At 71.6% G+C, this 55,768-nt stretch carries 51 protein-coding genes and 1 riboswitch (1 of these 52 running past the window's edge); of the genes, 22 read left to right on the top strand and 29 right to left on the bottom strand.

Annotated features, from left to right (window positions below):
- From ACZ4N4_RS26440 to ACZ4N4_RS26425, 4 genes are all read right to left on the bottom strand, one after another.
- A protein-coding gene (locus ACZ4N4_RS26440; RefSeq protein WP_467592733.1) for an NADH-quinone oxidoreductase subunit B family protein crosses the window boundary here: on the bottom strand, window positions 1–1,022 show its 5' portion. 70 nt of this gene lie to the left of the window's left edge; 1,022 of the gene's 1,092 nt are visible here — the first part of the coding sequence; it begins with the start codon at window positions 1,020–1,022; its stop codon lies beyond the left edge, outside the window.
- A gap of 3 nt (window positions 1,023–1,025) precedes the next feature.
- Window positions 1,026–2,516 (bottom strand): hypothetical protein, encoded by a 1,491-nt coding sequence (locus ACZ4N4_RS26435; protein WP_467592731.1) that lies wholly within the window; start codon window positions 2,514–2,516, stop codon window positions 1,026–1,028.
- Between the two features lie 212 nt (window positions 2,517–2,728).
- A complete protein-coding gene (locus ACZ4N4_RS26430; protein WP_453566666.1) occupies window positions 2,729–3,553 on the bottom strand; it encodes a maleylpyruvate isomerase family mycothiol-dependent enzyme in 825 nt (274 codons plus the stop codon).
- Window positions 3,554–3,622: 69 nt separating this feature from the next.
- The gene (locus ACZ4N4_RS26425) at window positions 3,623–4,111 is read right to left on the bottom strand and encodes a TetR/AcrR family transcriptional regulator (protein WP_467592871.1); all 489 of its coding nucleotides are present in this window, start codon (window positions 4,109–4,111) and stop codon (window positions 3,623–3,625) included.
- 186 nt (window positions 4,112–4,297) lie between these two features.
- Here ACZ4N4_RS26425 and ACZ4N4_RS26420 point away from each other — a divergent pair, with 186 nt between their 5' ends.
- The 9 genes from ACZ4N4_RS26420 to ACZ4N4_RS26380 all read left to right on the top strand — a co-directional run bounded on the left by ACZ4N4_RS26420 (window position 4,298) and on the right by ACZ4N4_RS26380 (window position 15,830).
- A complete protein-coding gene (locus ACZ4N4_RS26420; RefSeq protein WP_467592728.1) occupies window positions 4,298–5,746 on the top strand; it encodes an aldehyde dehydrogenase in 1,449 nt (482 codons plus the stop codon).
- A 275-nt stretch (window positions 5,747–6,021) separates the two neighbouring features.
- On the top strand, window positions 6,022–6,255 hold the full coding sequence (locus tag ACZ4N4_RS26415) for a hypothetical protein (protein WP_450757036.1): 234 nt from the start codon (window positions 6,022–6,024) through the stop codon (window positions 6,253–6,255).
- Between the two features lie 652 nt (window positions 6,256–6,907).
- Window positions 6,908–10,153: a formate dehydrogenase gene (fdh, locus tag ACZ4N4_RS26410; RefSeq protein WP_467592726.1), complete on the top strand. Its 3,246-nt coding sequence runs from the start codon at window positions 6,908–6,910 to the stop codon at window positions 10,151–10,153.
- Window positions 10,150–11,061, top strand: coding sequence for a 4Fe-4S dicluster domain-containing protein (locus ACZ4N4_RS26405; protein WP_453566663.1), 912 nt, complete (start codon window positions 10,150–10,152; stop codon window positions 11,059–11,061). The genes fdh and ACZ4N4_RS26405 overlap by 4 nt, the downstream gene beginning before the upstream one ends.
- Window positions 11,058–12,038, top strand: a complete 981-nt coding sequence (gene nrfD, locus ACZ4N4_RS26400) for an NrfD/PsrC family molybdoenzyme membrane anchor subunit (protein ID WP_467592723.1) — start codon at window positions 11,058–11,060, stop codon at window positions 12,036–12,038. The genes ACZ4N4_RS26405 and nrfD overlap by 4 nt, the downstream gene beginning before the upstream one ends.
- Window positions 12,039–12,437: 399 nt before the next feature.
- Window positions 12,438–13,613: an AI-2E family transporter gene (locus ACZ4N4_RS26395; RefSeq protein WP_467592721.1), complete on the top strand. Its 1,176-nt coding sequence runs from the start codon at window positions 12,438–12,440 to the stop codon at window positions 13,611–13,613.
- A 159-nt stretch (window positions 13,614–13,772) separates the two neighbouring features.
- On the top strand, window positions 13,773–14,117 hold the full coding sequence (locus ACZ4N4_RS26390; RefSeq protein ID WP_453566657.1) for a hypothetical protein: 345 nt from the start codon (window positions 13,773–13,775) through the stop codon (window positions 14,115–14,117).
- A 50-nt stretch (window positions 14,118–14,167) separates the two neighbouring features.
- Window positions 14,168–15,133: an LLM class F420-dependent oxidoreductase gene (locus tag ACZ4N4_RS26385; RefSeq protein WP_467592719.1), complete on the top strand. Its 966-nt coding sequence runs from the start codon at window positions 14,168–14,170 to the stop codon at window positions 15,131–15,133.
- A gap of 19 nt (window positions 15,134–15,152) precedes the next feature.
- Window positions 15,153–15,830 carry an HAD family hydrolase gene (locus ACZ4N4_RS26380; RefSeq protein WP_467592717.1) on the top strand — a complete coding sequence of 226 codons (678 nt, stop codon included), beginning with the start codon at window positions 15,153–15,155 and terminating at the stop codon, window positions 15,828–15,830.
- A 73-nt stretch (window positions 15,831–15,903) separates the two neighbouring features.
- On the opposite strand, the gene ACZ4N4_RS26375 is transcribed toward ACZ4N4_RS26380, so the two are convergent.
- The 7 genes from ACZ4N4_RS26375 to ACZ4N4_RS26345 all read right to left on the bottom strand — a co-directional run bounded on the left by ACZ4N4_RS26375 (window position 15,904) and on the right by ACZ4N4_RS26345 (window position 21,263).
- The gene (locus ACZ4N4_RS26375; protein WP_467592715.1) at window positions 15,904–16,824 is read right to left on the bottom strand and encodes a Rieske (2Fe-2S) protein; all 921 of its coding nucleotides are present in this window, start codon (window positions 16,822–16,824) and stop codon (window positions 15,904–15,906) included.
- A gap of 220 nt (window positions 16,825–17,044) precedes the next feature.
- Complete coding sequence (locus tag ACZ4N4_RS26370; RefSeq protein ID WP_467592713.1) at window positions 17,045–17,569, bottom strand: hypothetical protein; 525 nt, start codon at window positions 17,567–17,569, stop codon at window positions 17,045–17,047.
- A 229-nt stretch (window positions 17,570–17,798) separates the two neighbouring features.
- On the bottom strand, window positions 17,799–18,359 hold the full coding sequence (locus ACZ4N4_RS26365; RefSeq protein WP_453566649.1) for a hemerythrin domain-containing protein: 561 nt from the start codon (window positions 18,357–18,359) through the stop codon (window positions 17,799–17,801).
- Window positions 18,360–18,634: 275 nt separating this feature from the next.
- On the bottom strand, window positions 18,635–19,195 hold the full coding sequence (locus ACZ4N4_RS26360; protein WP_467592711.1) for a hypothetical protein: 561 nt from the start codon (window positions 19,193–19,195) through the stop codon (window positions 18,635–18,637).
- Window positions 19,196–19,376: 181 nt separating this feature from the next.
- On the bottom strand, window positions 19,377–20,393 hold the full coding sequence (locus ACZ4N4_RS26355) for an iron-containing redox enzyme family protein (protein WP_467592709.1): 1,017 nt from the start codon (window positions 20,391–20,393) through the stop codon (window positions 19,377–19,379).
- Window positions 20,390–20,602, bottom strand: a complete 213-nt coding sequence (locus ACZ4N4_RS26350; protein ID WP_467592707.1) for a CDGSH iron-sulfur domain-containing protein — start codon at window positions 20,600–20,602, stop codon at window positions 20,390–20,392. Before ACZ4N4_RS26350 ends, ACZ4N4_RS26355 begins: the two co-directional genes overlap by 4 nt.
- The gene (locus tag ACZ4N4_RS26345; RefSeq protein ID WP_453567409.1) at window positions 20,583–21,263 is read right to left on the bottom strand and encodes a HemK2/MTQ2 family protein methyltransferase; all 681 of its coding nucleotides are present in this window, start codon (window positions 21,261–21,263) and stop codon (window positions 20,583–20,585) included. The genes ACZ4N4_RS26350 and ACZ4N4_RS26345 overlap by 20 nt, the downstream gene beginning before the upstream one ends.
- Window positions 21,264–21,522: 259 nt before the next feature.
- On the opposite strand from ACZ4N4_RS26345, the gene ACZ4N4_RS26340 reads away from it, so the two are divergent.
- A complete protein-coding gene (locus ACZ4N4_RS26340) occupies window positions 21,523–22,509 on the top strand; it encodes a YihY/virulence factor BrkB family protein (protein WP_467592705.1) in 987 nt (328 codons plus the stop codon).
- A gap of 112 nt (window positions 22,510–22,621) precedes the next feature.
- Here the strand turns inward: ACZ4N4_RS26340 and ACZ4N4_RS26335 are convergent, their stop codons facing one another.
- From ACZ4N4_RS26335 to ACZ4N4_RS26300, 8 genes are all read right to left on the bottom strand, one after another.
- The gene (locus tag ACZ4N4_RS26335) at window positions 22,622–22,915 is read right to left on the bottom strand and encodes a DUF5133 domain-containing protein (RefSeq protein WP_467592703.1); all 294 of its coding nucleotides are present in this window, start codon (window positions 22,913–22,915) and stop codon (window positions 22,622–22,624) included.
- Between the two features lie 70 nt (window positions 22,916–22,985).
- Window positions 22,986–23,813, bottom strand: a complete 828-nt coding sequence (locus ACZ4N4_RS26330; RefSeq protein WP_467592701.1) for a SigB/SigF/SigG family RNA polymerase sigma factor — start codon at window positions 23,811–23,813, stop codon at window positions 22,986–22,988.
- A 515-nt stretch (window positions 23,814–24,328) separates the two neighbouring features.
- Window positions 24,329–25,369 (bottom strand): LLM class flavin-dependent oxidoreductase, encoded by a 1,041-nt coding sequence (locus ACZ4N4_RS26325; protein WP_467592699.1) that lies wholly within the window; start codon window positions 25,367–25,369, stop codon window positions 24,329–24,331.
- Between the two features lie 13 nt (window positions 25,370–25,382).
- Complete coding sequence (locus ACZ4N4_RS26320; protein ID WP_467592696.1) at window positions 25,383–27,098, bottom strand: dipeptide ABC transporter ATP-binding protein; 1,716 nt, start codon at window positions 27,096–27,098, stop codon at window positions 25,383–25,385.
- Complete coding sequence (locus ACZ4N4_RS26315; protein WP_453578131.1) at window positions 27,080–28,003, bottom strand: ABC transporter permease; 924 nt, start codon at window positions 28,001–28,003, stop codon at window positions 27,080–27,082. The genes ACZ4N4_RS26320 and ACZ4N4_RS26315 overlap by 19 nt, the downstream gene beginning before the upstream one ends.
- Window positions 28,000–28,959: an ABC transporter permease gene (locus ACZ4N4_RS26310; protein WP_467592693.1), complete on the bottom strand. Its 960-nt coding sequence runs from the start codon at window positions 28,957–28,959 to the stop codon at window positions 28,000–28,002. The genes ACZ4N4_RS26315 and ACZ4N4_RS26310 overlap by 4 nt, the downstream gene beginning before the upstream one ends.
- Before the next feature lie 3 nt (window positions 28,960–28,962).
- On the bottom strand, window positions 28,963–30,582 hold the full coding sequence (locus ACZ4N4_RS26305) for an ABC transporter substrate-binding protein (RefSeq protein WP_467592690.1): 1,620 nt from the start codon (window positions 30,580–30,582) through the stop codon (window positions 28,963–28,965).
- A gap of 244 nt (window positions 30,583–30,826) precedes the next feature.
- On the bottom strand, window positions 30,827–30,943 hold the full coding sequence (locus ACZ4N4_RS26300; protein WP_360478296.1) for a putative leader peptide: 117 nt from the start codon (window positions 30,941–30,943) through the stop codon (window positions 30,827–30,829).
- Window positions 30,944–30,978: 35 nt separating this feature from the next.
- A riboswitch (SAM riboswitch) is annotated at window positions 30,979–31,092 on the bottom strand.
- Window positions 31,093–31,172: 80 nt separating this feature from the next.
- Between ACZ4N4_RS26300 and ACZ4N4_RS26295 the strand changes: the two genes are divergently transcribed.
- Both ACZ4N4_RS26295 and ACZ4N4_RS26290 read left to right on the top strand, forming a co-directional pair.
- Window positions 31,173–31,307: a hypothetical protein gene (locus ACZ4N4_RS26295; protein WP_467592687.1), complete on the top strand. Its 135-nt coding sequence runs from the start codon at window positions 31,173–31,175 to the stop codon at window positions 31,305–31,307.
- Window positions 31,308–31,329: 22 nt separating this feature from the next.
- Window positions 31,330–32,145, top strand: a complete 816-nt coding sequence (locus ACZ4N4_RS26290) for a DUF427 domain-containing protein (protein ID WP_467592685.1) — start codon at window positions 31,330–31,332, stop codon at window positions 32,143–32,145.
- A 107-nt stretch (window positions 32,146–32,252) separates the two neighbouring features.
- On the opposite strand, the gene ACZ4N4_RS26285 is transcribed toward ACZ4N4_RS26290, so the two are convergent.
- Entirely contained in the window at window positions 32,253–33,074 is an 822-nt protein-coding gene (locus tag ACZ4N4_RS26285) for a DUF1684 domain-containing protein (RefSeq protein WP_467592682.1), read from the bottom strand.
- Between the two features lie 713 nt (window positions 33,075–33,787).
- Between ACZ4N4_RS26285 and ACZ4N4_RS26280 the strand changes: the two genes are divergently transcribed.
- The 6 genes from ACZ4N4_RS26280 (at window position 33,788) to egtA (ending at window position 40,011) form a co-directional block, all read left to right on the top strand.
- A complete protein-coding gene (locus ACZ4N4_RS26280) occupies window positions 33,788–34,024 on the top strand; it encodes a hypothetical protein (RefSeq protein ID WP_453578147.1) in 237 nt (78 codons plus the stop codon).
- Complete coding sequence (locus ACZ4N4_RS26275; RefSeq protein WP_467592679.1) at window positions 34,021–34,923, top strand: ABC transporter permease; 903 nt, start codon at window positions 34,021–34,023, stop codon at window positions 34,921–34,923. The genes ACZ4N4_RS26280 and ACZ4N4_RS26275 overlap by 4 nt, the downstream gene beginning before the upstream one ends.
- Window positions 34,920–35,651 (top strand): ABC transporter ATP-binding protein, encoded by a 732-nt coding sequence (locus ACZ4N4_RS26270; RefSeq protein WP_467592677.1) that lies wholly within the window; start codon window positions 34,920–34,922, stop codon window positions 35,649–35,651. Before ACZ4N4_RS26275 ends, ACZ4N4_RS26270 begins: the two co-directional genes overlap by 4 nt.
- Before the next feature lie 141 nt (window positions 35,652–35,792).
- The gene (locus ACZ4N4_RS26265; protein WP_467592675.1) at window positions 35,793–36,848 is read left to right on the top strand and encodes an ABC transporter substrate-binding protein; all 1,056 of its coding nucleotides are present in this window, start codon (window positions 35,793–35,795) and stop codon (window positions 36,846–36,848) included.
- On the top strand, window positions 36,845–38,209 hold the full coding sequence (locus ACZ4N4_RS26260) for an LLM class flavin-dependent oxidoreductase (protein WP_467592673.1): 1,365 nt from the start codon (window positions 36,845–36,847) through the stop codon (window positions 38,207–38,209). Before ACZ4N4_RS26265 ends, ACZ4N4_RS26260 begins: the two co-directional genes overlap by 4 nt.
- A gap of 521 nt (window positions 38,210–38,730) precedes the next feature.
- Entirely contained in the window at window positions 38,731–40,011 is a 1,281-nt protein-coding gene (gene egtA / locus ACZ4N4_RS26255; protein WP_453578162.1) for an ergothioneine biosynthesis glutamate--cysteine ligase EgtA, read from the top strand.
- A gap of 261 nt (window positions 40,012–40,272) precedes the next feature.
- Here egtA and ACZ4N4_RS26250 read toward each other — a convergent pair whose 3' ends face one another.
- Window positions 40,273–41,673: an NtaA/DmoA family FMN-dependent monooxygenase gene (locus ACZ4N4_RS26250; RefSeq protein ID WP_467592671.1), complete on the bottom strand. Its 1,401-nt coding sequence runs from the start codon at window positions 41,671–41,673 to the stop codon at window positions 40,273–40,275.
- Window positions 41,670–42,770 (bottom strand): LLM class flavin-dependent oxidoreductase, encoded by a 1,101-nt coding sequence (locus tag ACZ4N4_RS26245; protein ID WP_467592669.1) that lies wholly within the window; start codon window positions 42,768–42,770, stop codon window positions 41,670–41,672. The genes ACZ4N4_RS26250 and ACZ4N4_RS26245 overlap by 4 nt, the downstream gene beginning before the upstream one ends.
- A 561-nt stretch (window positions 42,771–43,331) precedes the next feature.
- On the opposite strand from ACZ4N4_RS26245, the gene ACZ4N4_RS26240 reads away from it, so the two are divergent.
- Window positions 43,332–44,399: an alpha/beta fold hydrolase gene (locus tag ACZ4N4_RS26240; RefSeq protein WP_467592667.1), complete on the top strand. Its 1,068-nt coding sequence runs from the start codon at window positions 43,332–43,334 to the stop codon at window positions 44,397–44,399.
- Between the two features lie 382 nt (window positions 44,400–44,781).
- Here the strand turns inward: ACZ4N4_RS26240 and ACZ4N4_RS26235 are convergent, their stop codons facing one another.
- The gene (locus ACZ4N4_RS26235) at window positions 44,782–47,139 is read right to left on the bottom strand and encodes an FUSC family protein (RefSeq protein ID WP_467592665.1); all 2,358 of its coding nucleotides are present in this window, start codon (window positions 47,137–47,139) and stop codon (window positions 44,782–44,784) included.
- Window positions 47,140–47,286: 147 nt separating this feature from the next.
- On the bottom strand, window positions 47,287–48,069 hold the full coding sequence (locus tag ACZ4N4_RS26230) for a polysaccharide deacetylase family protein (RefSeq protein WP_453578178.1): 783 nt from the start codon (window positions 48,067–48,069) through the stop codon (window positions 47,287–47,289).
- 206 nt (window positions 48,070–48,275) lie between these two features.
- Between ACZ4N4_RS26230 and ACZ4N4_RS26225 the strand changes: the two genes are divergently transcribed.
- Complete coding sequence (locus tag ACZ4N4_RS26225) at window positions 48,276–48,971, top strand: TetR/AcrR family transcriptional regulator (RefSeq protein ID WP_467592865.1); 696 nt, start codon at window positions 48,276–48,278, stop codon at window positions 48,969–48,971.
- Between the two features lie 148 nt (window positions 48,972–49,119).
- Here ACZ4N4_RS26225 and ACZ4N4_RS26220 read toward each other — a convergent pair whose 3' ends face one another.
- The 5 genes from ACZ4N4_RS26220 to ACZ4N4_RS26200 form a co-directional block, all read right to left on the bottom strand.
- Window positions 49,120–50,493 carry an alpha/beta hydrolase-fold protein gene (locus ACZ4N4_RS26220; RefSeq protein ID WP_467592660.1) on the bottom strand — a complete coding sequence of 458 codons (1,374 nt, stop codon included), beginning with the start codon at window positions 50,491–50,493 and terminating at the stop codon, window positions 49,120–49,122.
- A gap of 36 nt (window positions 50,494–50,529) precedes the next feature.
- Window positions 50,530–50,670 carry a hypothetical protein gene (locus ACZ4N4_RS26215; protein ID WP_467592656.1) on the bottom strand — a complete coding sequence of 47 codons (141 nt, stop codon included), beginning with the start codon at window positions 50,668–50,670 and terminating at the stop codon, window positions 50,530–50,532.
- Between the two features lie 544 nt (window positions 50,671–51,214).
- Window positions 51,215–52,273, bottom strand: coding sequence for an LLM class flavin-dependent oxidoreductase (locus tag ACZ4N4_RS26210; RefSeq protein WP_453578187.1), 1,059 nt, complete (start codon window positions 52,271–52,273; stop codon window positions 51,215–51,217).
- Window positions 52,273–52,779: an SRPBCC family protein gene (locus tag ACZ4N4_RS26205; protein ID WP_453578190.1), complete on the bottom strand. Its 507-nt coding sequence runs from the start codon at window positions 52,777–52,779 to the stop codon at window positions 52,273–52,275. Before ACZ4N4_RS26205 ends, ACZ4N4_RS26210 begins: the two co-directional genes overlap by 1 nt.
- An 82-nt stretch (window positions 52,780–52,861) precedes the next feature.
- Window positions 52,862–53,362, bottom strand: coding sequence for a winged helix-turn-helix transcriptional regulator (locus tag ACZ4N4_RS26200; RefSeq protein WP_450757113.1), 501 nt, complete (start codon window positions 53,360–53,362; stop codon window positions 52,862–52,864).
- A 168-nt stretch (window positions 53,363–53,530) separates the two neighbouring features.
- Here ACZ4N4_RS26200 and ACZ4N4_RS26195 point away from each other — a divergent pair, with 168 nt between their 5' ends.
- On the top strand, window positions 53,531–54,232 hold the full coding sequence (locus ACZ4N4_RS26195; protein WP_453578194.1) for an SDR family oxidoreductase: 702 nt from the start codon (window positions 53,531–53,533) through the stop codon (window positions 54,230–54,232).
- 53 nt (window positions 54,233–54,285) lie between these two features.
- Complete coding sequence (gene lpdA / locus ACZ4N4_RS26190) at window positions 54,286–55,683, top strand: dihydrolipoyl dehydrogenase (RefSeq protein WP_467592644.1); 1,398 nt, start codon at window positions 54,286–54,288, stop codon at window positions 55,681–55,683.
- Window positions 55,684–55,768: the final 85 nt, after the last annotated feature.

Raw genomic sequence — 55,768 nt, 5'->3', positions numbered from 1 at the left:
TTGACCAGGTCGTTGGTGAAGCCGCGCAGGCGGCGGATGACCGCGCCGTACGGCTTGATGGCCAGCGAGGAGAGGGTGCCGCCGGGCGGCTCGTCCATGAACGGCATGAACGCGTCGGGGAAGCCCGGCATGGTGCAGCCGATGCAGATACCGCCGACGTTGGGGCAGCCGCCGACGCCGGCCATCCAGCCCCGCTTGGGCACGTTGCAGTTCACGACCGGGCCCCAGCAGCCGGTCTTCACCAGGCACTTGGGGGAGTTGTAGTCCATCGCGAAGGACGCCTGCTCGTAGTACGAGCCTCGGTCGCAGCCCTCGTGCACCGTGCGCCCGAACAGCCACTGCGGACGCAGCATGTGGTCCAGTGGGGGCGGGGGAGCGGTGCCGGCGGCGTGGTAGAGCACCCAGACCAGGGTCTCCATGAAGTTCTCCGGCTGCACCGGGCAGCCCGGAATGTTCACCACGGGCAGCCCGCCCTGCGACTTGTAGTCCCAGCCCAGGTAGTCCGCGAGGCCCATCGAACCGGTCGGGTTGCCGGCCATCGCGTGGATGCCGCCGAAGGTGGCACAGGTGCCGATGGCCACCACCGCCCAGGCCTTGGGCGCCAGTTGGTCGATCCAGTCGTTGATGGTCTGCGGCTGGCCGGTCTCCGGGTCGTTGCCGAAGGACGTCCAGTAGCCCTCGCCCTCGATGATGTTCTGGTTGGGGATCGAGCCCTCGATGACGAGGATGAACGGCTGCTCCAGCTCGCCCCGCGCGGCCTTCCGGTACGGCGCGAGGAAGTCCTCGCCGCCCAGGCTCGGCGACAGTACCTTGTTGACCAGGTTGACCTTCGGGATGCCCGGGATCAGGCCGAGGACCAGGTCCTCGATGGAGGGCTGGTCCGCCGCGGTCACGGAGACGGTGTCGCCGTCGCAGCTCATGCCCTCGGAGATCCACAGGATGGTGATCTCGTCGAACCCCTGGTGTTCGCCGGTTTCGCTGGGTTCGCCGCCGACGGCGGTCGTGCCGTTCTTGGTGCTCATACGCTAGGCCTCCGATGGAGTGGGTCCCGCGGGCGGCTCTTGTGCCGCCGCTGGGTCCGGGACGTCGGTGCCCCCGACCGGCTCGACTTCGTCGGGCCGGAAGTAGTGGAAACGGCCGTACCAGCCGTGCAGTTCGGCCGCCGGATCGTCGTCGACGGTGACGGCGAGGTGGGTGCTGCCGTCCACGTCGTGGAAGACGGCGGCCACGGTGGCGGTCCGCCCGGCCAGGAACATGTCCTGGGCGTCGGCGCCCCGGCGGCGCGGGCGCAGCCGCACCGCGCTGCCGCCGCCGACCCGCACACCGTCGACCAGGACGGTGTCGGTGGCCGGGGAGAGCCCCTCGTCGGCGCCCTCCTGCCACCAGGCGGGACGGCCTGCGGCCGGCTTCAGCGAACGGATCGCGCCGTGCAGCCGCCCGAAGACCTCCGGCGGCATGGTGTCGACGCGGTCGAGGATCTCGGCGGCCCGCGGGTCGGTGGCGCGGGCCTCCCGCTTCTCCTCGTCCGTCAGCAACATGGTGCGCAGGGTGAGGATCTCGTCGATCTCACCTGCGTCGTGCAGGTCCCCGGGGCTCTCCGGGGCCACCTGCGGATGGTCGGGCAGGATGATCGGCGAGGAGAGCAGCAGGGCGGAGACCGAGCCGTCGGCGGGGGCGTCGGCGGGGGGCGGGCCGCCGAGCACCGGGAACGTGAAGTCGTTGCGGCAGCTCCGGGCGGCCTCCTGGAGGTCCGGGCCGGGGTCGATCAGGGAGACGAACTCCGCGCCCTCGGCGCCGAGCAGGGTGTGGGTGGCGATGAGGGCGTGGCGCAGCGCCCGGTCGCGCGGGGCGTGCGGATCCGTCGGGTGCCCGTCGTGCGCGGTGCGCACCCGGAGCCGCACGAGTCCCTCGCCGAACCGCTCGGCCATGACCGTGGTGGTCGCCCGGAGTTCCTCCCGGCGCCTGACGATCCGCCCGGCTCCGGAGGGCAGTGCCTCCGTGTCGGCGCCGGCGGGGGAGCCCACCGGGAAGCTGTGCTCGCCCTCGGCAAGGGGGACCGTCAGGTCGGCCGCGCGCGGCACCGCCTCCTCGAAGGTCAGCTGCACGGTCCCGTCGTCGCACGTCAGCGACTCGACCGGGCGCCGCTCGGCGTCCTCGACCTGCTTGTGCTGCATCTGCAGATACCGCACCCGCACCCGCAGGACCGCGTCCGGCCGGTCCACCCGCACCAGGCATTCCGTCTGCTGGTACCAGGAGTCCGCCGAACCCGACACGCCCGGGCTGACCGGGCCGTCGGCCTCCACCCAGTCCCTGGGGAAGAGGACCCCGAACTGCCAGCGGGCACGATTCTTCGGCGAGGACCGCCGATAGGGGTACAGAAGGTAGCCCTCGTAGAGGACGGCATCGGCGACGGCGCTCAGCTGTCCGAAGACCCGCCCGGACCGCTCAGGAGACCACTTCGGGCCGTCCGTGAGGGCAGTGCGGGGCCCTCCGCCGTCGACCAGTCCCTCGGCCATGCAGCCTCCCTCGGATCCGTGCGCGCGCCATACCTTCCACCACGGTCACATCGGTCACGCCCGCTCGCCTCTTCTGGACGAGCGGGGTTGGGCCGAACGGGGTGCGGTGGGGCGTACGCCGGGTCAGCCGGCGGAGGTGGCCTGCGGGACGGTCCGGGCGGACCGGGGAAGTCGGTGTGTGCCCGGTGGCCGGGGGATCGCCGAGGGGGTGGTCAGGGGGCGACGAAGAGGGAGGGGAAGCGGGGGGCCAGCCAGGGCTTGCGGCCGGTGGCGAGGATCTGGCCCCGGGCCATGGCCAGCCAGGGGTTGCGGCGGCCGAGGGCGATGAGGAGGAAGGCGACCGGATCGATGAGGATCGTGCAGTCCGGGCGGTCCTGCGGCCCCGGAGTCACCTGTACGGCGCCGTCGGTGAGCGTGACGCCGAAGGCACCGCCGCCACCGCGCAGCCGGATCGTGTAGCGGGCGCTCATCCCGGCGACCGCCGCGGCGTCCGCCACGGTCGGCATCACCGAGAGCATGAACGGCATGCACAGCGCCACCCGTTCGGCGTCGATCATGTGCGGGCGCCGCAGCGCGCGGGCGAGATCGTAACCGTGGCCCAGCATGTGCGTGAGCAGGTAGGAGGCGAGGACGGACCGGTCCATCCGGCCGAGCGGCGTGACCGGCGCAGGGCCGTCCGCCGTCGTGACCAGCGCGTCGACACAGCGTGCGGCCTGCTCGGTGATCATCGCCGCGAGCGGCTCGGCCCGGCGCTCCCCGAACACGGCCAGCGACTCCGCGTTGGCCGCCGCGAGGCTCTGCGGTGTGCCGTCCCCGTAAGGGCGTTCCGTGCCGAGCGCGAGGTCGGCCATCAGCCCGTTGGCCAGCGCCAGATGGGCCGCCGCCTCGCCGACCGTCCACTGCGACCCCGGCACGGCGACACCCGTGTCCGCCACGCCGTCCAGCACGGCCGCGATGTCGTCGCCGGCCTGCCGTATCGCCTGCCCGAGCCCTTCGGGCAGCGCCCCCCGGACGTCCTGCCGTGCTGCCTGATCCATGTAGGTTGCTCCCGTTCTACCGGGCGGTACCCAATCAGACGTACGGGCGCACCACAAGACCCGTGGCGATCACCGCCGGCCGAGGCCCTGCAGGAAGGTGTCGACGACCACGTCGGCGGCCTGCGCGGCGCTGAGCTCGGACAACTCCCGCGAGGCCAGATGCATCAGCTGTGGCAGCAGTGAACTCGCCCAGGAGAGCGGGAGATCCGCGCGCAGCAGCCCCTCCTCGGTGGCGCGCCGCAGGAAGTCGTCGATCTCCCCGATCAGAGCGTCGCGCCGCTCCCGGATCGTGTCGTCGGCCCGCAGCCGGCCGAGCTCCACCGGCCACTTGCGGTTGACGCCGATGATCTCCTCGACGTACCGGTGCAGCGCCACCGCGACGGGAGCCGCACGCAGCCTGGCGTTCTCCACGGCTCGCTCGACCGCGTCGTACCGCGCCTCGTAGATGGCCGCCAGCAACTCCTCGCGGGATGCGAACCGCCGGTAGACGGTGCGCCGGTCGACGCCGGCCTCGGCGGCGATCGCGGCGATGCTCGCGGCCGGATCGGCGGCGAGCATACGGGCCCCGGTCGTCAGAACCGCTTCCAGGTTGCGTGCTGCGTCTGCTCTCACGCGCCGAGCATAGCCCGAGGTGTGGAGTCTGACTCCTCTAGTGACTCATCAGTGAGTCGTACTCAGCCATAAGTGCTACATTGAAGTGACAGATAGCGCAGTGCTTCGCTCACCATCCTCGGGAGAGGGCAAATGATCACTTACGACCGTCTCTTCATCGCCGGATCCTGGGAGGCGCCCAGCGACCCCGGACTGCTCGACATCCGGTCGCCGCACGACCAGGCGGTCATCGGCCGCGCCGCCCAGGCCCGGCCGGCCGACATCGACCGCGCGGTGGCCGCCGCCCGGGCCGCCTTCGACGACGGCCCCTGGCCGCGCACGGCCCCGGCGGATCGCATCGCCGTCCTACGGCGTCTGAACGCGCTGCGCGAGGCCGACGCCGAGAGGATCGCCGGCCTCATCTCGGCCGAGAACGGCTCGGCCGCCTGGTTCACCAGGGCCGGACAGCCGGGGCTCAGCCGGCAGGCCGAGGCCTACTTCGCCGCCGCGGAGAAGTTCGGCTGGGAGGAGACGCCGGCGTCCGGCTCCGCGGTACGCGCCGTCGTACGGCGTGAGCCCGTCGGCGTGGTCGCGGCCGTCATTCCCTGGAACTCCCCGTTCTCGGCGGCCATGGCGAAGGTCATCCCGGCGCTGCTGGCCGGCAACACGGTCGTCCTGAAGGTGTCCCCGGAGAACTCGCTGAGCATGGGGATCCTCGCCGAGCTGCTGGAGGGGGCCGGTCTGCCCGAAGGGGTGATCAGCGTGCTGCCCGCCGACCGGGAGACCAGCGAGTACCTGGTGTCGCACCGCGACATCGACAAGATCGCGTTCACCGGCTCGACGCGGGCCGGGCGCAGGATCGCCGCCATCGCGGGCGAACAGCTGAAGCGGGTCAGCCTCGAGCTGGGCGGCAAGTCGGCCGCGATCATCCTGCCGGACGCCGACGTCGACCGGGCGGTGCGCGGGCTGAAGTTCGCCTCCCTGCTCAACAACGGCGAGTCGTGCATCGCCCAGACCCGCGTCCTCGCCCCGCGCGGCCGGTACGACGAGGTCGTCACCGGCCTCAAGGACCTCGTGGAGTCGCTCAAGGTCGGTGACCCGGCCGACCCCGACACCTTCATCGGCCCGATGATCCGCCGCGACCAGCAGCAGCGCGTGCGCGACTACATCGAGGTCGGCATCAGGGAAGGGGCTCGGCTGGTCACCGGCGGCCCCGGGGTCCCGCCGGGACTGGAGAGCGGCAACTACGTGACTCCGACCGTGTTCGCCGACGTCGACAACTCCATGCGGATCGCCCAGGAGGAGATCTTCGGCCCGGTCCTCGTGGTCATCCCCTACGACGACGAGGACGAGGCCGTACGGATCGCCAACGACTCCGAGTACGGCCTCTCGGGCGGCGTGTGGTCCGCCGACGAGGCGCACGCACTGGAGGTCGCCGGCCGGCTGCGGACCGGCACGGTCACCGTCAACGGCGCCGCCATCTCCTTCGACGGCCCGTTCGGCGGATACAAGGCGAGTGGGATCGGCCGCGAGTACGGGGCGGTCGGGCTGGCCCAGTACGTCGAGCACAAGACCGTCACACTGCCGGTATCCGGGGTCTGACCTGGGGCAGAGACGGTCCGCGAGGGGCCGCACGTCGAAGCGGAAAGATCAAATGCACCGGCCGCGCTGGTGCGCGGCCGGATGGAAGAGGGAGAGCAGGGAGGGACAGGGCGCAGGACGTGGCGGCCGAATCCTGGGGGCACCGTCGGATGGATGGCATCGCCATCGGGACCGGCGCCCGTGGTGCGTCGTGTCCCAGCGGGGTACTCGGCCAGTCCGGCCGACAAGGCCGGCGGGTCGACACCCGATTCACCACAACGGACGGAGTGACGACGATGGCCAGCGCCACGGAGACCGGAAAGATCACCGGAACCGCCGACAAGGACTACAACCTTCTCTGGTACGTCGAGAGCTGCATGGAGAACGTCCTGCGTCTCGACACCTACATCAAGGACGCCGAGCGGGAGAAGGACGCACAACTCGTCGAGTTGTTCACCAAGGCACAGGCCGACAGCCGCAAGGGCGCGGACCTGGGCAAGGCGATGCTGCGCAGCCGCCTGAGCGGCTGAGCCTTCCTCCTCTACCGCCTCGTCACCGGAAACCGACGCTCGCACCGACACGCGTGGCCCGCTGAAGGCACGCGCCCGCACCACCTGAACGGCTCCCTCCCTGGTTCACAGGACGGGAGCCGTCAGCGAGCGCCCCCGCCGGCGGAGGTGGCGGCCCGGCTCCGGCCGACGGGTGGAGCGACCGTTGCCTCATGCAACGGCCAAGAGGCGTCCGGTGCACATCGGTCGGCCCTGCGTAGCCCCACCGGCGGCGGGTACCCGAGGCCGGAACCCACGCCCGGCCGCGAGAGGGAAAGCACCGTGAGCGACCGCCGTCCGAAGCCTCCCGGGAACGACAGAGCGCAGCGGGCCGGACCCGTGGTCAGGGACATGCCTGACCCGCGGACGGGCGCCGGCGAGCAGCCCTGGAAGCCCGGCGGTGACGCGCCGCGCAAGGCCGACGACGAGCAGCCGGGGCCCGGGAGGCCCGACCGGGACGCGGCCGGCACGGGTCGGCATGGCTCCCCTGGCCGCGGAGTTCCTCGATCCGGGCATCCCGTGTCCGGGGAACCGCCCGGCTGGCGCCCCGCGCGCCGTACCCGTCCCGGTGGGCCAGTCTGAATGTGACACCCGCCGACGCCGCCGGTCTTTCCGGCCGCCGAAAGGACACACCATGGGTGTGCGTACGTGGATCAGTGACTGGCCCGCCTTCCGCCAGCTCACCGCATCCGACCCGCTGGGCCGGGGCCGGGCCGCCATGTCGGCGCAAACCCAGCACCTCAGGCCGCGCACGGTCACCGCCGACAGGGTGGTGCGATCTGTATGTCCCTACTGCGCGGTGGGCTGCGGACAGCAGGTCTACGTCAAGGACGACAAGGTCGTCCAGATCGAGGGCGACCCGGACTCACCTGTCAGCCGGGGCCGCCTGTGCCCCAAGGGTTCGGCCACCCTCCAGCTCACCACCGGCCCGGCCCGCCGCCACCAGGTGCTCCACCGGCGGCCGTACGCCGCCGACTGGGAACCCCTCGACCTGGAGACCGCCATGGACATGGTGGCCGACCGGGTCATCGAGACGCGGCGCCGGACCTGGGAGTGGGAGTCCGAGGGGCTGCGCACCGCACGCACCCTCGGCATCGCCAGTCTCGGCGGCGCGACCCTCGACAACGAGGAGAACTACCTCATCAAGAAGCTGCTGACCGGCCTCGGCGTGGTCCAGGTGGAGAACCAGGCCCGGGTCTGCCACAGCTCCACGGTCGCCGGGCTCGGCACCTCCTTCGGGCGAGGCGGTGCCACCACCTTCATGCAGGACCTCCAGCACGCCGACTGCATCGTCATCCAGGGCTCCAACTTCGCCGAGGCCCACCCCGTCGGCTTCCAGTGGGTGATGGAGGCAAAGGCACGCGGCGCCCGGATCATCCACGTCGACCCGCGGTTCACCCGCACCAGCGCGCTGGCCGACCTGCACGTCCCGATCCGGGCCGGCAGCGACATCGCGTTCCTCGGCGCGATCATCAATTACGTCCTGACCGAGGAGAAGGACTTCCGCGAGTACGTTCTCGCCTACACCAACGCCGCCACCCTGGTGAGCGAGGACTTCCGCGACACCGAGGACCTCGACGGTGTCTTCTCCGGGCTGGACGAGGACAAGCACCACTACGACCCCTCCAGCTGGCAGTACGAGGGTGTCGAGGTGCAGCAGCCCACCGGCGAGGTCGACGAGCAGTACGAGGAGCGCGTCCACGGCTCGGGCGGGCCGGAGGCACACGGTTCGGGCGGGGCGCGCACCGCGGGCCGGGCACCACGCGACGAGACCCTGCGACATCCGCGCTGCGTCTATCAGATCCTCAAGCGCCACTACGCCCGCTACACCCCGGAACTGGTGGAGGAGGTCTGCGGAGTACCGCGCGCGAAGTTCCTCCAGGTGTGCGAGGACCTGACCGCGAACTCGGGCCGCGAGCGGACGAGCGCGTTCGTGTACGCGGTCGGCTGGACCCAGCACTCGGTCGGCTCCCAGTACATCCGCGCCGCGAGCGTGCTCCAGCTGCTGCTCGGCAACATCGGCCGCCCCGGCGGCGGCATCCAGGCCCTGCGCGGCCACGCCTCCATCCAGGGCTCCAGCGACATCCCGACCCTCTTCAACCTGCTGCCCGGCTACCTCCCCATGCCGCACGCCCACGCGCACGAGGACCTGGACGCCTTCATCGAGGCCAGCCGCACCGAAAAGGGCTTCTGGGCCAACATGCGGGCCTACTTCGTGAGCCTTCTGAAGGCGTACTACGGCGACGCGGCCACCGCCGCCAACGACTTCTGCTTCGACCACCTGCCGCGCCTGACCGGCTCCCACTCCACTTACGACACGGTGATGGCCCAGCTGGACGGAGTGTGCAAGGGCTACTTCCTGATGGGCGAGAACCCCGCGGTCGGTTCCGCGAACACTCGGCTCCAGCGGCTCGGGATGGCCAACCTGGAGTGGCTCGTCGTGCGCGACTTCTCCCTCATCGAGTCGGCGACCTGGTGGCAGGACGGCCCGGAGATCGAGACCGGCGAGCTGCGTACCGAGGACATCGGCACCGAGGTGTTCTTCTTCCCGGCCGCCGCCCACACCGAGAAGAACGGCTCGTTCACCAACACCAACCGCTGGCTGCAGTGGCACCACGCGGCCGTCGAACCCGAGGGCGACGCCCGCAGCGACCTGTGGTTCATGTACCACCTGGGCCGCCGCATCAAGGAACGGCTGGCCACCTCGACCGACCCGATGGACCGGCCTGTACAGGATCTGACCTGGGACTACCCCGTCGACGGCCCGCTGGCCGAACCGGATGCCGCCGCCGTACTCGCCGAGATCAACGGCCACGGCCCGGGCGGGGCGCCGCTCTCGGCGTACACCGAACTCAAGGACGACGGCACGACGAGGTGCGGCTGCTGGATCTACTGCGGGGTGTACGCGGACGGCGTCAACCAGGCTGCCCGCCGCCGGCCCGGCAGCGAACAGGACTGGGTGGCCGCCGAATGGGCCTGGGCGTGGCCCGCCAACCGCCGCGTCCTCTACAACCGGGCGTCGGCCGCCCCGGACGGCACGCCGTGGAGCGAGCGCAAGGCGTACGTCTGGTGGGACGAGGCCGAGGGGAAGTGGACCGGGTACGACGTCCCGGACTTCGTACCCGACCGCGCCCCGGACTTCGTACCGGACGAGGACGCGACCGGACCCGACGCGCTGCGCGGCGACGACCCGTTCATCATGCAGGCCGACGGCAAGGGCTGGCTGTACGCGCCCGCGGGCTTGGAGGACGGCCCGCTCCCGACCCACTACGAACCGCAGGACTCCCCCTTCGCCAACGCCCTGCACCCCTCCACACCGCGTTCCCCCGTACGCCAGTTGCTGCCCCGGGAGGGTAACCGCTACCACCCGAGCGGCGACGAGAAGGGCGCCGAGGTCTTCCCGTACGTCATCACCACGCACCGCCTCACCGAGCACTTCACGGCGGGCGGCATGAGCCGCTGGTCGCCCTATCTCTCCGAACTCCAGCCGGAGTTCTTCTGCGAGGTCTCCCCTCAACTGGCCGCCGAACGCGGCCTTGAGCACCTGGGCTGGGCCACCATCGTCACGGCCCGCAACGCCGTCGAGGCCCGCGTCATGGTCACCCCCCGGATCACACCCCTCACGGTGCACGGCCGCACGATCCACCAGATCGGACTGCCGTTCCACTGGGGTCCCAACGGAGTGGCCACCGGCGACGCGGCCAACGAACTCGTCGCGATCGCCCTCGACCCCAACGCCCATATCCAGGAGGACAAGGCGCTGACCGCCGACATCCGCCCGGGCCGGCGACCCCGCGGGCCCGACCTGCCGAAGCTGGTCGCCGAATACCGCAGCCGCGCGGGCATCACCGCCAGTACAGGGACGGAGATCCGGAAATGACCGACCGCCACCTGCTCAGCGGTACCGAACCCGACCCCGCACGCGACGCGGGTCATCCCGAACCCCCGCCCCGGGTCGGCTTCTTCACCGACACCTCCGTCTGCATCGGCTGCAAGGCTTGTGAGGTCGCCTGCAAGGAGTGGAACGCCATCCCGGAGGACGGCCTCTCCCTCACCGGCATGAGCTACGACAACACCCAGGGGCTCGGCGCCTCCAGCTGGCGCCACGTCGCCTTCATCGAACAGCAGGTCCCGGCGCCGGACGGACGCACCCGGCTTCCCCTGGCCGAAGCCGGGCCCGAGCCTTCCGCCGAGCCCGGGGAACTTCGCTGGCTGATGTCGTCCGACGTGTGCAAACACTGCACCCACGCCGCCTGCCTCGACGTCTGCCCCACCGGCTCCCTCTTCCGGACCGAGTTCGGCACGGTCGTCGTCCAGGAGGACATCTGCAACGGCTGCGGCTACTGCGTGCCCGCCTGCCCGTACGGCGTCATCGAACAACGGCCCGAGGACGGGCGGGCGTTCAAGTGCACCATGTGCTACGACCGGCTCGGCGCCGGACAGGAACCCGCCTGCGCCAAAGCCTGCCCGACCGAGTCCATCCAGTTCGGCCCGCTGGACGAACTGCGCGAACGAGCCGCCCTGCGCGTGGACCAACTGCACGCGGCGGGCGTGGACGGCGCACGGCTGTACGGCCACGAGCCCGATGACGGCGTCGGCGGCGACGGCGCGTTCTTCCTGCTCCTCGACGAACCCGAGGTCTACGGGCTGCCCCCGAACCCGGTCGTCACCACCCGCGACCTCCCCACGATGTGGAAGCACGCCGGTGCGGCGGCCCTCTCCCTGGCCGGAGCCTTCGCCGTCTCCTTCGCGCTGCCCGGTGTGCTGGGCAGAAAGGGCACACGATGAGCGACTCCAAGAGCAGCCTCGGGCAGGGCACCCGGCAGCGGCGCCGTAAGCGCCACGGGGAGCAACTCATGGTGCCCCGGGCCGAGTTCGAGTCGTACTACGGGCGTCCGGTCATCAAGGCACCCTCCTGGAGCGCCCGGGACATCGCCGGGTACTTCTTCCTGGGCGGGCTCGCCGGCGCGGGCTCCGTACTGGCGGCGGGCGCCCAGCTCACCGGGCGTACGTCGACCGCCACAGCGATGAAAGTGTCCTCCCTCGCCGCGGTCTCACTGTCCGCCGCCGCACTGGTGCACGATCTCGGGGTGCCGAGCCGGTTCCCCAACATGCTCCGGGTGCTCAAGCCGACCTCCCCCATGAGCGTGGGCTCCTGGCTCCTCGCCGGTTACGGACCGGCGGCCGGCGCTGCCGCGATCACCGCCGTCACCGGGCGGCTGCCCAGGGCCGGGGCCACGGCGACCGCGGCGGCGGCGCTGCTCGGACCGGCGATTGCCTCCTACACTGCCGTCCTCGCGGCGGACACCGCCGTTCCCGCCTGGCACGGCGCGCATCGCGAACTGCCCTACGTGTTCGCCGCCTCCGCCACGGCCGCCGCCTCCGGCATGGCCCTGCTCCTCGGCCCGGTGCACGAGTCGGCACCCGCACGGTGCGCCGCGGTGCTCGCCGCCGGCGCCGAGGAGGCCGCGACCCGGGCGGCCGAACGGCGCCTCGGCATGGTCGCGGAGACCTACCATCAGGGCCGCGCCGGAACCCTGCTGCGCACCGCCCGCCTGCTCACTGCGGCAGGCGCCACCACCGGCCTGGTGTTCGGCCACCGCAGCCGCCCCGCGGCCGGCCTCGCGGGCCTCGCCCTCCTCGCGGGCTCGGCCTGCACCCGTTTCGGCATCTTCGCGGCAGGAGCCGCCTCGGCCGAGGACCCGAAGTACACGGTGGCACCCCAACGCGCCGCCGCCGGCCCGTCCGACGAGACCGAGAACTGACGGCGCACGAGCCCAGGCTCGGCAGCCCCCCAGAGAGTTCGCCGAGACCGACGAACCGGGAGACGACGGCAGTACCAACTCCCGCCGGCCGACATCCAAAGCGGCTTCATACGCGACCACATCCTCGACGGCACGGCACCCCGGCCGTCCCCGCGGCGGTCAGGCCGGCTCCGAGACACGATCCCAGAGCCATCAGAAACGGCCGGCGCCCACGGGCTCTTACCAGCGGAGCATCTGGGTACCCGGGGCCGGTGTCGCCGGCCCGTCCTGAACGACCTGCTCGTGGTCGACGGCACAGGGCGAGCACGGCCGCCCGCGCCCGGCACCGCGAACGGCGGCCAGAGGTGTCCCGCCGTGGTACCCATTGCCCGTCCGAGGCAGTCGAGGAGAGGTGTCGCGATGTCTGCGCAGTCCGAGCCCGGGGCCGTTCGCGAGGAGCACGGCGCTGTCGAGGGGACGCGCGCGCAGGACCCTGGCGCGGGCTCCGCGGAGGGCGTGCCGGCGGCCCGGTCCGAGCTCCAGGAGTCTCACCGGGACGCGGGTGAGCGTCGTCGCCGGTCGTGGGTGACCGTGGGGTTCGCTCTGGGGCTGGGGGCGAGCCTGGCGTGGCTGGCCGTCCAGACGGTGATGCGGGTCAGCTCGATGCTGACCTTGCTGTTGCTGGCCGTGTTCATCGCGATCAGCCTGGAACCGCTCGTCGTCTGGTTCACCCGCCGGGGTCTGCGGCGCGGCTGGGCCGTCGCCATCGTGCTGACGGGGTTCGTCGTGGTGCTCGGCGGGTTCCTGGCTCTGGTCATCCCGCCGGTGACCAAGGAGGTCTCCGCGCTGGTCGACGCCGTACCGGGCTGGTTACAGCAGGTCCACGACCACCAGTCGGCGATCGGACGCCTGGAGGACCGCTACCACCTGGTGGAGAAGGCCAAGCAGCAGATCGGGTCGGGAAGCGGAGGAAGCGGTCTGGCCGGAGGGGTTCTGGGCGCCGGTCAGATGGTCCTGAGCACCCTCACCTCCACGGTGATCGTGATCACGGTGACCCTGTACTGCATGGCGGCGCTGCCGGCCATCAAACAGTTCTGCTTCCGCTTCGTGGCGGTCAGCCACCGCGAGCGCGTCGAGGGCGTGGCCGAAGAGATCATGAACCGGATTGGCAAGTTCATGCTCGGCAACCTCGCCACCTCCGGGATCGCCGGAGTGGCGACCTTCGGCTGGTGCGCGGCCACCGGTGTCCCGTATGCCGCCGCGCTGGGCATCTTCACAGCGCTGATGGACATGATCCCGATCGTCGGCTCCACCCTGGCCGGCATCGTCGTCAGTCTCGTCGCCCTGTCCGTGTCCCTCCCCGTCGCGATCGCGACGGCCGTCTTCTACGTCGTCTTCCGGGTCGCCGAGGACTACCTCATCGTGCCGCGGGCCATGAAGTTCGCCGTCGACGTCCACCCGCTGGTCACCGTTCTCGCGGTGCTGGTCGGCGGGGCGCTCCTGGGCATCATCGGCGCCCTGGTCGCCATCCCGGCCGCCGTCGCCGTCGGCCTGGTCCTCGACGAGTACGTCTTCCCCAAGAAGGAGCGGACATGACGCCACGCGGACGGACGACCCATCCGGAGCCACGCCGGGACGGAAATACCCGACCCGGAGGTTCGCCCGCCTGAAAGGACACGAGACGGGTACGCGTACCGGCGCCAGTGACCGGCGCGTCCGGTGACGAGTCCTGTACCACCCAAGGAGAGTGCCCCGATGGCCACCGTGTCCCTCACCGGAGCGTCCGAGAAGGACGCCGCCACTGTCTTCGGCGTTCTGCGGACCGCGTTTCCCACCGACCGTCCCGCCGACGACGTGCCCGAGGAGCAGCCGGGTGATCGCTCGACCGTGTGGAGCGCGGAGTTCGAGCCCACGCAGGAGTGGGACCAGCCCGCTCCGGTCCCCCTGGAGGGCTCGGTCTCCGCCACCCTGCAGGGCGACTACCTCGCCGTCGATCAATTGTTCGAAGCCCTGAGTTCCGCGTTCGCCGTGCACCGGTCGGGCACGGCGTCGGGTGACCAGGAGAAGGAGGTCGACCTGCGGCTCGCGACGAAGGGGTGACGGGCCGGAGACCGTACGTGTGGAGACCAACCACGAGGAGATGAGCGACCATGGTGCAGATCGGGTACACGATGATGACCGAGCAGGCGGGCCCGCGGGAGCTGGTCGGCCACGTGGTGGGTGCCGAGCGGGCCGGTTTCGACTTCTCGGTCATATCCGATCACTACTTTCCCTGGCTGGAGTCCCAGGGCCACGCCTCCTACGCGTGGAGCGTGCTCGGTGCGGCCGCGCAGGCCACCGAACGCATCCCTCTGATGACGTATGTGACGTGCCCGACCGCCCGCTACCACCCGGCGGTCGTCGCCCAGAAGGCCGCCACCGTCCAACTCCTCTCCCAGGGACGCTTCCGCCTCGGACTCGGCTCCGGAGAGAACCTCAACGAGCATGTGGTGGGCGGTGGTTGGCCCGCCGCGCACGTCCGGCTGGAGAGGCTGGAAGAGGCCGTCGAGATCATCCGCGCACTCTTCGCGGGCGAGAACGTCAACCACCACGGCGCCCACTTCGACGTGGAGAACGCCAGGTTGTGGGACCTGCCCGACGCGCCCCCGCCGATCGGCGTGGCCGTCTCCGGCGACCGTTCGTGCGAACTCGCCGGCCATCTCGCCGACTTGCTGATCGCCACCGAGCCCAGGCCGGAACTGATCGACGCGTTCGACCGGCACGGCGGCACGGGCAGGCCCAGGGTCGGCCAGCTGCCGGTCTGTTACGACACCGACCGCGACAGGGCGATCGCCCGCGCCCACGACCAGTTCCGCTGGTTCGGCGGCGGCTGGCCGGTCAACTCCGAACTCCCCGGACCCGCCGCCTTCGAGTCCGCCACCCAGTTCGTCCGGCCCGAGGACGTGGCCGAGTCCATTCCCTGCGGCGACGACGTGCAGGCGGTCGTCGAGGCGGTACGCCCCTACGTCGACGCGGGGTTCACCGAGGTCGCCCTGGTCCAGATCGGCGGCGACCATCAGGAGCCGTACCTGGAATGGGCCGAACAGAAGCTGCTGCCCGCCCTGCGTGAACTGTGAGAGAGCGAGGGCACCCGGGATGACCCTGAAACGCGCCGCGATCTTCGATGTCGACGGAACCCTCGTCGACACCAATCACCTGCACGTCGTCACCTGGTGGGAGGCGTTCCGGCAGGCGGGACACCATGTCCCCATGCGGGACATCCACCGGGCCGTGGGCCTCAGCGGCGGCGACCTGCTGGACCGCCTGCTCGGCGACGGCGAAGGCCGCGACCCCGACGAGGACGAGCAGCTCACCGCGGCCCACCACGCCCTCTACGCCACCTACTTCGAGCGGCTCCCGGCGCTGGAGGCGGCGGGCGACCTGCTGCGCGCGCTGGCCGGGCGGGGCTGGGAGATCGTCCTGGCGACCTCGGCGAGCGGCGCGGAACTGGCCGCGCTACGACGGGCCGTCGACGCGGACGACGTCATCCTCGGGGCGACCAGCGCGGACGACGTCGCCGACGGCAAACCCGCCCCCGACCCCGTCCAGCAGGCCAGGGAACTCGCCGGCGTACCGGCCGAACGAGCCGTGTTCGTCGGCGACACCGTCTGGGACATGGAGGCCGCCGCACGGGACGGAGTATTCCCGGTGGCGGTGCTGTCCGGCGGGATCCCGCGCGCGGACCTGGAGGCGGCCGGCGCCCGCGCGGTGTACCGGGACCCCGCCGACATCCTCGGACACCTCGAGACCGGCGTCTTCGCCGACCAGGAGTGACGGCCTCGACAGCCTCACCGGCCCGTGCCAGGACGTGCCTTTGCTTCTGCTCCTGCGGCCCGGCGGGGCGGTTTCAGGTGCGCAGCCGGGCTTCCACCCGGCCCTCGGTGATGCGGGTGTCGAAGGCGGGCTGGGGTGCGGTGGCCGGGCCGGTGACGTTCCAGCCGTCGCTCAGCCGGAAGGTACTGCCGTGCCAGGGGCAGCGCAGGCAGCCGTCCTCCAGAGTGCCTTCCGACAGGGGGCCCGCCAGGTGGCTGCAGTGTTCTGCCAGCACGTACACCGTGTCGTCCGACCGGCGGACGGCGACCACGGCCACGCCGTCGAGGTCACGGCGCGTCGGCCGGCCCAGCGGAAGGTCGGACAGGTCGGCGACGTAGTGCCAGCCTGGCTCCACCAGCTGTGCGACGGCTTCGGCGTGGTTGGCGCCGGCTGCCAGACGGTAGGCGAGGTGGCCGCCGAGCGCACCTCCGACAGCGACGACGCCGAGCCCCGCCCAGCCGTACATCCTGCCGGAGATCTCGTGTCCGCGCAGACGAGCGGTCAGGGAGGTGACGTACAGGGCGACACCGGTGAGGTTCGCCGCGGCATGGACGATGCCGACACGCATCTGCCGACGGTTCAGCTCCGCCCAGTCCACCCAGCCCGACACCGCGGCCGGGGCCGCGGCGAGCAGGCCGGTGGCGATCAGGATGCGGGCCGCGCGTCGATGGCCGGGCACCGAGTCGAGCACCGCGGCCGAGAGCCAGCTGCCGAGGGGTACCTGGACCAGCAGCGGGTGTACCGGGTGACCCAGCCAACGCCCGTGCAGCGCGTCTCTGGCCCGGCCGAGCGGCAGCGCCTGCACCGTCCGCTGCACGACCGCGAGCAACTCGTCGGCGCCGGAGAAGCGTTCCAAGCGGTCGACCGCTTTGAGGACATGGCCGGGGCCCCCTGCGTCGGGCAGGAGCCGTCCGGCCGCGGGGGGAAGGCGGTGGGGGAGGGCGCTGAGTCTCATGTGCTCCGAGTAGCCGCTTCACACTGCCGTAATCAGGCAGCCTCCGTCGAGCCGAAAACGCCTCGTGACCTGGCCTTCGACGCGATGATCGAGCGGCTGGAGATACTCGTCGCCGCCTCTCCGTGGCCGGTCGGCGACTCGTCGCTGCACCGGCCGAGCAGCAGACCGTCGGGCACTGAGGACGGCGAGTCCGGCGCTCGGAGCGACCCGTGGGGAGGGATCAGGACAGTCCGGCGCTGTCGACGCTGAGCAGTTCCATGAGCTGGGGCCGGTGCAGGGCGGTGATGGTCTCGAGCAGGTCGGGATGGCGGAGCAGAGCGGCGGCTTCGGTGTCCCACCGGCCGGGGTCGGTCAGCCGTCGCAGGCCGCCGACGGTGTGGCACTCGCTCATGGGGAGGGCCTGCTGGGCACGGGCGGCCAGTGTGGGGTCGGCCAGGAGGCAGGCCGCCCAGCTGACGACGGTTTCGTCGACCCAGGTCCGCCAGGCGGTGTCGTCGGGCTGCGGGTCGCATCCGGTGAGCCAGTCCAGCCGGTGGGATCCGCTGGGTGCGAGCAGGTGGAGCAGCTGCACGTCGAGGCTGGTGGGGTAAAGCAGGGTGGCGGCGAGCGTGGCGGCCTGTCGGGCCTGGGCCTCTGCCAGCGCCTGGCTGAGCGCGCCGGCGGGCGCGGGGTAGGCGGCCAGCAGCCAACGGGTGGAGGCGGCTATGACAGGTGCCAGGTCGTCGGTGGTCGGATCGTCGGTCACGGCGGTCGGGTCCCTTGGGAACGGGCTCGCCGGTGTCCGGTCGATCGGTTCCGCGAGCTGTTTCGCGGAGCCGCGCTGCCCCGCTCGTGGCGTACCAGCGTAGGCAGCCGTCCCGGAAGAGGAAATGAGCCGCGTCACAGGGTGCCCGTCCGGGCGCCGGGACCGGACCGAAGGTGCGCGGTCCGGCCCCGGAACGGGCTCGTATCACCCGCCGTAGGGCCTGCGGGTGTCAGGACTTGCCACGGCCGGTGACGAAGTCGCGGGCCCGGTCCACCAGGCCGACGCCCGGAGCGAGGAGCTTGTTCGCGGGTGGGGTGTCGGGGGCGGAGGGGTGCGGGCGGGTCGGGGCCATGGACTTGGCCCGGCGGATCTTGTCCCCGAGGTCGTTCAGCGTCTTGGGGGAACAAGCCTGCCGCAGCATCGGGAAGAGGTTGTTCTCCTCGTCCTGGACGTGGGCGGCGACCTCGTCCATGAGCTGCTGCAGCAGCGGGCTCATCTTGGGGTCGTCGGTGTCCGTTTTCTCCAGCTGTTTGAGGAGTTTCTCGATCCGGCCGTGATCCGCGATCTCCGTGTCCGCGATCCGGTCGCCGCCCTCGATGTGCTCGCGCACCGCCGGGTACAGGTACTGCTCCTCGGCGACCGAGTGCCGTACCAGTTCGATCGTGACCTCGTCCGCGAGATCACGGAGCTCCTGTCCGCCGCCCGCCATCTCCTGGATCCGGGCGAACATCTCCTCGACCTCCCGGTGGTCGGTCATCAATTCCTCCAGCGCATCTCCGCCGTGCCCCATCGCCTGTCCGCCTCTCGTTGGTCGAGTCCGGGCCGGGTCCGTCCCCGCCCAGCAGACAGTGGTTCCCCCTCCGGGTGGACCCGGCGCCCGCCCAGCGCGAGGTCCACCCGGTCGGCCGGACGTCGCGGACCGCCGCCGCGAGGTCCACCCGGTCGGCCGGACGTCGCGGACCGCCGCGGCCGCGACTCCGGGAAGCTCGGTGAGCGCCCTCGCGGCACGTACCTCGTCCGACCGCCGAACCCCTCGCAGGCGCTTCCTCGCCCCCGATCTCGGTGTCAGGAACGGGCGGGCCGTGCCTGGCCGCCGTCGGTGAGCAGCTCGTCGAACAGCGTGCGGTAGTGCACCATGGCACTCCGCAGTTGCTCGGTCGTCGCCTCGCTGCGGGTGCTGAGGGACTCCACCTCGTGTGCGGCGCGGTAGTGCTCGAGGGTGCGCCCGTGCTCCACCGAGAGGTCCTTCATCTGCTGGTCGAACCCCTCGGTCGGGTAGCCGCGGTCGTGCATCAGGGAGGTCACCAGCTGGTCCGCGTCGTGCACCGCGTCCTGCGGCCGGTCCACGAACTCCTCCTGGACGCTGCTCCATTCCCGCGTGTAGCGGTCACGCGAGACCGGGGGCAGCGGTTTAATGTCCAGTGCATCGTGCCGCTTCTCGCGTTCCCTGAGCTCACGCTCGGCGGCGAGCCGACCGTCGGATCCTTCCATGGTCCGTTCGTACTCCGGGCCGAAGCGCTCACGGAGGTGCCGACGGCGTTGTGCCATGAGCGCCACCGCTACAGCGGCGAGGGCTAGCACCACCACGACCGCAATGATGATCGTCAAAAGTATTCCGGTGGACATGGGCACAGGCTCCTTGGGGGGGAGGTAAGGTACCTCTCGAGTTCCCGTTTGTCTGATATTCACCCCTTTTTTTGGTGCCGCGTCGGGGCGGCGTATGCGCATGATCTGTGCGTGGCCCATGGTTCGGGGCCCTCGGGCTCCCGGGTGATCCCGGCATCCGGCTCGCACCGCGTGCGCGCTGTCACAGCGGGGTGCGCAGTGAGGTGCGGCCGTCTCGCCAGGCGGTGAGGAGGTGGTGGCCGAGCCGGTTCTCGGACCATTCGGTGGCGTCGACGCCGAAGGCGATGTCCTCGTCGAGGAAGGGCTCGGTTTCCAGGAGACCGCCGACGACGTCCCGCCGGACGATCTGCTCGTGGACCGCGTCGGCCTCCACGTGCTCGGCGTAGAAGTGTACGGCGGCGGGGCCCGCGCCGACTCGCGCAAGGCCCTGGACGAGGCGGCGCGAACCGGGCGACGAGGTGGTCTCCACGGCCGCGAAGTGACCCACCAGCGCCCCGCGCAGTGCGCGGTGGAGTCCGAACAGGGACATGAGGTTGACGTTCGCCAGCATCTCCGCGCCGGCCGAGTCGACATAGCGTCCGTACGCGGTGTCCAGACCGAGGTCGGCCATCAGGTCGGCGAACAGCCGGGCGTGGACGCGCTCGGCCCGTCCGGCACCGAACTCGTCGTACTCCACCGCGACCATCGCGGCCTTCGCGCGGCCCGTAAGGCGCGGGATCACCCAGGCGTGCGGGTCGGCTTCCTTCAGGTGATAGAGGGAGCGTTGGGCCGCGTACTCACGGAACTGCCACAGCTCCCCTCGCTCCTTCAAAAAGTGGGAGGACCCGTCGCCGTCGACGGGCTCCACGAGAAGTTCCGCCAGAGCCTCTTCCGCTTTTCTGGGCGGCCCGACGTCGGCGCGGAGCGCGGACAGGAAATGGTGCTCCAGCTCCGCCCGCAGCCGCAGCAGGCCAGGCTCCCACTCCCACTCGGGGTCGACGCCGGCGAAGCCTCGGTAGTGCAGTTCGTAGCAGAGGTAGAGCGCGAGTTGCAGATCGTCCCCGTACGGGTCCGCGTCTGCCGCCGTCACCCGTCGCGGCAGCGGCGTCCCGGCCGGACGGGTCAGCAACTGCCCTACCGCGCCGGAGAGTTCCCCCCTGCTCTGCGGCAGCGCGGGGCCGGTGGCGCGGTCGTGGACGGCCGGTGCGGTGCTGGTCATGTGGTCCGCCTCCTCTCCCGGGCACGGTGGCTGGTGTCGCACCAGGGATAGGTCCGGCTGCGCCGGCAGACGCAGAGCGCGACGATGAAACGGTCCGAGCACACGATGCTCCCGTCCTCCAGCACTACCTCGACCGGTCCTTCGACGAGGATCGGCCCGTCGCTCGTCAGCGTGACCCGGCGCGGTCGTTCAGTGCGTCCGTTCGGCACGGATGATCACCAGCTCTTCCTTCTCCTCGCCGGCGTCGACGAGCCCCTGCTCCCGCAGCCACGGCCCGCGCGAGCGGAGCACCGGGCCGAAGGGCACGAGACGCCGGTCGGTCACCCGGGCTTCGAGTCCGGTCTGCTCAAGGCAGGCCAGGGTCGGTGCGATGCCGCACAGGGCGGAGTGCACGAGCAGCAGTACACCGCCGGGACGCAGCGAGGTATGCGCGCGGCGGCATATCCGGTCCAGCAGGAGGCGTCCGTCGGCACCCCCGTCCCACGCCACCGCGGCGCGGTGGCGGCGGGGGACCGGCCCGGGCGTCGGGACGTAGGGCGGATTGCTCACGACGAGGTCGAACCGCCGGCCGACCACCGGGCCGAACAGGTCACCGTGGAGGACTTCGACGGGCAGGCGGGCCAGCCGGGCGTTGAGCCGGGTGGCGAGGACCGCCCGGTAGGCCCTGTCGACGGCGGTGACGCGGGCGCCACGCCGGGCCGCGGCCAGGGCGAGAGCCCCGGCGCCGGTCCCCACGTCAAGGACGGCGGCTCCGGCGCCGATCTGCTCCCGGCCCAGGGCCTGGGCCAGCAGCAGGGTGTCGTGCTGGGGGGCGTACACCCTCCATGGGGCCAGCACCGGGCCGACTCCGCTGTCGTTCCGGGTCGTCATGTCGATCACGCCTACACCTCGCAGCCGCGCCCCGTGCCTGTCACCGGACGCACCCGTGGGGCGGCTCATGCGAGGGGGCGCCTCACGAGCGAGCCTCGTAGGGCACACCGGACCAATGCGTCACGGCACCGAGTGCCCGGCGAAACGGACCTCACACGGCACAACGGACACTTCTACGATCGACCAGGCGCCGCGGCCTCACACCGAAAGTGTGCCGATCCCGACACATGGCCGGGCCGGGCCGGGATACTCCCCTCGCATGCCACGGACACCGGGAGCGGGACAGCAGGTCGAGCGTCGTATGCCGGACAGGCCCGGAAAACTGCCGAAAGGGTCCTGGCGGGCGGTGCTCAAGGGCACGGTCAGGGAATTCCAGAGCGACGAACTCGCCGACCGTGCCGCGGCGTTGACGTACTACGGCGTCCTCTCGCTCTTCCCGGCGCTGCTGGTCCTGGTCTCGCTGCTCGGCGTCGCCGGCAGGTCGGCGACACAGCAGGTCCTGGACAACGCCGAGAAACTGGCACCGAGTTCGGCCCGGGACGTCATCAGCGACGCGGTACGGCAGCTTCAGGCGTCCAGCGGCATCGGCTCGATCGTCGCCGTGGTCGGCATCGTGCTGGCGGTGTGGTCGGCCTCCGGCTACATCGCGGCGTTCATCCGCAGTGCCAACGTGGTGTACGACATGCCCGAGGGCCGGCCCGTGTGGAAGGTGCTGCCGATCCGGGTCGGTGTCACGGTGGTACTGCTGGCCCTGGCGGTGGTGAGCGCGCTGATCGTGGTGTTCACCGGCGGTCTGGCCCGCGCGGCCGGTTCGGTGCTCGGAATCGGGGACGCCACGCTGAATGTGTGGTCGATCGCGAAGTGGCCGGCGCTGGTCATCCTGGTCATGACCATGATCGCGATCCTGTACTGGGCGGCGCCGAACGTGAAGGGCCGCGGATTTCATTGGGTCACTCCGGGCAGTGTGCTGGCCATGCTGGTCTGGATGATCGCCTCGGCGGCCTTCGCGTTCTACGTGGCGCACTTCGCGTCGTACAACAAGACGTACGGCACGCTCGCCGGGGTGATCGTCTTCCTGATGTGGCTGTGGATCAGCAACATCGCGATCCTGCTGGGCCTGGAATTCGACGCGGAACTGGCCCGCCAGCGTGCCATCGTCGGCGGACTGCCGAAGGGCGAAGAGCCGTACCTGCCGCCCCGCGACACCCGTGCCTGGAGCGCGGAGGACCGCCGCCGCATGGACTGACACGGTTGGCGGAACAGGGCTGAGACGTATCGCCCGGCCCACGGCCGGGCGATACGTCATCCGCTCGACGAGGGCCGGACGAGGGCGGTGACCGGTCCGCCCGGCAGGACGGTCAGGCCGTCGGCAGAGCGCTGCGGGATCTGCCCCGGGCGACGCCACCGGAGGCGACGATGGCCCGGCCCCGCCCGAGGCCGGGCATGATCTCAGCGCTGTCGATCGTACGGTCGAGGTAGTCGTGGGCGACCTGGAGAGCGTGGGCTATCTCCCGCGTCCCGGTGGAGACACAGAGTGTGTAGGCCACATCCTGCAGGCGTGTGCAGAGAACGTCGTCGTCGCTGACGGTCTCCGTGGCGAGAACTGTCTCGTACTCCTCGACGAGCTTGCGCAGAGTCGCAGGGTGGGGCATGAGCATGTACGGCCTCCTCGGATCGGAACGGCGAGAGCGAAAAGATGCGCAGACCATGGGGGACGGGGTGTCACTGCCGGCCGAGGGCTTCGGCGCGGACGCGGGCGCAGCTGCGGCTGATGAGGCGGGAGACGTGCATCTGGGAGATGCCGAGGCTTTCGGCGATCCGGCTCTGCGTCATGTCCTCGAAGAAACGCATGTAGAGGATGGCCCGTTCGCGTTCGGGCAGCCGGCGCAGTCCCTCCTTGGCCGCCTCCCGGTCGACGACGGTGTCGAAGGAGCCGTCGGCCTCCCCGAGGGTGTCGGCCAGGCGGTGACCGTCCTCGCCGGCGGAGAGCTCGGCGTCCAGGGACAGGGTGCTGAAGCTCTCCAGCGCCTCCATCCCCGCCTGGACCTCGTCCTCGCTCAGCCCGGTGTGGGCGGCGAGGTCGGCCACCGAGGGCTCCGGGCTGCCGGGGCTCTCGGTGAGTTCACGGCGCGCCACCCGCACCCGGTTCCGCAGCTCCTGCACCCGCCGGGGCACCCGCAGCGCCCACATCCGGTCACGGAAGTGCCGCTTGACCTCACCGGTGATGGTGGGCACCGCATAGCTCTCGAAGGCACCGCGCGAGGGATCGTAGCGGTCCACGGCCTTGACCAGACCCAGCGCCGCGACCTGCCGCAGATCCTCCAGGGACTCACCGCGGTCACGGAAACGGCCGGCGATACGGTGCGCCATCGGCAGCCACGCGGCCACCAGTTCCTCACGCAGGGCGTCCCGCTCGGGACCGTCACCGAGATCGGCGAGCCGGGCGAACAGGTCTGCTGTCACGGGAGCGTCGTCGTGCGGACGCCGGGGCGGGGTGTGCGTGGTCCGGGCGGACGTGCGGAGGCTGCTGTTCGACAAGTCGGTCGGCATGCGGAATCGCTCCTGGACACATTTACAGAAAGTCTGGAATTTGACTTCCAGGCATTTCCTGAGGTCTTTTCAGGGGGGCGCCGCAGCGGAAAGGCAATTCTGGCACCGGAGCGCGCCGAAAGCCGGGATGATTTCCCGCTGGGCATGCGCCTCCGGTCCGAAGCACAAGACCTCGTTTGCCCCTGATCATGGTCCGTAAACAGGGCGTGTTGGGCTGGGCAGTCTTCGGCCGCCTCGGCGACAGGGCTCGTGGCGGTACCGCAGCCGGCCCAGGCCTCGCACGACGGCGATGATCAGGTCCTGCGAATCGACGAACGCGTGGCCGACCGTGGTGGTGCGCCGCGACCCCGACCTTCGCTGCGGTGAGTCGAGCGAGCCGCGCCCGTGTTCGTGCTGCTCAGGGCAGGTCGAAGCGGTGCCGCGGGCACGACCGGCCGCCGCGGCCACCGCTCGTCCCTCGGCGCCAGGCTCGCGCGTGCGTACCTCCAGCGGTACGGCCGGCTACGGGACGGCACTCAACGGGCCGGCTCCCGAACCGTCGACGCGACGGGTCGCCAGCCCAGCTCGGGTGCGACGAGGTGCCGTACGTCGTGCAGGATCTGCTCGTACTCCTGCCGGTGGAACTCGTACGGCAGCTCCAGACGCAGCTCGGACACCTCGGCGAGCACCGGGTCGGCGGTCAGCCGCTCCAGGATCTGTTCGGCGGTCCCCACCACGTCCGGGGCGAACAGGATCCGCTTCGGGCCCTGGGGGGCGAGGGTGCGTTCGTGGCGGCTCGCCGCGTAGGCCCGGTAGCGCGCGCGGGTGGTCGCGTCGGCGCTGTCGAGGGGCACGACCACCCGGCCCAGGGCCACCCGCGGCGCCCGGTCCGCGGGCAGGGTGCGCCGGTACTCGGCGAGCAGGTTGAGCTGGGCCGTGGTGAAGTCGTCGGTGTCCTCGCCGGTGACGATGTTGCCGGACAGCAGACCCAGGCCCTGCCCGCCGGCCCAGCGCACCGAGCGCAGGCTTCCGCCGCCGTACCAGATCCGGCGTGCCAGACCGGGGTTGTGGGGTTGCAGACGGGGCCGCTGGATGTTGCCCGGCGAGTGGATGACGGTGTCCGGGCCGCCGAGGTAGTCGCCGCGCAGGTTCTCCAGGACGCGGGCGATCCTGCCGTACGACAGGTCGAAGCCGCGCCAGTCGCCGTCGTACACGAGGTCGCCGAGCAGGTCGGCGTGGGGCATGCCGGTGCTGAAACCGATCTGGAGCCGGCCCCGGGACAGCACGTCGGCCAGTGCCAGGTCCTCGGCGAGCCGGAACGGGCTCTCGTAGCCGATCGGGATGACCGCGGTGCCGAGTTCGATCCGCTCGGTCCGCTGCCCGGCCGCCGCCAGGAACACGGCCGCCGAGCCGACGCCGTGTTCGAGGTGGCGCTGCCGGATCCAGGCCCCGTCGTAGCCGAGCCGCTCGCCGTACTCGAACAGCCGGAGGGTCTCCTCCAGGCCCGGGTACGGGTCGTCGTCCGCGAAGTTGCCGGGCGTCAGGAAGGCCAGTGAGGTGATGGTCGGAGTGCTCATGGGTCACCGGTCCTCAGCTCGTGGTGGTCTCGGCGGCGGGGGAGGGGGCATGCCCGCCCGGGATCGCCGCCAGCAGCTCGCGGGTGTACGCGTGCCGGGGCTCGGAGAACAGGTCCTCCGGCGGGCCCGTCTCGACGACCCGTCCGGCCCGCATGACGGCGACCTGGTGCGCGATCTGCCGAACGACGGCCAGGTCGTGCGAGATGAACAGGTACGCCACGCCGGTGTCCGCCTGCAATTCGGCCAGCAGGTCCAGGACCTGGGCCTGCACCGAAACGTCGAGCGCGGAAACGGGCTCGTCGCACACCACCAGGTCGGGGGAGAGGGCCAGGGCACGCGCGATGGCCACCCGCTGGCGCTGGCCGCCCGACAGCTCCGCCGGGCGGCGCTCCAGGGTCGCGGCGGGCAGCGCGACCCGGTCGAGGAGTTCGCGGGCGCGGTCGAGGCGGGTGGCGCGGTCGCCGACCTTGAACGCCCGCAGCGGTTCGGTGATCACCTCGCCGATGGAGAAGCGCGGGTCGAGCGAGGCGTACGGGTTCTGGTAGACCAGCTGGGCGCGCCGGCGCAGCTGTCTGACCTCGGCGCCCTTGGCGGTGGTGACGTCGGTGCCGTCGAACAGCACCTGCCCGGAGGTCGCCTCGGCCAGGCGCAGCACCAGCCGGGCCGTCGTGGACTTGCCCGAGCCCGACTCCCCGACCAGGGCGAGGGTCTGCCCGCGCCGCAGGGTGAGACTGACGTCGTCGACCGCACGCAGGGTCCGGGCCTCGCCGTCGGCGCGCGGCAGCCTGAACTCCTTGACCAGGTTGCGTGTCTCGACCAGGGGGACCGCCGTGTCGGCCGGGACGGCGGATACCGGGGTGCGGGGGCGGGCCGTGGTCAGGCTCGGGGCGGCGGCCAGCAGCCGCCGGGTGTACTCGTGCCGCGGGTCGGCGAGGACGGCCCGGGTCTCGCCCGCCTCGACCACCCTGCCCTGGGACATGACCACGAGACGCCGGGCCCGGTCGGCGGCCACCCCGAGGTCGTGGGTGACGAGCAGGATCGCGGTGCCCGACTCCTCGGTGAGGTGTTGGAGATGGTCGAGGATGACCCGCTGCACGGTGACGTCGAGCGCGCTGGTCGGCTCGTCGGCGATGATCAGCCGGGGCTTCGCGGCGATCGCGACGGCGATCAGGGCCCGCTGCCGCATGCCACCGGAGAGCTCGTGCGGGTACTGCCGGGCCCGGACGGCCGCGTCGGGCAGCCCGGCCCGGTCAAGGACGGCGACCGCCTCGGCCGCCGCCGCCCGGCGGGTCGCCAGGCCGTGGATGCGCAGCACCTCGGCGACCTGGTCACCGATCCGCTCGACCGGGTTGAGCGAGACCGTCGGATCCTGCGGGACCAGCCCGATCTGCGCGCCCCGCACGGTACGCAGCTCCGCCTCCGACAGCGTCGCCAGGTCGTGCCGGCCGAAGCGGACCGTGCCGGCGTCGATGGTGCCGTTCGCCGCCAGCAGCCGGGTGACGGCGTGCGCGGTGGTGCTCTTCCCGGAGCCGGACTCGCCGACCACGGCGGTCACCTGCCCGGGCCATACGTCGAGGTCCACGCCCCGTACGGCCGGGACCGTGCCGCCCCGGGTGCGGTACGACACGGACAGGCCGCGGATCTCCAGGAGTGGTGTGGTCACGTTCTCACCGTTCTCGCGTGCGTCACCGTTCTCAGGCGCGTCGTCGGTCATCGCTGCCGCGCCCATTCGCCGTCCAGCGCCCTGGCGATGCGGTTGGTGGCCAGCACGGTCGCGGCGATCGCCAGCCCGGGCAGTGCGGTCAGCCACCAGGCGTTGGCCAGGTAGTTGCGGCCGTCGGAGATCAACGTCCCCCACTCCGGGGCGGGCGGCGGCGCGCCGTAGCCGAGGAAGCTCAGCGCCGACACGGCCAGGATCGAGGAGCCGAAGTCCAGGGTGGCCAGGACGATCACCGGCCCCGCGGCGTTGGGCAGGACGTGCCGGCCGAGGACCGAGTACCAGCGGGTCCCGCAGGACCGGGACGCCTCGACGTACACCGCCTGCCGCACCCGCAGCACCTCGGCCCGCGCCACCCGGGCGAAGGAGGCGACGCTGGCGATGCCGACCGCGACCGCCACCTTCACCGTCCCGTACCCGAGCGCGGTGACCAGGGCCAGCGACAGGAACAGCGCGGGGATGGAGAGGAGGACGTCGACGAAGCGCATCAGAACGTCGTCCACCCAGCGGCCCACGAACCCGGCGACCACGCCGAGCAGCCCGCCGACGACGAACGCGACCAGGACCGCGATCAGCGTGGCCTTGAGGGAGAGCTGGGCGCCGTGCACCACGCGGGAGAAGACGTCGCGGCCCAGTTCGTCCGTGCCGAACCAGTGACTGCCGCTCGGGCCGCGGAAGTTCTGGGACGGCACCCCCTTCAGCGGGTCCTGCGAGGTGAACAGATCCGGCCAGAAGGCGGCCAGCACCACCAGCACGAGGACGACGGCGGACACCAGCAGACCGGGGCGGCGCAGCAGGAACCGGAGCACCCGGCGGATGTCGGCGGGCCGTCCGGGTTCCGCGGGAGGTCCCGTCTCGACCGGCCGGGCGAGGCCGAGGGCGGCCTCGGCCTGGTCGTCGACAAGGCTCTGACTCATGCGAAGCTCGCCCTTCTGTCCGAGGCCACCACGATCCGCGGGTCCAGCAGCGGATAGACGAGGTCGACGAGCAGGTTCGTCGCCACGAAGATCAGCGCGCCGAACACCACCACCCCCTGGACCAGCGGGATGTCCTGGGTGGTGACCGCCGCCGCGGTCACCCGGCCCAGACCGTCCCGGGAGAACACCGTCTCGACCACCACCGAACCGGCGATCAGCTGCCCGACCAGCAGGCCGACGACCGTCAGCGCCGGCAGCGAGGCGTTGCGCAGCGCGTGCCGCAGATGCACCCGCCACCGGCCGGCGCCCTTGGCCCGCGCGGTCTCCACATAGGCCTGGTCCAGCGCGGTCAGCAGGCTCTTGGCCAGCACCTGGGCGACCTGCGCGCCGGTCGGGATCGCCAGCGTCAGGGCCGGCAGATCCAGGCCGCGCAGCCCGTCGTTGCCGAACGCCGGGAACCAGTGCAGCCGGAACGAGAACACCTCGACCAGCAGCAGACCCACCCAGAACGTCGGGACCGACACCCCCAGCGGCGGCAGCGACAGCAGCAGCTGCCGCAGCCACCGCTGCGAGGTGTACGTGGCCACCACCGCGAGGCCGCCGCCGAGCACCACCGCCAGCAGCAGCGCGGCACCGGTCAGCTGGAGCGTCTGCGGCAGCGCGTCGGCCAGCGTGGAGGTCACCGGGCGGCCGGTGGAGACCGCGTCGCCGAAGTCCCCGCGCACCGCCCGGCCCAGATACTCCGCGTACTGCACCAGCACGGGCTTGTCGAAGCCGTACTCGTGACGCAGCCTGGCGAGTTGGGCCGGGTCGACCTCCCCCGAGTCCACTCCCGCCCCGGCCATCGCGGAGACCGGGTCGCCGGGCAGGAAGTCCAGCACCAGGAAGGACACCGTGTAGGCCGCCCACAGCACCCCGACCGCCTGCGCCAGCCGTTTGATCACATAGCGTCGCATCCGCTAGCCGATCCAGGTGTCGTGCAGCTGGACGCGGCTGCCCGAGTCGAATGCGAGGTCGTGCACCTTGTTCGCGACGCCCAGCTGGGTCTGGAGCTCCACCACCGGCACGTTGTACGCGTTCCGCACGATCAACCGCTGTGCCTCCGTCACCAGTTGCCTGCGCTTCGCGGTGTCCGTGGTCGCGGCCTGTGCGGACAGCGCCGTGTCCAGCGAACTGGCGGGCAGGTGGTAGAAGTTGCCCAGCTGGGTGGAGAAGGAGCCGCGCAGGATGTCCGGGTCGGCGCGGGTCGTGTTCCCCCACACCACGTCGAAGTCACCCGACTGGAGCGTGGTGGCGAACTGGGTGACCGGGAGCTGCTTGAGCACCACGTCGATCCCGACGGCCTTGAGCTGCTGCTGGACCAGCTCCAGCGCGGGCTGGTTGGTGGCCGCGTTCGGGAACCAGGTGATGGTCAGGCTCAGCTTCTTGCCGTCCTTGGTGCGGACGCCGTCGCCGCCGCCCTGCCAACCGGCCTGATCCAGGAGGGACTTGGCCTTGGCCGCGTCGAAGGCGAGGTCGGTGGAGAGGTCGGTGTAGTCGGGCGTGGTGTGCGCCAGGATGCTGGTCGCCGGCTGGGTGCCGGTCGGGAAGACGGTGTCGGCGATCTGCTTCCGGTCGACGGCGGCCAGGATCGCCTGGCGCAGCTTCGTGTCCTTCAGCAGGGGCCGCGAGTTGTTGAGTCCCAGACCGAACACCACGCCGGGGTTGGCCCGGCTCTGGAGGGCGACCTGGCCGCCCTTGAGCGCCGCCTCGTTGGCCTTGCCGACGCTGCTGATCACGTCCACCTGACCGGACTGCAGACTGCCGGCTCGCACCCCGGCCTCGGGTACGACCTTGAACACCAGCTTGTCCAGGTACGCCTCGCCCTTCTTCGACCACAGCGAGGAACCCCAGTCGTACCCGGCCCGCCTGGCCAGGGTGACCGACTGGTTCTGCACGTACTGCTTCAGCACGAACGGCCCGGAGCCGACCACACCGTCACTGCACTTCTGCTGCGGGGACCTCTTCACGCTCGCCGACGACTCGATCCCCAGCGAGTGGGTCGAAGTCGCCTGCAGGAATTGGGCGTTGGGCTGCTTGAAGGACACCTTGACGGTGAGCGGGTCGACCACGGTGGTGCTTTTGACACCGCTCAGGTAGCCCTCCGCGAGGGTGCCCAGGGCGCCGAGGTCCGGCACCGCGTCGAAGTTGTCCTTGACCACCTGGGCGGTCAGCTTCGAGCCGTCGCTGAAGGTGACCCCCGGCCGCAGATGGAACGTGAACGTCGTCGCGTCGCCGCTGATGTCCCAGCTCTTGGCGAGCCACGGCACGATCTTGCCGGTCTTCGGGTCCTGGTCGGTCAGGGAGTCCACGATCTGGCGCACCGAGTAGATGGTGTCGTTGCTTCCGACCTGCTGCGGATCCACGCAACCGGCGTCGGATCCCACCGCGAAGGTCAGGGTGCCGCCGGACTTCGCCTGGCCGCTTCCGCCGCCGGAACCGTCGTCGCCCGAACCGCACGCGGTCAGCAGGACGCTGGTGGTCAGGAGCGCGGCCAGGGGCGCCCATCGGGAGGGTCTGAAATCCGCAAGTGCAGTCACGGAGGGCTTTCTCCTACTCGTGTCACCCGGCACGGGGTGCCGGGCTTCGGGGCGCGAGGCACGGCCGTGCAAGGGCGTGCAGAGGCGTGCGGCCCCGGCCGGATCGGCGCCGGCCGGGGGAAGCGCTGTGCAGACGGAGGACAAACGGAGGCAGGTGGACGACACCGGGGACCGGTGGCGGGGGAAAGGCGGCGCGAAGGGGCCGGGGCCGGTGACGAGGGTCAGCCGGCGGCAGGCGGGCCGGTCAGACCCGACAGAGGCAGCTGGTCGAGCGCTTCAGATCGATGTGGCGCCGACGCGAGAGCCGGGAGTACGCCGTGGCGTCGGCGGGGGAGGCAGCCGGGTCATCGCTGTGTCGCATGCCGGTCCCTCCTCGTCTCCGGCCCCGGTCACGGGGCCACGCGCTTGCGGGAGTCGTCGGTGACCCCGCCGGGCTTTCACCTGGAGCACCCCACCGCGGGGGAGGGTTGCCGGTCAGCGAGCCAGGGCTTGACGCTGACACTCAATGCCGTTGGCGATCGTACGGATCGGTTTTGTCGTACGTCAATGCCGCAACCGGCGCCCTGTTCGAGAAGACGGGATCGTGTCACGTGCCGGGACGCATGGTGGACGCGTGGGAGCGTGCGAGTGGCAACGTCGAGGAGTACCTGCGGGTCTTCGGCCGCCCCGAGCAGCTCGCCGCCTGGCGGGAGAACCGCCCCCACGTCGCCGAAGTCACCGCGTGAGCAAGCCGAAGGAGAGCCGGTCATGACCACATTCCCCACCGCGCAGGCCGTGCGGACCACGCCCGAGGGGCTCCTGTGGGAGCCGAGCGAGCGCTGGGTGCGGGGCCGTAAGGGTGACGTCACCATCGTGGACAGCCGCCATCCCGTCCTCGTCTGGGAGCCCGGTGTGCCCGTACCGCTGTACGCGTTCCCGCGCGCGGAGGTCCGCGAGGACCTGCTCCGACCCGCGAAGAACCCCCCGGCCGGCACCCACACCGGCTCGTGGATCTTCTACGACCTCCACGTCGACGGCGAGCTGCTGGAGAACGCCGCCTGGACCTTCCCGGCCGCCGACCTGGCCGGCCACATCGCCTTCGAGTGGTTCCGGCGCGTCGGACGGGGCCTGGACCACTGGTACGAGGAGGAGGAAGAGATCTTCATCCACCCCCGTGACCCGCACAAACGGGTGGACGCCATCCCCAGCAGCCGTCACCTGGTGGTCGAGATCGCCGGCACGGTCGTCGCGGACACCCGCCGGCCGGTTCTGCTCTTCGAGACCGGCCTGCCCACCCGCTACTACGTCCCGCGCGAGGACGTCCGCCTCGACCTGCTCGAAGCCACCGACCACCACACCGGCTGCCCCTACAAGGGCACCGCCGAGTACTGGTCGTGGCGCGGCGAGGCCGACGTCCCGCCCAACGTTGTCTGGAGCTATCCGGACCCGCTGCCCGCGGTCGGCGCGGTCCAGGGGCTCCTCGCCTTCTACAACGAGGCCGTCGACATCACCCTCGACGGGGAACGGGTGGAGCGCCCCGTCACACACTTCACCAAGGCGCTCACGGAGCAACAGCGCACCTGACGAGAGACGACCGCGGGATCGAGGCGGCCGGCACCCGCAGACAGCCCCCGCCGCCGGCCGAGGAGCACGGCTACGGCGGCGGGGGGCCAGCGAGACGTGCGGTTCCGTCAGCGGCGGCCGCCGCGCTCCAGCGGGAGCTTCTCGCCCGTCTCGATCGCGACCGGCAGCCGGTTCTCGGCCGGCGGCAGCGGGCAGGTGGCCAGGTCCGTGTAGGCGCAGGGCAGGTTGGCGGCGCGGTTGAAGTCGATCGTCACCCTGCCCTCGGCGTCGGGGGCGGCGATCCGGAGGGAGCGGTTGGCCGCGTACGTGGTCACGCCGGAGGTCTTGTCGGTGAACAGCACCATCAGGGCTCCCGGCGTCCCGCCGTTGAACGCGGTGAGCCGGTGCACGGCGCCGTCCAGTTCGAACTCGACCTCGCCGGGGGAGTCGTACACGTGCTCCAGACCCTCGACGGCGGCACCCACGGTCACCGGGCGCGGGGTACCGAAGGGCAGGAAGCGGCCGGAGAGCACCCAGCGCGGGTCGGGATCGTAGGCAGGTGTCCCGGTGAACGCCGTCCGCAGCGCGTTGCCGGGGTGGCGGGGCCGCACGATGTCGTGTCCGCCGCGCTTGGCGACCTCGATCACCGCGTCGCCCCAGCCGACGTACACACTGGCACGTTCGGGGAGGACGCCGAAGTCGTGGCGGCCGCGTACGGCCTGCCCGTCGACGGTAACCTCCTCGCCCTCGTCCAATGCGACGACCACACCGGCGGCGGTGCTCGACCAGGCACCGGGCGCGTCCTCGAACCGGGTGGGCTCGTCGCCGAGCCAGTGGAGACCGGTGATCGCGAGGAACCCGTGCGGGCCGGCCAGCACCGCCTCCTTCTGCCGGTGCCACTCCTCCCAGTCCTGTACGAAGCTCACCCGGTCGACGTCCTGAACGGTCATGTCGGATCCCTCCAGCTGCGCGTTCTGTCTCTCGAACAACAGCCGGGCCGACGCGCGTCATCCCGCCAGGAGAAGTTCCACGTTTCCGCAATGTGAGACCTGTCCGGAACTTATTGACCGACAGGGTGGGCGTCTGCTCAACTCACGTTCCATGACCCCGCGTATGGATTTGACCCGGAGGCGCCACATCGACCTGGCGCACGTCTCCAGCGCGTTCTGTTGTCGTTGATCCGGAAGGCGTCTCGCTGATCCGGAAGGCAGGTCGCTGATCCGCACAAGCGGCTCTCGGCAGCGGCCGCCGTGCGCCGAAGGCGTACTTCCGGAAGGGGCCGGGCGAAGCCTCCATCCCAGCGGTGTCCTCCGTCAGGAACCGCGTCATCCCCGCACGACCGCGTTCTCCTCCCGCTCCAGGTCTCCCCGTATGCCGTCAGCTGCGGCCGAGGGTTTCTCCGGGCCTGTGGTGCGGGCCGGGCCAGTGGTGCGGGCCGGGCGGACCTCCCCAGGGCACCGCGGGCGGTGCGCGCCGAACGGTGCGGTCGCACGACCTCCCCTGCACCGTCCGACCTTCGCCTCGTACTCCTCGCGCGGTCGTCGGGCCCCGCTCGCGACCGGACCGACTACCGGCCTCGTGGCCGTTCACCGCCGCCCGTCACCCGTTCACCCCGGCTCTCCGCACCCGGCAGTGCGCCCCATTCCTTGAGAGGGACCTCCTCATGCCTCCGACCATCCGCAAGCTCACGGGCCGCATCGGCGCGCTCGTCGACGGCGTCGACCTTGCCGCGCCCGCCGACCCCGCGACGGTCACGGCGCTCCGTCATGCCCTCGACGAGCACAAGGCGATCGTGTTCGCCGACGTGAACCTCGACAACGCCAGCGTCGACGGGCGGCGCAGTGAGCAACTCGTCGGCGACGCCTCGCACTACAGCAAGGTGCTGGAGGTGGCGGCATGACCGAGGTCAGCCTCAAGAGGCCGGCCGTCGTCCCGGCGATCGTGGAGACCTCGGCAGAGACGCCGAACGCGCCCGGACGCGAGGTCTTCCTGCCGAGCCACGCCCGCCGCCGGACCCCGCTGCGCACGCTCCGCGAGCGGCTGCGCTGGCCGCTGGGCATCTACACCACTCCGGTCGTGATCCTCATCGCCTGGGAGATCCTCGCGAGGGCCGGAGCGCTGCGGAAGACCTATGCTCCGGCGCCGACCTCCATCGTCAAGTCCGCCGCCGACCTGTGGCAACAGGGTGTCCTCGGACCCGACTTGGCCATCTCGCTGCAACGCGCCGGTATCGGCCTGGCCGTCGGACTGACGGTGGGCATCGTCAGCGGGGTACTGGGCGGGCTGCTGCGCAGCGGCGAGTACCTGTTCAACGGCGTCGTGCAGATCCTCAACACGATCCCGCTGCTTGCGGTACTGCCGCTGATGATCGTGTGGTTCGGCATCGACGAGCTCACGAAGGTGCTGCTGATCTCGTTCGGTGCCGGCGTCCCGATGTACGTCAACCTCTTCGCCGCGATCCGCGGTGTCGACCAGCGGCTGATCGAGATGGCGCGGACGACGGGCGCGGGCACCTGGCGGCTGGTGACGCGGGTGCTGGTGCCCGGCGCCCTGCCGGGCTTCCTGGTGGGCCTGCGGTTCTCGCTCGCGTACAGCGTCCTGGGCCTGGTCGCGGCCGAGACGGTCAACGCCGACAAGGGCCTCGGCTTCCTCATCACGCAAGGTCAGACGTACCTGCAGACCGACCAGGTCTTCGTGGGGCTGGTGATCTACTCGCTCCTCGGTCTGCTCGCCGACCAGTTCGTCCGGGTTCTCGAGCGGGTGCTGCTGCGGTGGCGTCCCAGTTATGAGGCGTCATGAGCACCACCGTTCGGACACAGCCCCGGCAGCGGACCGGAGCAGTCGTGGAGAAGGTCGTCCGGCGGTTCGGCGACCGGGTCGTCCTGGATCAGCTGGACCTCACCATCGCCGACGAGGAACTGGTCGTCCTGCTGGGGCCGTCAGGCTGCGGCAAGAGCACCCTCCTGCGGCTGCTCGCCGGTCTCGACCGGCCCGACGGGGGGCGGGTGGAGGTCCCGGCCAGGCGGGCGATCGTCTTCCAGGCCGACCGGCTGCTGCCGTGGCAGCGGGTACTGAGCAACGTCACCCTCGGCCTGTACGGACCGGACGCCGACCAGCGGGCCCTCGACGTGCTCGCCGAGGTCGGGCTCGCGGGCCGCGAGCGGGCATGGCCCAAGGAGCTCTCCGGTGGCGAGGCCCAACGGGTCTCGCTGGCAAGGGCGTTGGTCTCGGAGCCGGAACTCGTGCTGCTCGACGAGCCGTTCGCGGCGCTCGACGCGATCACCCGGCTGCGCATGCACGACCTCGTGCGGGCGCTGCGTAGCAGGCACCACGCGGCCATGCTGCTCGTCACCCACGACGTCGACGAGGCGATCTCGCTGGCCGACCGCGTCGTCGTCATGAGCAACGGACGCATCGGCACCTCGCACCGCGTCGAGCTGTCGGCCGCCGACCGCGAGGCGAGCGTCGCCCGCGAGGAGATCCGCGCCGCGCTCCTGGAAGACCTCGGTCTCGCCAACGCGCACTGAAACCGCCTGAATCCCACCGAGTCCGGCTGATTTCGGCTGAGTCCGCCGGAGTCCGGCGGAGTTCGGCTGAGCTCGCTGCATCCGAACGAGCCGTCCGCCCCCGCTTCCTCCCGCCCCAGCACAGAAAGCACGTGAGAACCCATGCCCACAAGATCCTCCCGAATCGTCGGCGCCCTAGGCCTGCTCGCTCTCGCGGGGCCCCTCGCCGCGTGCGGAACGGAGTCGGAGGCGGCGGCACCGCTGAGCGACGTGAGCGGCTCGAGCGCCGACAGCCACCCCGAGTGGAAGAAGTACACGTTCACCATCGGTGACAACGGCGGCGACGGCAGCCAGGAACTGGCGAAGATCACCGGGGTCTTCGACAACGCGCCGTACAAGGTGAAGTTCGCCCGCTTCACCTATGGGCCGCCGCTCGTCCAGGCCGCCGCGTCGGGCGACATCGACCTGGGCAGCGTCGGCGACGTACCACCGATCACCGGCGCCGCGAAGGAGTACGGCTTCAAGGTCGTCGCCGTGAACCGATCCCTGAGGCCCGACCAGGCGAACGAGAACATCATCGTGCCGAAGGGCTCGCCACTGAAGACACTCGCGGACCTCAAGGGCAGGAAACTCGCCGTCCCGCAGGGCAGTTCGGCCCACGGCCTGGCACTGAACGCCCTCAAGAGCGCCGGTCTCAGCCCCAAGGACGTGCGGCTGGTCTTCCTCGACCCGGCGGCCGGCGCCACGGCGTTCAACACCGGGAAGGTGGACGCCTGGTCCATCTGGAACCCGCAGTCGGCCATCGCGGTCAAGAACGGTGCGCGGATCCTGGCGAAGGGCCTTCCGCCCATCGACCAGACGAGCAGCTACTACGTCGCGAGCGAGAAGTCGCTGAACGACAAGACGAAGCGGGCGGCCCTCACGGACGTCCTGAAGCGGCTGGCCCACGAATTCGCCTGGGCCATCAGGCACGAGGACAAGTACGCCCAGGCGGTCTCCAAGGAAGAGGGCATCCCCCTGGCCGACGCGAAGGCCTCCCTGGAGAGCTTCGAGACCCGGGTGACCCCGGTGGAGAAGTCGGACATCGCGGCCGAGCAGAAGCTCGCCGACGCCTTCCTGGAGGCGGGCCAGATCACCAAGACGGTCGACGTCGCGTCGATCACCGACAACCTGCTCCCGGCCGGGTACGACAGCTCGAAGCTGGAGGTCGCCTCATGAGCCCCGTGCACCACGCGGGCCTCGTCGGCGAGCGACGACGCCGGCTCCACCTCAACGCCTTCCTCATGGAGGCCGGCCATCACGAGGCCGCCTGGCGGCTCCCGCACAGCAACCCGCGGGCGGACTTCGACCTGCGGCACTGGATCGAACTGGCCCGGCTCGCCGAGAGCGCCAAGTTCGACTCGCTGTTCCTCGCCGACGGCCCGGCCCTGAACGGCACCGGCGAGTTCCGGCCGCCGGGCCAGCTCGAACCGCTGACGCTGCTGACCGTCCTGTCCCAGGCGACCAGCAGGATCGGCCTCATCGCGACCGTGTCGTCGACGTACAACGAGCCCTACAACCTCGCCCGTCGTCTCGCCTCGGTCGACCACGTCAGCGGCGGCCGCGCCGGCTGGAACATCGTCACCTCGGCGGGCGCCGACGAGGCAGCCAACTTCGGCCTCGTCGACCGTCCCGACCACGCCCGGCGCTACGCCAGGGCCGACGAGTTCCTCCAGGTCGCCAAAGCGCTGTGGGACAGCTGGGAGGCCGAGGCCGTCGTGGCGGACAAGGCCACCGGGCGTTACGCGGACCCGGCCCGGCTCCACGCCCTCGGCCACCGGGGCGCGCACTTCTCGGTGGCGGGACCGCTCAACGTCGAGCGTCCGCCCCAGGGTTACCCGCTGCTCGTCCAGGCCGGCTCCTCCGAGGACGGCAAGGACTTCGCGGCCCGGCACGCCGAGGCGATCTTCACCGCCCACCGGACGTACGAGCGCGCCACCGCCTTCTACGCCGACATCAAGGCCAGGACCAGGGCGGCGGGACGGGACCCGGACGGCGTGATCGTGCTGCCGGGGATCGTCCCGTACATCGGGTCGACCGAGGAGGAAGCCCGGGCGCTGGCGAAGGAGTTCGACGAGTTGCGCGTACCGGAGTACGGGCTCCGTCAACTGGCAGCGGTCTTCGAGACCGAACCGTCGGCGTTCCAACTCGACGCCCCGCTGCCGGACTTCGTTCTCGCCCGGCCCAAGCTGGAGGGCTCGCAGAGCCGCTCCGACCTCATCATCGAGCTCGCCGTACGCGAGGAACTGACGGTCCGCCAGATCATCTCGCGGCTCGGGGGCGGCCGCGGCCACTTCGAGTTCATCGGCACGCCCGAGCAGGTGGCGGACACGATCATCACCTGGTTCGAAGGCGGCGCCGCCGACGGATTCAACATCATGGCCCCGGCCCTGCCGTCCGGACTGGCGGCCTTCGTCGAGCACGTGCTGCCCATCCTGCGCGCCAAGGGCCTGTTCCGGGAGGAGTACGAGGGCACGACGCTGCGCGAGCACTACGGGCTGCCGGTACCGGCCAACCAGTTCCACCGTTCCGACGGCTGACACCGGACCTCCCGCCCTGTGCGTCCAGGGGCTCGGCAAGACGTACGCGGACGGCTTCACCGCGTTGGCCGGGCCGGCCCCGGAGTTCCCCGACGGGGCCTTCTTCGGCCTTTCGGCGGATACCGCCGCGAACTCGGCTGGGGCCGGGGAAGGACACTGGGCGCCCGTACGGCGGTGGGGCCCAAGTACCCGGACTGAACCACGGTTGGTCCGCGGGGCGGCCCCGGCCCGTACCGGGACCGCCCTGCGACGCCGACGCGGCATCCGAACCCCGACGCCGCGCGTCACACGCCTCCTCGACGCCGGACCGCAGGGCCGGGCCACAGGCGGCGGGCCCACGACGGGCTGAGGGCGGCCCGGGACCTCCCGGGCCGCCCGGCGCGGGTTGCCGCATGTCCGGGTGTCTGGAAAGTGCGCTCTTGTCACGACAGGGCGGGACGGCGGACTCTGGCAGCAGGCACAGCGGCGCGTACCGGACGTCGGATTCCCGACGGCCCTGAGGCGGCTCAGGAGGCTCCCGGATGTCGGTTTCACCGGAGTGCGGCGTCGGCGGTCCCGCTGTCTCCGAACACGAGGCGGAGGCGCTCGTCGAGGGGATCTGCTTCAAGACGGGCCCGCCGCGCAGCGTCGGGGTCGAAGTGGAATGGCTTGTCCACCGGGAGCGTGCGCCGCACGACTCCGTGGGCCGGGGGGACCTGGAAGCCGCCCACGCCGACTTGCGAACCCTGCCGCTGACGTCCGGGCTGAGCGTGGAGCCCGGCGGCCAGGTGGAGCTGAGCTCCCGGCCGGCCTCGTCACTGGCCCAGTGCGTCTCGGAGGTCGCCGCGGATCTGGCGGCCGTGCGCACCGCGCTGCGCGGGCACGGCCTGATCCTGGCCGGCATGGGCGTCGATCCCTGGCAGCCACCTCGCCGGTTCCTGCGGGAGCGGCGCTACGACGCCATGGAGGCCTGCCTCGACCGTACGGGTCCGGCGGGGCGGACCCTGATGTGCACGTCGGCCTCCGTCCAGGTGTGCCTCGACGCCGGACGGGAGGAACCCGGCGTCATGGGATTCGCGCGCCGCTGGTGGCTCGCACACCACCTGGGCGCGGTCCTGGTCGCGGCGTTCGCGAACTCGCCCATGGCCGAGGGCCGCGCCACGGGCTGGCTGTCCACGCGGCAGCTGATGTGGGCGGAACTCGATCCGGGACGGGCCGGCGGGCCCTTGCTGGTCCCCGACCCACGCCGTGCCTGGGTCCGGCGGGTCCTCGACGCACCGGTGATGTGCGTACGGCGGGACGGTCCCTGGGAGGTGCCGGACGGAGTGAGCTTCCGCGAGTGGACCCGGTCACGCACCATGCGCCCGCCGACCCACGCGGACCTCGACTATCACATCAGCACCCTGTTTCCGCCCGTCAGGCCGCGCGGCTACCTGGAACTGCGCATGATCGACGCGCAGCCCGGCGACGACGGGTGGATCGTGCCGCTCGCCGTGGCCACGGCCCTGTTCGACGACCCGGGTGCCGCCGTTCTCGCGAACCGGGCGGTGGAGTCCCTGGCCGAGCGGGGTGCCGGCGCCCCGGCGCCGCACAATCCGCTGTGGACGGACGCGGCACGCCATGGGCTCGCCGATCCGGAACTGAGGCGCGCCGCCGTGACCTGCTTCGCCGCGGCACTGGACGCCCTGCCCCGGTTGGGCGCGAGCACCAGGGTCATGGACGCCGTCGCGGCCTACGCCGACCGCTACGTCCGCCGCGGCCGCTGCCCGGCCGACGACGTGCTCGACCGGGACGCCTCCGGACGGCGTCGGGCCCGGCGGTGACCGCACGATCCGGGCCCCGAGCGGAATGGCGAGCCGCGTCGCGATGTTGCCGCAAGAGAGTTTCAGGTCGTCGCCCCGCCGACCGTCGTCCCGTCGTCGGACGTCGTCGAGGTCCACCGGCGCCAGGAGGCCGGGCGGACCCACGGGAAGACCGTGCTCGCGCTCACGGGCCACGGAGCGGGCTGAGCCACGGAATGCGTTCCCCCGCCGCACCGGCGAGCCAGGACCCGGTGCCTGTCCGGTGCGGCGAAGGCGACGAACTCAGCCGGCCTGCTGTCGCTCGGGTGCGGAGCGGTGGGTGAGCGGTACCCGCAGGCCGAGGTGTTCGCGCAGCGTGCTGCCGGTGTACTCGGTGCGGTAGACCCCGCGTTCCTGCAGTTCCGGGACGAGCAGTTCGACGATGTCGTCGAGGCCGTCGGGGATGAGGTACGGCGTGACGTTGAAGCCGTCGACCGCACCGTGCCGCACGAACCGGGCGAACTTGTCGGCCAGCGCGGACGGCGTGCCGACGTGCCCGCGCTGCGGGCCGAGCGCGATGACGGTCTCGCGCAGCGACCAGCCGTGCGCCTCCGCCTTCGCCCGCCACTCGGCCACCACCGTGCGCGGGTCGGCGATGCGCCGGGCCCCGAAGGAGCCGTCGTTGTCGGCGACGACCGGGTCCTCGACGGGCAGCGGGCCGTCGGCGTCGCGGTCGGACAGGTCGATGCCCCACAGCAGCCCGGCGATCCCCAGCGCCGTGGCGGGGGTGACCTGCTGGAGCCGGATCCAGCGCTTCTTCTCCTCGGCCTCCTCCTCGGTGGCGCCGATGATGATCTCGGTGCCGGGCAGGATCCGCAGGTCGTCGTCGGGCCGGCCGACCGCCCGCAGCCGGCGCCGGATGTCCTCGGCGAAGGCCAGCGCGTCGTCGAAGTCGTTGCCGTGGGCGGAGAAGATGACGTCGGCGTTGCGGGCGGCGAAGTCGCGTCCCTCGCCCGAATCACCGGCCTGGAAGATCACCGGGTGGCCCTGGGCGCTGCGCGGCAGGGTGGGGGCGAGATCGACGTCGAACTGCGGTCCTCGGTGGCGTACTCGGCGTACGGCACCGGCCACCGACCAGGCGGGTGCGGTCACGGAGGCGGCGACTGCCTCGTCGTCCCAGCCGTCCCACAGGGCGCGGGCCACGGTGAGGAACTCCTCGGCGCGCCGGTAGCGGTCGGCGTGGTCGAGATAGCCGCCGCGGCGGAAGTTGGCGCCGGTCCAGGCGTTGTCCGTGGTCACCACGTTCCACCCGGCGCGGCCCTCGGAGAGGAGGTCGAGGCCGGAGAGGCGGCGGGCGAGGTCGGCGGGCTCGTTGTAGGTGGAGTTGGAGGTGGAGACCAGACCGATCCGGCGGGTGACCGCGGCCAGCGCCGCGAGTTGGGTGACGGCGTCCGGCCGTCCGGCCACGTCGAGGTCGTGGATCCGGCCGTCCACCTCGCGCAGCCGGAGCCCCTCACCGAGGAAGAACGCGTCGAACAGGCCCCGTTCGGCGGTCTGGGCGACCTTCCGGAAGGAGGCGGGATCGATCTGCGAACCGCTGTCGGGGGCGGACCAGATGGTCCAGTGGTTGACGCCCTGGAAGAACACCCCGAAGTGCAACTGGGCGTGGGGCCGGGGCACGTCGAGGGGGTCGGTGCGGGTCATCGGGTCTCCTCCTGGACGGCCGCGGCCGCGAAACGGTTGGCGGGGCGCTCCAGACCCAGGGTCGAGCGCAGGGACGTACCGGGCAGCGGGCGGGCGACGAGACGCCGTGCGGACAGCGCCGGCAGGACCAGGCGGGAGAGGACGGGCAGATCCTCGTCCAGTACGAGGGGATGCAGCCGCACCCCGTGGACGTGACGGCTCAACTCGTCGAGGACGGCCACCAGTCCGTCAGCCGAGCCGACGTGCCGCAGCCGCCCGCGGTCGTCCCACGGCGCATGGCGTTCCAGGTCGGCGACGCGGTCGGCGCCGGTCGCGTCCGGCGTGTCCAGCGCCACCTCGACCTCGGCGAAGACTCGGGGTGTACCGGCGCCGGCGGCGGTCGTGGCGACCGCCGCCGGGTCGCGGCCCTCGACCAGGGCGACGTCGAGCCGCCCGGCGGACACCTGGTCCGGCCGGCCCAGGACGACGAGCTGCCCCTGCGGCGGGCGCGGCACGATCGCCGGGCCCTTGACGGCGTAGGTCTCACCGGTGAAGTCGATGTAGTGCAGCCGGTCGCGGTCGAGGTAGCGGCTCGTGGCCACGGACCGGATGACCGCGTCGTCCTCCCACGAGTCCCACAGGGCGCGGGCCACCTCCACCCCGTCCCGGGACTCCCGCGCCCGCCCGGACGCGTCGGCGACCAGGGGACGACCCCACGCCCGGGCCGCCTCGGCACGGTCCTCCTCCGTCACCACCCAGCCGGCGCGGCCGGCGGAGATGTGGTCCAGGGACGCCAACTGGCTGGAGACATGGAAGGGTTCGGCATACGTGAGCGGGACCACGGGCGCGATCCCGATCGTGCTGGTGGACGCCGCGACGAAGGCCGCCCGCTCCACCGCCCCGATGCGGCCGACCGGATCCGGCACGGCACCGGGCGGCAGCACCCCGTCGTCCAGGGTGATCAGGGTGAACCCGGCGTTCTCGGCGACGGCGGCGAGCCCGGCCACCCGGCGCGGGGTCAGCAACCGGTCGGGTGCGTGGGCGGCGCGGCGCCAGGCCGCGGGGTGGGCGCCGTCGCCGTCGATCTCGACGGCGAGGTGCAGGGCGGGGCCGGACAATGGACGTTCCTTCCGGGAAACACGGGAAATCGCGGCCTCGCGGCCACGACGGTGGAGCCGGGCGAGGCCACGGCGAGAGAGCCGGGCGGGGCCACGGCAAGCGGTCCGGCGGACGGGCCGGCAGAGGAACCGGCCGGACGGGCCGGCAGAGGAACCGGCCGGACGGGCCGGCAGCGATCAGAGCCGAGCGGAAGGACAGACGGCGGAGCAGGTGCGGCAGTAGTCGACATGCCGGCGGACGATCAGCCGCACGCCGGAGCACACACCCTGCGGTGCCGCGCCGGATACGTGCATCAAGGGCCTCCGCCCGTCAGAAACCGATCGGTTCAACGTACGTCGACCGCCCCCGCGGGTGTCAAGGTCGCGCGACGCGGTCCACACCCGACCGAGGCGGCGACCGGTGCCGCCCGGTCGGCCGGCGCGGGACCGTCACCAGATGATCCCGCCGCGTGCCGGTGGACCTGGTTGCGGGATCGGGGCGATGTGGCAGGATGGTTGATCGTCACCCGTTCAAGCGGTGACGCGTGGCGATGGGGAACCATGGATCGAGGAGGGCTTCACGTGATCGACAGGCGCACCTTCGGAACGGCGCTGGGGACCGGTGCGGCCACTGTCTCGCTCGGAGGCCCGCAGGGGGTTGCGTCCGCCTCCGCGGCGTCCCGGGACGGCGTGCCCACGTCCCGGAGCGCCCGCTCGGGCGCCGAATCCTTCCCGCGGCTGAAGCAGATCAGGGCCGGACTGCTCGACGTCGGCTACGCGGAGGCCGGCCCGGCACACGGCCCCGTGGTCATCTGCCTGCACGGCTGGCCGTACGACATCCACAGCTACGTCGACGTCGCCCCCCTGCTGGCCGGGCAGGGGTACCGAGTGATCGTGCCCTACCTGCGCGGTCACGGCACCACGCGTTTCCTGTCCGACCGCACGGTCCGCAACGCGCAGCAGTCGGCCGTCGCGCTCGACATCATCGCGCTGATGGACGCCCTCAAGATCGAGAAGGCCGTGCTGGCCGGCTTCGACTGGGGATCGCGCACCGCCGACATCATCGCCGCGCTCTGGCCGGAGCGGTGCCGGGCGCTGGTGTCGGTGAGCGGGTACCTCGTCACCAACCTCAAGGCCAACCTGGAGCCCCTGCCGGCGAAGGCCGAGTACACCTGGTGGTACCAGTTCTACTTCGCCACCGAACGCGGCCGGAAGGCCATGGAGGACCGGGACAGGCGCCGTGACCTGACCCGGCTCGTGTGGACCCAGGTCTCCCCGACCTGGGACTTCGACGACGCCACCTTCGACCGCACCGCGGCGGCCTTCGACAACCCCGACTACGCGGCCATCGTCATCCACAACTACCGCTGGCGGCTCAGCCTCGCCGCCGGTGAGCGCCGCTACGACGATCTCGAGAAGCGGCTCGCCACAAGGCCGTTCATCGCCGTGCCCACCATCACCCTCGACCCCGGCCGCGACCCGTTCACCGCGCCCGGCGACGGCAGCACCTACCGGGACAGGTTCACCGGCGCGTACGAGCACCGCACGCTCGCGGACATCGGCCACAACCTCCCCCAGGAGGCACCCGGCGCCTTCGCGCAGGCGGTCGTGGACGCGGACCGCCTGGCGGCAGCGCCGTCACCGTCCTGAGGGGTGCAGCTCCGGCACCGGAGACGGTGGTACGCCAGAGGATCCGGCGCACCGCGGGCTGATGGTTCGTCAATCGACCGGCGGGCGGCGGTCGACCCAGGGGAGGGCCGGCTCCAGGGTGCGGGACACCTGGAGCAACAGGTCCTCCCGCCAGGGCGCGGCGACGATTGTCGTCGTGGTCGCCGGACCGAGGGTGGGCGGCTGGTTCGTTGTCGCCGGGCCGAGGGTCGGCTGGTCCGTTGTCGCCGGGGTGGCCGGTCCCGTGGTGCGCGGCTGCTCGTCCGTCGTCGCCGGGGTGGCCGGTCCCGTGGTGCGCGGCTGCTCGTCCGCTGTCGTCGCGGTCGCCGGTCCCGCGGTGAGCTGCTCGCCCGTCGTCGCAGGCTCAGCCGCTGGGTCTCTTCCGCAGCCGGCCGTGATGGGCCGCCGTGCGGGCCTTCGCCGCGTCCGCGAGGCCCGGCTGGAGGCGGCGGGCGGCGTCGACGTGGTCGTCGGTCCAGATGATCCGGACCGCGACGGGGGTGGCCCGGCCCTGACCGTCGCTGAGTTCGGTTCGGACGGACCGCACCAGCCGCGCGGCACCCTCGGGGTGCAGGGGGACGACGTCGGGGACGGGGCAGTGGTCGCCGAGGCTGGCCGCGAGGCCGTGGTACCAGCCGGTGACGAGGGCCGCCGACTGGAGGACGGCACTGTGGGCGTCGGCGCGCACGGCCTCCACGCGCGCCAGGTCCTCGCCCTGCCACAGGGAGACGACGGCATCGGCGGCCAGGCGCAGCCCGACGACTCCCGAGACGAGGGTGGTCGTGCAGGCCAGCGACACCGGTTTGGCGCCGCGTTCGGCCAGGAAGCTGCGGAACGCGTCGTCCAGGCGGCGGGCGGAGGCCGCCGCCTCACGGCTCTGCGGATCCGGCTCGGCGGGCCGGCGGTGGCCGAGGGCGTAGTCGACGGCGCCGCCGAGGTAACGGGCGCTGTCCGCGTAAGCCTGGGCGAGTGCCTTGTGGACGGCCGCCTGGGCGCCGCGCGGCCAGAAGAAAACGGCGACGACGATGCTCACCATGCACCCCAAGGCGATGTCCTGGACACGCAGCAGGGCGACATGCCAGTTGGGGTCGTGGCCGATGTTGAACAGCACCACGAGCGTGACGGTGAACGCGGCCTGCCCGGCGGCGAAGGAGATGGCGGCGGGCGCGACGCCGGCGAACAGGATGGCCACCGGGAGCACGAACCACAGCGCGGTGCCGTGGTGGCCGATCAGGTGCAGCAGCCCGGCGCCGATGACGGAGCCGGCCACCGTGCCCAGGACGGCGCGGACGGCGTTCTGCCCGGTGCTGAGCGCGTTGGAGCGCAGCACGGACAGGGTGCCCAGCAGGACCCAGAAGGAGTGGCCCACGCCGGTCGCGTCGGCCAGGAACACGGCGATGCCGAGGCCGATGCCGCCGCGCAGACTGTTGTGCATCCACACCGAATCGGCCCTGAGATGGGCGGCGGCCCGCTCCCGTGCGGAGGCCAGCGGTGCGGCCAGCGCACCCGGCTCACGACCCAGCAGCCGCTCGTGCCAGCTGCGCTGCCAGGCGGTGGCCGCCACGTCCACGTTGTCGGCGATCTGCAGCACGGCGAAGCCGAGTTCCTGGGCGCGGAAGGACACGTCGAGCGCGGCGATGAACCCGTAGATCTCCGCCGTACTGTTCCCACCCGCGTGTTCGGCGGGCACCCGGACGGTGGAGCTGTGCTCCATCCCGGTCAGCGCCGCCCGCAGCCGCTCGGTGCGGGCCCGCAGCGGGCCGGTGTCGCCGGTCAGGTCGGTGAGCAGGTCGCAGGCCGCCTCCAGGACATGCGCGGCGGCGCGGCGCACGCCGTGCGCGGCCGGATCACAGCCGGGTGGTTCGTCGGTGTAGTCGGACCGGTCCACGAGGACGGCGCACAGCCAGGTGAGTTCGTCGACCAGCCGGACCAGCGCACGGGAGGTCGCGGACAGGCCGGTGGGGCGGTAAGGGGTGGCGTCGAAGGCTACCCGCAGGTCCGCGCCGGTACGGGCGGTGACCTCCGCCGCCGCTCTGCACTGCTCGCTGGAGGGCACCGACCCGACCGGGGCCGGCCCGGAGGCGCGGGCGCGCAGATACCCGGCGGCGGCCCGGCAGACGGCGGCCGCCGGGGCGCTGAGCGGATCGGCGACGGGACGCGGCCACAGCAGGGCGACGGCCGGCAGCGCCACCGCCGCCGCCAGACCCGCGCCCGCGAGACGATCGGGCAGCTGCGACAGTGATGCGGGTGCGCTGACCGGCAGCACGAACGCCAGCAGGAGCGCCGTCGAGCTGCCGGCCAGGACCGAGCTGACCACACCGGCGAACAGGATCGCGAACCCGACCACCACCGTGGCCGCCACGGCGAGCCGGATATCGGCCGCCGCCAGCGTGCCGACACAGATCAGCACCAGCCAGGCCACCGCGAGAGCCGCCTGCGCCTGCAGCCGCTCCACCATCGGACCGGAGTAGTCGACCAGCAGCAGCATCGAGAACGTCCCGAACGCGGCGAAGCTCGCCATCGTCGGGTTGTGGAACACCTCGCCGCACAGGGCGAACAGGGCGGGCATCACCAGCGCGGTACGCCCGGCCCGCCGGGTCGCCGCGAGGTCCGGGTCCCGGTCGCGCAACCACGACACCCAGCGCGGCACCCGCCCCGACATGTACACCTCCCGCTGGCCCAGGGCAGCCGGCCCCGCCGCCGCACCGCGCACACCACCCATATGCGGCCACCCTCGGGTGGTCCGCAACATTTACCGGGACGGTACGACGCCCTGGGCGGGCCGGCACTCCTGTTGAGCGGATCATCGCCCGACCGTCGGCTCATCGCCCGACCGTCGGCCCGGTGCACCGGGCCGACGTGGTCCGGCTCACCGCACCGGGAAGCCGAACACGTACCCCTGTTCCCTGAGCCAGGGGAGCACCTCGCGCAGGGCGGCCACGGTCTCGGAGCGGTCGCCGCCGGCGTCGTGGAAGAGGATGGTCGGCCCGTTCGGCATCTCGTCCTTGACGGTACCGACGATCGCCGCCGTCCCGGGGCGTTCGAAGTCCTTCGAGTCGACGTTCCAGCCGAGCGGCCGCATGCCGTGCGAAGCGGCGAGCTTCCTGCTGTACGGGGTGAAGGCGCCGCCCGGGGCACGGTAGTAGAGCGGCCGGACACCCCCCGACGCCTGGGTGATCATGCGCTCCGCGTCGAGGATCTGCTGGGACTGGTAGGCCTCGGACTTGGTGTTCATGGTGACGTCGTGCGACACCGTGTGGTCGCACAGCCGGTGCCCGGCCGCCACCACCGCCCTGACCAGGTCAGGATGCGCCTGCGCCTGCGGGCCGATCATGCAGAACGTGGCCTTCACGCCGTACTCCTTGAGCACCTGGAGCACCCGAGGCGTCCAGACCGGGTCCGGCCCGTCGTCGACGGTGATGTTCACGCCCCGGGCACCCCGGTCCGAGGCGTGCGCGATCTCCACCGACACCGCGGCCGCCTTCCGGCCGGCGCCGGGCCCCCCGTGGCGCGCCGAGGTCCCGGCTCCCGCACTCCCGTCGACGGGACCGGACGGCGAGGTCCACAGCGAGGCGGCCACGGCCACCGCCGTGACCCCCATCGCCGCCGCGGCCACCTGGCCGTACCACCCTCGTCCGCCGCGCCGTGCCATCGTCCGCCCCGATCCTTGTCGTTCCGTTGAACTCGTGCACCCGTCCAGACGGAAGGCGGCGGGCACCGGATCCATCCGTTACCGATCACGGACAATTCCGCGGGAGTTCTGCGACAGGCTCCCTGTGTGTCCTTTAACGGCGGGCGGGGCGATCGGTGTTGGCGGTTCGGACGGCAACCGTGGGCGGGGACACGATCGCGTCATTAATGCAACTTGGTTGTGCTAAAATCCCGCTCGTGAGTTCGACTCGCCCTCAGCGCGCCCGCAGCGTGGCGGCCAAGCAGCAGCGTGGGCGGGAGATCCTCGACGCCGCCCGATCGCTCGGCACCGAACGCAGCGTGCGCGAGGTCACGCTGACCGACATCGCCGCCGCCGTCGGCATGCACAAATCCGCGATGCTGCGGTACTTCGAGACACGCGAGCAGATCTTCCTGACGCTCACCGGCGAAGGCTGGCAGGAGTGGTCGGCGGCGCTGCGCGCACGCCTGGGCGAGCTCACCGGTGCCGGTGATGACGAGATCGCGGTGGCCGTCGCCCGGTCGCTGGTGGCGCGGCCGTTCTTCTGCGACCTGCTCGCCCAGGCGCCGCTGAACCTGGAGCGCAACGTGTCGCTCGACGCCGCCTACGAGTTCAAGACGATCGCGCTCGCCGAGGTCGCGTCGATCGCCACCGTGCTGCGCGGCCTCCTCGGGATCGCGGAGGGCGCGGCCGTGGACGTGATCGCCACGGCCACGGGCATGGCCGGGGCGCTGTGGCAGATGGCCGCACCCGGCCCGGGTCTTCGCGAACTCTACGAAAGCCACCCCGAGTTGGCGCACGCGGTGGTCGACGTCGAACCCCGGCTGACCCGCATCCTGGCCGCCCTGCTGAACGGCGTGCGCACGACGGCCCCGGAGGCCTGAGGCACCGGTCCCGGCAGGGCGTCCGGCGTCGTCGGAGTCGGAGCCCGGGCCGGAGCTGGAAAGCAGCCCACGGACCCGGAGACGTCAGGCGCGGGAGACACCGAGGTGCCCGTCGGCCGTATGCCGGCGGGCACCCGGTTCCGTCGGGTCACAGGGACTGCTTCATGATCCAGTCACGGATTCCGGGGATGGAGTAGGCGATCTGCCAGGTGCCCATGTGCGCGCTCGTGGCGCCGGTGGTGCCGGTGACCGTGCCGGTCAGGAAGCTGGCGTAGTTCACCGGTGTCCGCTGCTTCTCCAGATTGCGTACGTCCGCCGCGAACTGCGCGGCGCTGGACCCCGCGTCCCACACGGCCGTGCCGACCCGGGTCCCCTCCGCCCGGATGACCGAGGTGATGGCGTTCTCGCCGGGGAAGGCCTTGTCGTCGTCCTGTGAGACGACGATCCACAGCTTCTTCCCCGCCAGTGGCGCGGCCTGGCTGTCCGGCCACTGCCCGGCGACGATGTACGCGGCCGCGAACAGGTCCGGGTACCGGATGTTCAGCCCGAGCGACAGCATCGCGCCCATCGACTGCCCGGTGGTGTACCGCCGCTTCGTGTCGATGCTGTACTGCTCCGACACCGCCTCGACGAGATGCACGGTGGTCTCGAAGAGCGAGGTCGGCTGGTAGGTGTCGTCGATGACGACCTCGCCGTACTCGGGCGCGAGCACGAACGACTCGTGCCGGGCCTGGTCCTCGGGGCTCGCCCAGCACACCGCGCCGAGCCCCTGGACCAGCGGGCCGACGGTGTCGACGTCGACGACACTGGCGTCGTGCATGAACAGCACCAACGGGTACTTCCGGCGCGGGTCGTAGCCCTTGGGCGTGCAGAGGTTGTACTTCAGCGACCTCCCGGTCTCCGGGTCGTCGAAGGTGAACTGCTCGAAGTCGTCGACGATCGGGTTCACCACCGCGCTCGTGGCCACGGCCGTGCCGCTCGGCGCGTAGGACCTGCCGTGGGTCGTGGTGACCGTACCGGTCTGGGTGACGACGGCCTTCGCCGGGACGATCGGTCCGCCGGGGGTGGTGTCGCCGGCCGTCGGACCGCCGGCGCCCGGGCCGCCCGACCCGCTGGGCGCCGGGGCCGGGCTGCTCGACGCGCCGACCGCGTCCTTGCCCCACAGCAGGGCCGCCCTGTCGTCGGGGGAGAGCTCCACGATGACGTGACGGCCGTCCCTGCCCCGCTCGGCGAGCGCGGCGGAGGTGTTGGCGTAGACCTTCGTGACCGTTCGGTCGGTGACCGCGAACGCCGAGGCCGAGAGGGAGGAGCCGGCGATGGGACGGTCGTACTCGACCGCCACCGCCACGAGTTTCTGGCCGACGCCGTAGACCTTGGTGATCGCGGTGGCGCCGATGATGTGTCCGGCCCCGGAGACCGGGTCCGTCGGGCCGGGAGAGGCGACCGCGACGGCGGTGCCGCCGAGTGCGGCCACGGTGCCGATGCGGGCGGAGCCGGCGATGAGCGTGCGCCTGGTTACCAAGACGAACTCCTTCAACGGTGGGGGTACGGCGGTGGGTCAGCCGCGCAGTGAGCGGGGGAGGGCGGCGATCTTGGCCGGGACGGTCGCCTCCGTGCCCTGGGCGTCGGCGTTCTCGCTGATCGAGGTCAGGTCCGGCGCCACGAGGGCGATCCGCCGGTTCTCCGTCCGGTTTTCCATGGGCGGCGTCACATATCTCTCCTCCGGCTGGAATGAATTGACCGGACGGATTCGACCCGGTGGTATATGGCGGGAAAGTGCGGGTCGAGCGGGCGGTCGGTCTCGCGGGACCGGAAATGAGAACTCATTGCTGTGCGGGTGCGCCGTGAGCGTCGCATCGGGGTGAGAGACCGTCAACGGAGGCGGCACGAGATCTAAGATTGCAGGCTGCGAGATCGTCTCATCGGCCCAGCTCGGCGGGGGCGCGAATTTCCTGTCGTTTTCCTTAGAATCCCGGAATGCGCGCGGTATATCGGGCGAGGGGCTCTGGGAATGCAGTCAAAAACCCGGACGCAACAGTCGGAGGCCCTCGGTGTGAGGACCTCCGACGGTGGGGTGAGGATGGGTCACCCGCCGTGCAGGGGCGTCCTTGGCGGCGGCGACGGTGAAGTTCTGCTCGATCCGGGTGGGGCAGCGGGCCTCGGGCGCCCGACGGCGGCCCGGCAACCGGACGGCGGCCGGTATGCCGTCGGGCCCCGGGCCGACGCCGCATGACACCGTCGGCTCAGGCGGCCCCGCCGACCTCGTGGACCAGCTCGATCGCCCTGCCCAGGGTGGTGAGCCGGTCCTCCAGGTTCTCCCCGGCCGGATAGAGGCGGACCGTGTCCACGCCGGCGTCACGCCAGACGGCCAGTCGCTCGCGCACCATGGCCTCCGTGCCGATCAGCGTCGTGCCCAGCACCATCTCGTCGGTCACCAGGGCGGCCGCGCCGTCCCGGTCACCCGCCTGCCAGCGCTCGTGCACCTCGGCGGCGACCTCGGACCAGCCCTGGCGGCTGTAGGCGCCGTTGTAGAAATTGGTGGACGCAGACCCCATGCCGCCGAGGCTGAAGGCGAGTTCCTTCTTGCGGCCGGCGACCATCGCGCCGAGCGCCTCCTCGTCGGGCGCGAAGGCGACCTCGGCGCCCTGGCAGACGTCCAGGTCCGCGCGGCTACGACCACTGCGGGCCAGGCCCTCGTCGAGGTGGGCGAAATACGCGTCGGCCGCGCCCTCGGGCACGAAGCTGGTGCCCAGCCAGCCGTCGGCGACCTCACCGGTCAGTCGCAGCATGGCCGGGGACAGGGCGGCGAGGTAGACCGGGATCTCGTGCTCGGCGCGCATCGACAGCCGCATCGGTACGGCCTCGCCGCCGGGCAGCGGGACGTTGAACTCGGTGCCGGAGTAGGCGAGTCGGCCGCCGTCGAGCACCCGCCGTACGATCTCCACCGTCTCGCGCATGCGCCGCAGCGGCCGGGCGAAGGGCACGCCGTGCAGTCCCTCGATCACCTGCGGGCCGGAGGCGCCGAGGCCCAGCAGGAAGCGCCCGCCGGACAGGTTGGAGAGGGTGATGGCCGTCTGGGCCACGGCTGTCGGGGTCCGGGTGCCCAGCTGCATGACACCGGAGCCGAGCAGCATCCGCTCCGTGAGCGCCGCGTAGTAGCCGAGCGCGGAGGGCGCGTCGGAGCCCCAGGCCTCGGCCACCCAGCAGATGTCCAGGCCCAGCTTCTCCGCCTCGACGACGAAGTCGCCCAGCTGGGACCAGTGTTCGCCGCCCGAGGCCTCGATCGTGGTGGCCGTCCGCATCACGCCTCCGCCCGCTGCTTGATCTGTGCGAGGGTGGCGGTGATGCTGCGCTCGAACTCCCGCAACCGTACGAACACGATCTTCTGTTCCTTGTCGGGCATCCGGTCGATCGCCACGGACAGCCCCGACCGACCCGGTCCCAGCTGCATCCACTGCGACAGCTCGGTCCCCCCGTTCTCGGAGCGCAGCCGGAACCGCCAGACCGCGGAGGGTTCGGCGGGGTCCTGCACGGCCCAGGCGAGCACCGACTCCGGTTCGCACTCGATCACCTGCGACGTGGTCTCCCACCTGCCGAACGCCTCGTGCTCGCTGCGGCCGACGAACCTGGCGCCCACCGCCGGCCCGGCCGCACCGTCCAGCCAGGCGACGGACCGGAGTTCCTCGCTCATGTCCGGCATCAGTTCGATGTCGCTGACCAGGGCCCACACCTTCGCCGGTGGGGCGTCGATCCAGGTCCGCACCTCGACCGTGGGTTTGTCCGTGTAGCGTGCGCCCGTCCACTCCAAGGTCGTCGGCCTCCTCGCCGTCAAGGGTCTGACCTCCAGAGTTGCTTTATGAGACTCTGCCTGTCAAGGGGGGAGCACGTGCTCAGTCGGTGCCGAACCGCCGTCGGACATCCGGCCGCTGCCTGAGCCGCTCGGGATAGCCGGGCCCCATCCGCATCGAGGTCTCCTCGGCCCGCAGCGGGGCCCGGCACTGGGCGCAGACCACCTCGGCCGTGGTGTCGTGGTCGCACGCGTCGTGATGGAACACCACAGGGACCCCTCGCTCCCCGGCCAGCCAGCGGTCGCCCCACGCGGACATCGCGGCGAGCACCGCGAACAGGTCCCGCCCCTTCTCCGTGAGGACGTAGTCGTAGCGCGGCGGTTCGGCCTCGTACAGCCGCTTCTCCAGGATCCGCTCGTCGACCAGATGACGCAGCCGGTCGGTCAACGTGTTGCGGGCGATGCCCAGTTCCTGCTGGAACTCGTCGAAGCGACGGATCCCGTAGAACGCTTCCCGCACCACCAGCGGCGTCCAGTGGTCACCCAGCAGATCGACGGTCCGTGCGATGGAGCACGGCCACTTGGCGAACGACGTCCGTTTCATGTCCTTACGATAGCGAGTCTCATGAGAAAACTCAGCTGACGATGCCGTCCATGATGGGTGGGATCGGCTTGCCGGCGACCGACCGCGTACGGGCCGCGTGGACAGCGCTGCCCACTGCGCTTTGACTGGGCATGACGGGTTTCCCGCGGCGGAACGAGGTGTCCGACCATGAAGATCGAGGGATCGGTCGCGTTGGTGACCGGAGCGAACCGGGGGATCGGGCTGGCGTTCTCGCGTGCGCTGCTGGCCCGGGGCGCGTCCAAGGTGTACGCGGGCGTCCGCCGGCCGGAGGACTTCACCGAGCCGGGACTGGAACCGCTGCGCCTCGACGTCACCGACGGCGACCAGGTCGAGGCCGCCGCGCGGACGGCGTCCGACGCCACCATCGTGATCAACAACGCGGGCATCCAGGGTGGGCCGCCCCTGCTGGAGCACGGCTCCCTGGACGGGGCACGGCGGGAGCTGGAGGTGAACTATCTCGGCACCTGGGCCGTCTCCCGGGCCTTCGCACCGGTCCTCGCGGCCAACGGCGGGGGAGCCCTGGTGAACATGCTGTCCGTGGCCTCCTGGCGGGCGAACAGCCGGTTCCCCAGCTACGCGGCGTCGAAGTCCGCTCAGTGGTCGCTGACCAACGCGCTGCGACTGGCCCTGCGGGACCAGGGGACACTCGTCGTCGGTGTGCACGTCGGCTATGTGGAGACCGATGCCACCACGGAGATCGCCGGCCCGAAGATCGACCCGGCCGAAGTGGCGGCGCAGACCATGGACGCCATCGCCCGGGACGAGCCCGAAGTACTGGTCGACGAGACGAGCCGGAAGGTTCGCGCCGCCCTGTCCGGGCCTCTCGATCTCATCTACGGCGCCGCCTGATCGTGCGACGGTGAAGTCAGCAGACCGACTCAACCCAATGGTGAGGTGGAGCCATGCAAACCGACTTCGATGTCGTCGTCCTGGGGGCCGGGCCGGGCGGCTACGTGGCCGCGATCCGGGCCGCCCAGCTGGGCCTGCGCACCGCCATCGTGGAGGGCCGGTTCTGGGGCGGTGTCTGCCTGAACATCGGCTGCATCCCGGCGAAGGCGCTGCTGCGCAACGCAGAGGTGGCCCAGCTGATCCTGCACGACGCGGAGAAGTTCGGCGTGAAGATCAGCGGTGAGGTGGACCTGGACTACCGCGCCGCCTACGAACGCAGCCGGGTGGTGGCCGACGGACGTGTCAAGGGCGTCGGCTTCCTGATGCGCAAGAACAAGATCGAGCAGTTCGAGGGACAGGGCACCTTCCTCGATCCCCACACCCTCCAGGTGCGGATGCGGGACGGCGAGACGACACTCTCCTTCCGCTCCTGCATCATCGCGACCGGCTCGACCGTGAAACTGCTGCCGGGCACGAGCCTGGGCCGGAGGGTGGTCACCTACGAGGAGCAGATCCTCTCCGACAGCCTCCCCGCCAGCCTGGTCATCGCGGGTGCCGGCGCCATCGGCGTCGAGTTCGCCTATCTGCTGCGGTCGTACGGCGTCGAGGTCACGCTGGTGGAGTTCCTGGACCGGATCGCACCGCTGGAGGACGAGGAGGTCTCCGCCGAACTCACCCGGCGCTTCAAACGGCAGGGCATCCGCGTGCTCACCTCGACGGCCGTGCAGGCCATCGAGGAGACCGAGGATAACGTCCGCGTGACCGTCCGGAAGGGCGACACGGAACAGGTCCTGGAAGCGGAGAAGGTCCTGCAGGCCACCGGCTTCCAGCCGCGCACGGCCGGCTACGGACTGGCCGCCACCGGGGTACGGCTCACCGAGCGCGGGGCCATCGACGTCGACGGGTACTGCCGGACCAGCCAGCCGCACATCTACGCCATCGGTGACGTCACGGCGAAGCTGATGCTGGCGCACACCGCCGAGGCGATGGGCATCGTCGCCGCCGAGGCCATCGCCGGTGCGGAGACCATGGAGCTGGACTACCGCATGATCCCGCGGGCCACGTTCTGCCAGCCGCAGATCGCCAGCTTCGGCTGGACCGAGGCGGAGGCCCGCGCCGAGGGTTTCGACGTGCGGGTGGCGAAGTTCCCCTTCATGGCCAACGCCAAGGCCCACGGCTTCGGCGACACGGTCGGGTTCGTGAAGCTGGTGAGCGACGCCCGCTACGGCGAACTCCTCGGCGGCCACCTGATCGGCCCGGACGTGACCGAGCTGCTGCCCGAGCTGACGCTGGCCCAGAAGTGGGACCTCACGGTGACCGAACTCGCCCGCAACGTCCACGCCCACCCCACCCTGAGCGAGGCGGTCCAGGACGCCCTGCACGGTCTCGCCGGACACATGATCAACCTCTGACGACCGGCCCCGGGGCCCGGGGGCGGGGTGTCCGTGCCGTCGTACGCGACGACGACGGCACGGACACCCCGCACGGCTCCGCCAG

Source organism: Streptomyces sp. NPDC026538 (assembly GCF_055567535.1).
Note: the sequence above shows the minus strand (reverse complement) of the source record. Positions and strands in the feature narration are given on the sequence as shown.

Bases quoted from the DNA above. Each gene is read 5' to 3' on its own strand.
- ACZ4N4_RS26435 (WP_467592731.1), bottom strand. From the start codon at position 2,516: ATGGCCGAGGGACTGGTCGACGGCGGAGGGCCCCGCACTGCCCTCACG.
- ACZ4N4_RS26430 (WP_453566666.1), bottom strand. From the start codon at position 3,553: ATGGATCAGGCAGCACGGCAGGACGTCCGGGGGGCGCTGCCCGAAGGG.
- ACZ4N4_RS26425 (WP_467592871.1), bottom strand. From the start codon at position 4,111: ATGCTCGCCGCCGATCCGGCCGCGAGCATCGCCGCGATCGCCGCCGAG.
- ACZ4N4_RS26420 (WP_467592728.1), top strand. From the start codon at position 4,298: ATGATCACTTACGACCGTCTCTTCATCGCCGGATCCTGGGAGGCGCCC.
- ACZ4N4_RS26415 (WP_450757036.1), top strand. From the start codon at position 6,022: ATGGCCAGCGCCACGGAGACCGGAAAGATCACCGGAACCGCCGACAAG.
- fdh (WP_467592726.1), top strand. From the start codon at position 6,908: ATGGGTGTGCGTACGTGGATCAGTGACTGGCCCGCCTTCCGCCAGCTC.
- ACZ4N4_RS26405 (WP_453566663.1), top strand. From the start codon at position 10,150: ATGACCGACCGCCACCTGCTCAGCGGTACCGAACCCGACCCCGCACGC.
- nrfD (WP_467592723.1), top strand. From the start codon at position 11,058: ATGAGCGACTCCAAGAGCAGCCTCGGGCAGGGCACCCGGCAGCGGCGC.
- ACZ4N4_RS26395 (WP_467592721.1), top strand. From the start codon at position 12,438: ATGTCTGCGCAGTCCGAGCCCGGGGCCGTTCGCGAGGAGCACGGCGCT.
- ACZ4N4_RS26390 (WP_453566657.1), top strand. From the start codon at position 13,773: ATGGCCACCGTGTCCCTCACCGGAGCGTCCGAGAAGGACGCCGCCACT.
- ACZ4N4_RS26385 (WP_467592719.1), top strand. From the start codon at position 14,168: ATGGTGCAGATCGGGTACACGATGATGACCGAGCAGGCGGGCCCGCGG.
- ACZ4N4_RS26380 (WP_467592717.1), top strand. From the start codon at position 15,153: ATGACCCTGAAACGCGCCGCGATCTTCGATGTCGACGGAACCCTCGTC.
- ACZ4N4_RS26375 (WP_467592715.1), bottom strand. From the start codon at position 16,824: ATGAGACTCAGCGCCCTCCCCCACCGCCTTCCCCCCGCGGCCGGACGG.
- ACZ4N4_RS26365 (WP_453566649.1), bottom strand. From the start codon at position 18,359: ATGGGGCACGGCGGAGATGCGCTGGAGGAATTGATGACCGACCACCGG.
- ACZ4N4_RS26360 (WP_467592711.1), bottom strand. From the start codon at position 19,195: ATGTCCACCGGAATACTTTTGACGATCATCATTGCGGTCGTGGTGGTG.
- ACZ4N4_RS26355 (WP_467592709.1), bottom strand. From the start codon at position 20,393: ATGACCAGCACCGCACCGGCCGTCCACGACCGCGCCACCGGCCCCGCG.
- ACZ4N4_RS26345 (WP_453567409.1), bottom strand. From the start codon at position 21,263: ATGACGACCCGGAACGACAGCGGAGTCGGCCCGGTGCTGGCCCCATGG.
- ACZ4N4_RS26340 (WP_467592705.1), top strand. From the start codon at position 21,523: ATGCCACGGACACCGGGAGCGGGACAGCAGGTCGAGCGTCGTATGCCG.
- ACZ4N4_RS26335 (WP_467592703.1), bottom strand. From the start codon at position 22,915: ATGCCCCACCCTGCGACTCTGCGCAAGCTCGTCGAGGAGTACGAGACA.
- ACZ4N4_RS26330 (WP_467592701.1), bottom strand. From the start codon at position 23,813: ATGCCGACCGACTTGTCGAACAGCAGCCTCCGCACGTCCGCCCGGACC.
- ACZ4N4_RS26325 (WP_467592699.1), bottom strand. From the start codon at position 25,369: ATGAGCACTCCGACCATCACCTCACTGGCCTTCCTGACGCCCGGCAAC.
- ACZ4N4_RS26320 (WP_467592696.1), bottom strand. From the start codon at position 27,098: ATGGGCGCGGCAGCGATGACCGACGACGCGCCTGAGAACGGTGACGCA.
- ACZ4N4_RS26315 (WP_453578131.1), bottom strand. From the start codon at position 28,003: ATGAGTCAGAGCCTTGTCGACGACCAGGCCGAGGCCGCCCTCGGCCTC.
- ACZ4N4_RS26310 (WP_467592693.1), bottom strand. From the start codon at position 28,959: ATGCGACGCTATGTGATCAAACGGCTGGCGCAGGCGGTCGGGGTGCTG.
- ACZ4N4_RS26300 (WP_360478296.1), bottom strand. From the start codon at position 30,943: ATGCGACACAGCGATGACCCGGCTGCCTCCCCCGCCGACGCCACGGCG.
- ACZ4N4_RS26290 (WP_467592685.1), top strand. From the start codon at position 31,330: ATGACCACATTCCCCACCGCGCAGGCCGTGCGGACCACGCCCGAGGGG.
- ACZ4N4_RS26285 (WP_467592682.1), bottom strand. From the start codon at position 33,074: ATGACCGTTCAGGACGTCGACCGGGTGAGCTTCGTACAGGACTGGGAG.
- ACZ4N4_RS26280 (WP_453578147.1), top strand. From the start codon at position 33,788: ATGCCTCCGACCATCCGCAAGCTCACGGGCCGCATCGGCGCGCTCGTC.
- ACZ4N4_RS26275 (WP_467592679.1), top strand. From the start codon at position 34,021: ATGACCGAGGTCAGCCTCAAGAGGCCGGCCGTCGTCCCGGCGATCGTG.
- ACZ4N4_RS26270 (WP_467592677.1), top strand. From the start codon at position 34,920: ATGAGCACCACCGTTCGGACACAGCCCCGGCAGCGGACCGGAGCAGTC.
- ACZ4N4_RS26265 (WP_467592675.1), top strand. From the start codon at position 35,793: ATGCCCACAAGATCCTCCCGAATCGTCGGCGCCCTAGGCCTGCTCGCT.
- ACZ4N4_RS26260 (WP_467592673.1), top strand. From the start codon at position 36,845: ATGAGCCCCGTGCACCACGCGGGCCTCGTCGGCGAGCGACGACGCCGG.
- egtA (WP_453578162.1), top strand. From the start codon at position 38,731: ATGTCGGTTTCACCGGAGTGCGGCGTCGGCGGTCCCGCTGTCTCCGAA.
- ACZ4N4_RS26250 (WP_467592671.1), bottom strand. From the start codon at position 41,673: ATGACCCGCACCGACCCCCTCGACGTGCCCCGGCCCCACGCCCAGTTG.
- ACZ4N4_RS26235 (WP_467592665.1), bottom strand. From the start codon at position 47,139: ATGGGTGGTGTGCGCGGTGCGGCGGCGGGGCCGGCTGCCCTGGGCCAG.
- ACZ4N4_RS26230 (WP_453578178.1), bottom strand. From the start codon at position 48,069: ATGGCACGGCGCGGCGGACGAGGGTGGTACGGCCAGGTGGCCGCGGCG.
- ACZ4N4_RS26225 (WP_467592865.1), top strand. From the start codon at position 48,276: ATGCAACTTGGTTGTGCTAAAATCCCGCTCGTGAGTTCGACTCGCCCT.
- ACZ4N4_RS26215 (WP_467592656.1), bottom strand. From the start codon at position 50,670: ATGGAAAACCGGACGGAGAACCGGCGGATCGCCCTCGTGGCGCCGGAC.
- ACZ4N4_RS26210 (WP_453578187.1), bottom strand. From the start codon at position 52,273: ATGCGGACGGCCACCACGATCGAGGCCTCGGGCGGCGAACACTGGTCC.
- ACZ4N4_RS26200 (WP_450757113.1), bottom strand. From the start codon at position 53,362: ATGAAACGGACGTCGTTCGCCAAGTGGCCGTGCTCCATCGCACGGACC.
- ACZ4N4_RS26195 (WP_453578194.1), top strand. From the start codon at position 53,531: ATGAAGATCGAGGGATCGGTCGCGTTGGTGACCGGAGCGAACCGGGGG.
- lpdA (WP_467592644.1), top strand. From the start codon at position 54,286: ATGCAAACCGACTTCGATGTCGTCGTCCTGGGGGCCGGGCCGGGCGGC.